Origin of the sequence: Zobellia uliginosa, from assembly GCF_900156625.1 — a bacterium.
GTDB classification, from domain to species: domain Bacteria; phylum Bacteroidota; class Bacteroidia; order Flavobacteriales; family Flavobacteriaceae; genus Zobellia; species Zobellia uliginosa.
In genome coordinates, this window is record NZ_FTOB01000003.1 from 865074 (window position 1) to 914779 (window position 49706).

44 protein-coding genes (1 of these 44 only partly in view) are annotated in these 49706 nt (G+C 42.8%); 18 read left to right on the forward strand and 26 right to left on the reverse strand.

Features of this window, described 5'->3' with window-relative positions; translation table 11 throughout:
* A protein-coding gene (locus BW980_RS12345; RefSeq protein ID WP_076455502.1) for a Kelch repeat-containing protein crosses the window boundary here: on the forward strand, positions 1–807 show its 3' portion. The gene continues 558 nt to the left of window position 1, outside the view; the window shows 807 of its 1365 coding nt (coding positions 559–1365); its start codon lies beyond the left edge, outside the window; it ends in the stop codon at positions 805–807.
* Between the two features lie 70 nt (positions 808–877).
* Here the strand turns inward: BW980_RS12345 and BW980_RS12350 are convergent, their stop codons facing one another.
* The 3 genes from BW980_RS12350 to BW980_RS12360 form a co-directional block, all read right to left on the reverse strand.
* Positions 878–2347 carry a magnesium chelatase gene (locus tag BW980_RS12350; protein ID WP_076455503.1) on the reverse strand — a complete coding sequence of 490 codons (1470 nt, stop codon included), beginning with the start codon at positions 2345–2347 and terminating at the stop codon, positions 878–880.
* Between the two features lie 70 nt (positions 2348–2417).
* A complete protein-coding gene (locus BW980_RS12355; protein WP_076455504.1) occupies positions 2418–3575 on the reverse strand; it encodes a vWA domain-containing protein in 1158 nt (385 codons plus the stop codon).
* A gap of 118 nt (positions 3576–3693) precedes the next feature.
* A complete protein-coding gene (locus tag BW980_RS12360) occupies positions 3694–5091 on the reverse strand; it encodes a Gfo/Idh/MocA family protein (protein ID WP_076455505.1) in 1398 nt (465 codons plus the stop codon).
* Between the two features lie 153 nt (positions 5092–5244).
* Between BW980_RS12360 and BW980_RS12365 the strand changes: the two genes are divergently transcribed.
* Positions 5245–6051 (forward strand): DUF1853 family protein, encoded by an 807-nt coding sequence (locus BW980_RS12365; RefSeq protein WP_076455506.1) that lies wholly within the window; start codon positions 5245–5247, stop codon positions 6049–6051.
* A gap of 25 nt (positions 6052–6076) precedes the next feature.
* Here BW980_RS12365 and BW980_RS12370 read toward each other — a convergent pair whose 3' ends face one another.
* The 3 genes from BW980_RS12370 to ychF all read right to left on the reverse strand — a co-directional run bounded on the left by BW980_RS12370 (position 6077) and on the right by ychF (position 10526).
* Entirely contained in the window at positions 6077–6697 is a 621-nt protein-coding gene (locus BW980_RS12370) for an L-threonylcarbamoyladenylate synthase (protein ID WP_076455507.1), read from the reverse strand.
* A 199-nt stretch (positions 6698–6896) separates the two neighbouring features.
* A complete protein-coding gene (locus BW980_RS12375) occupies positions 6897–9224 on the reverse strand; it encodes an ATP-dependent helicase (RefSeq protein ID WP_076455508.1) in 2328 nt (775 codons plus the stop codon).
* Positions 9225–9431: 207 nt separating this feature from the next.
* Positions 9432–10526, reverse strand: a complete 1095-nt coding sequence (gene ychF / locus BW980_RS12380) for a redox-regulated ATPase YchF (protein ID WP_076455509.1) — start codon at positions 10524–10526, stop codon at positions 9432–9434.
* Between the two features lie 281 nt (positions 10527–10807).
* Between ychF and BW980_RS12385 the strand changes: the two genes are divergently transcribed.
* Genes BW980_RS12385 through BW980_RS12395 form a run of 3 tightly spaced genes read left to right on the forward strand, consistent with a single transcriptional unit; the run spans position 10808 to position 15731 of the window.
* Positions 10808–11386: an RNA polymerase sigma factor gene (locus tag BW980_RS12385; RefSeq protein WP_076455510.1), complete on the forward strand. Its 579-nt coding sequence runs from the start codon at positions 10808–10810 to the stop codon at positions 11384–11386.
* A gap of 26 nt (positions 11387–11412) precedes the next feature.
* Positions 11413–12438 (forward strand): FecR family protein, encoded by a 1026-nt coding sequence (locus BW980_RS12390; protein WP_083690463.1) that lies wholly within the window; start codon positions 11413–11415, stop codon positions 12436–12438.
* A 35-nt stretch (positions 12439–12473) separates the two neighbouring features.
* Entirely contained in the window at positions 12474–15731 is a 3258-nt protein-coding gene (locus BW980_RS12395; RefSeq protein ID WP_083690464.1) for a TonB-dependent receptor, read from the forward strand.
* A gap of 152 nt (positions 15732–15883) precedes the next feature.
* Here BW980_RS12395 and BW980_RS12400 read toward each other — a convergent pair whose 3' ends face one another.
* On the reverse strand, positions 15884–16237 hold the full coding sequence (locus BW980_RS12400) for a 4Fe-4S dicluster domain-containing protein (RefSeq protein ID WP_076455512.1): 354 nt from the start codon (positions 16235–16237) through the stop codon (positions 15884–15886).
* Between the two features lie 130 nt (positions 16238–16367).
* Here BW980_RS12400 and BW980_RS12405 point away from each other — a divergent pair, with 130 nt between their 5' ends.
* From BW980_RS12405 to BW980_RS12440, 8 genes are all read left to right on the forward strand, one after another.
* A complete protein-coding gene (locus BW980_RS12405; protein ID WP_076455513.1) occupies positions 16368–17408 on the forward strand; it encodes an acyl-CoA reductase in 1041 nt (346 codons plus the stop codon).
* A gap of 76 nt (positions 17409–17484) precedes the next feature.
* Positions 17485–18549, forward strand: a complete 1065-nt coding sequence (serC, locus tag BW980_RS12410) for a 3-phosphoserine/phosphohydroxythreonine transaminase (protein ID WP_076455514.1) — start codon at positions 17485–17487, stop codon at positions 18547–18549.
* 107 nt (positions 18550–18656) lie between these two features.
* A complete protein-coding gene (locus tag BW980_RS12415) occupies positions 18657–19607 on the forward strand; it encodes a D-2-hydroxyacid dehydrogenase (RefSeq protein ID WP_013995438.1) in 951 nt (316 codons plus the stop codon).
* A gap of 272 nt (positions 19608–19879) precedes the next feature.
* Positions 19880–20512 carry a DUF937 domain-containing protein gene (locus BW980_RS12420; RefSeq protein ID WP_076455515.1) on the forward strand — a complete coding sequence of 211 codons (633 nt, stop codon included), beginning with the start codon at positions 19880–19882 and terminating at the stop codon, positions 20510–20512.
* A gap of 104 nt (positions 20513–20616) precedes the next feature.
* Positions 20617–21072, forward strand: a complete 456-nt coding sequence (locus BW980_RS12425; protein WP_076455516.1) for a DUF6146 family protein — start codon at positions 20617–20619, stop codon at positions 21070–21072.
* Positions 21073–21099: 27 nt separating this feature from the next.
* Positions 21100–21402, forward strand: coding sequence for a DUF6787 family protein (locus tag BW980_RS12430; RefSeq protein WP_013995435.1), 303 nt, complete (start codon positions 21100–21102; stop codon positions 21400–21402).
* 52 nt (positions 21403–21454) lie between these two features.
* Positions 21455–21784, forward strand: a complete 330-nt coding sequence (locus BW980_RS12435) for a hypothetical protein (protein ID WP_076455517.1) — start codon at positions 21455–21457, stop codon at positions 21782–21784.
* A 53-nt stretch (positions 21785–21837) separates the two neighbouring features.
* Positions 21838–24057 (forward strand): TonB-dependent receptor, encoded by a 2220-nt coding sequence (locus tag BW980_RS12440; RefSeq protein ID WP_076455518.1) that lies wholly within the window; start codon positions 21838–21840, stop codon positions 24055–24057.
* Positions 24058–24102: 45 nt separating this feature from the next.
* On the opposite strand, the gene BW980_RS12445 is transcribed toward BW980_RS12440, so the two are convergent.
* From BW980_RS12445 to folE, 5 genes are all read right to left on the reverse strand, one after another.
* Positions 24103–24996, reverse strand: coding sequence for a sterol desaturase family protein (locus BW980_RS12445; RefSeq protein ID WP_076455519.1), 894 nt, complete (start codon positions 24994–24996; stop codon positions 24103–24105).
* 45 nt (positions 24997–25041) lie between these two features.
* Entirely contained in the window at positions 25042–25530 is a 489-nt protein-coding gene (locus BW980_RS12450; RefSeq protein WP_076455520.1) for a monoheme cytochrome C, read from the reverse strand.
* Positions 25531–26751: a sulfite oxidase gene (locus BW980_RS12455; RefSeq protein ID WP_076455521.1), complete on the reverse strand. Its 1221-nt coding sequence runs from the start codon at positions 26749–26751 to the stop codon at positions 25531–25533.
* Between the two features lie 283 nt (positions 26752–27034).
* Positions 27035–27340: a hypothetical protein gene (locus tag BW980_RS12460; protein WP_076455522.1), complete on the reverse strand. Its 306-nt coding sequence runs from the start codon at positions 27338–27340 to the stop codon at positions 27035–27037.
* A 79-nt stretch (positions 27341–27419) separates the two neighbouring features.
* The gene (gene folE, locus BW980_RS12465; protein ID WP_013995428.1) at positions 27420–28019 is read right to left on the reverse strand and encodes a GTP cyclohydrolase I FolE; all 600 of its coding nucleotides are present in this window, start codon (positions 28017–28019) and stop codon (positions 27420–27422) included.
* Between the two features lie 208 nt (positions 28020–28227).
* Here folE and BW980_RS12475 point away from each other — a divergent pair, with 208 nt between their 5' ends.
* Both BW980_RS12475 and BW980_RS12480 read left to right on the forward strand, forming a co-directional pair.
* Positions 28228–28920 (forward strand): ABC transporter ATP-binding protein, encoded by a 693-nt coding sequence (locus tag BW980_RS12475; RefSeq protein WP_076455524.1) that lies wholly within the window; start codon positions 28228–28230, stop codon positions 28918–28920.
* A gap of 33 nt (positions 28921–28953) precedes the next feature.
* Positions 28954–29718: a TIGR02757 family protein gene (locus BW980_RS12480; protein ID WP_076455525.1), complete on the forward strand. Its 765-nt coding sequence runs from the start codon at positions 28954–28956 to the stop codon at positions 29716–29718.
* A 15-nt stretch (positions 29719–29733) separates the two neighbouring features.
* On the opposite strand, the gene BW980_RS12485 is transcribed toward BW980_RS12480, so the two are convergent.
* Complete coding sequence (locus BW980_RS12485; protein WP_076455526.1) at positions 29734–30609, reverse strand: AraC family transcriptional regulator; 876 nt, start codon at positions 30607–30609, stop codon at positions 29734–29736.
* A gap of 200 nt (positions 30610–30809) precedes the next feature.
* On the opposite strand from BW980_RS12485, the gene BW980_RS12490 reads away from it, so the two are divergent.
* Complete coding sequence (locus BW980_RS12490) at positions 30810–31205, forward strand: DUF983 domain-containing protein (protein ID WP_076455599.1); 396 nt, start codon at positions 30810–30812, stop codon at positions 31203–31205.
* A 21-nt stretch (positions 31206–31226) separates the two neighbouring features.
* Here the strand turns inward: BW980_RS12490 and BW980_RS12495 are convergent, their stop codons facing one another.
* From BW980_RS12495 to BW980_RS12515, 5 genes are all read right to left on the reverse strand, one after another.
* On the reverse strand, positions 31227–31793 hold the full coding sequence (locus BW980_RS12495; RefSeq protein WP_076455527.1) for a TlpA family protein disulfide reductase: 567 nt from the start codon (positions 31791–31793) through the stop codon (positions 31227–31229).
* A gap of 105 nt (positions 31794–31898) precedes the next feature.
* Positions 31899–32258, reverse strand: coding sequence for a pyruvate kinase (locus tag BW980_RS12500; protein WP_076455528.1), 360 nt, complete (start codon positions 32256–32258; stop codon positions 31899–31901).
* Positions 32259–32453: 195 nt separating this feature from the next.
* Positions 32454–33608 (reverse strand): PepSY-associated TM helix domain-containing protein, encoded by a 1155-nt coding sequence (locus tag BW980_RS12505; protein ID WP_076455529.1) that lies wholly within the window; start codon positions 33606–33608, stop codon positions 32454–32456.
* A gap of 37 nt (positions 33609–33645) precedes the next feature.
* On the reverse strand, positions 33646–36030 hold the full coding sequence (locus BW980_RS12510; protein ID WP_076455530.1) for a TonB-dependent receptor: 2385 nt from the start codon (positions 36028–36030) through the stop codon (positions 33646–33648).
* Positions 36031–36260: 230 nt separating this feature from the next.
* The gene (locus tag BW980_RS12515; RefSeq protein WP_076455531.1) at positions 36261–37118 is read right to left on the reverse strand and encodes a sugar phosphate isomerase/epimerase family protein; all 858 of its coding nucleotides are present in this window, start codon (positions 37116–37118) and stop codon (positions 36261–36263) included.
* 176 nt (positions 37119–37294) lie between these two features.
* Here BW980_RS12515 and BW980_RS12520 point away from each other — a divergent pair, with 176 nt between their 5' ends.
* Both BW980_RS12520 and BW980_RS12525 read left to right on the forward strand, forming a co-directional pair.
* On the forward strand, positions 37295–37693 hold the full coding sequence (locus BW980_RS12520; RefSeq protein ID WP_076455532.1) for a YchJ family protein: 399 nt from the start codon (positions 37295–37297) through the stop codon (positions 37691–37693).
* 69 nt (positions 37694–37762) lie between these two features.
* Complete coding sequence (locus BW980_RS12525; RefSeq protein ID WP_076455533.1) at positions 37763–38638, forward strand: YegJ family protein; 876 nt, start codon at positions 37763–37765, stop codon at positions 38636–38638.
* 47 nt (positions 38639–38685) lie between these two features.
* Here BW980_RS12525 and BW980_RS12530 read toward each other — a convergent pair whose 3' ends face one another.
* From BW980_RS12530 to BW980_RS12565, 8 genes are all read right to left on the reverse strand, one after another.
* Positions 38686–39834 carry an efflux RND transporter periplasmic adaptor subunit gene (locus BW980_RS12530; protein WP_076455534.1) on the reverse strand — a complete coding sequence of 383 codons (1149 nt, stop codon included), beginning with the start codon at positions 39832–39834 and terminating at the stop codon, positions 38686–38688.
* A gap of 10 nt (positions 39835–39844) precedes the next feature.
* On the reverse strand, positions 39845–44179 hold the full coding sequence (locus BW980_RS12535; RefSeq protein WP_076455535.1) for a CusA/CzcA family heavy metal efflux RND transporter: 4335 nt from the start codon (positions 44177–44179) through the stop codon (positions 39845–39847).
* Between the two features lie 80 nt (positions 44180–44259).
* On the reverse strand, positions 44260–44658 hold the full coding sequence (locus BW980_RS12540; protein ID WP_076455536.1) for a hypothetical protein: 399 nt from the start codon (positions 44656–44658) through the stop codon (positions 44260–44262).
* 200 nt (positions 44659–44858) lie between these two features.
* Complete coding sequence (locus tag BW980_RS12545; protein WP_076455537.1) at positions 44859–45323, reverse strand: GNAT family N-acetyltransferase; 465 nt, start codon at positions 45321–45323, stop codon at positions 44859–44861.
* A gap of 91 nt (positions 45324–45414) precedes the next feature.
* Positions 45415–46935, reverse strand: coding sequence for a Dabb family protein (locus BW980_RS12550; RefSeq protein ID WP_076455538.1), 1521 nt, complete (start codon positions 46933–46935; stop codon positions 45415–45417).
* Positions 46936–46949: 14 nt separating this feature from the next.
* Positions 46950–47447, reverse strand: coding sequence for a GlcG/HbpS family heme-binding protein (locus tag BW980_RS12555; protein WP_083690465.1), 498 nt, complete (start codon positions 47445–47447; stop codon positions 46950–46952).
* 81 nt (positions 47448–47528) lie between these two features.
* Positions 47529–48110 carry a Crp/Fnr family transcriptional regulator gene (locus tag BW980_RS12560; RefSeq protein ID WP_076455539.1) on the reverse strand — a complete coding sequence of 194 codons (582 nt, stop codon included), beginning with the start codon at positions 48108–48110 and terminating at the stop codon, positions 47529–47531.
* 38 nt (positions 48111–48148) lie between these two features.
* Positions 48149–49330: a putative Ig domain-containing protein gene (locus tag BW980_RS12565; RefSeq protein WP_076455540.1), complete on the reverse strand. Its 1182-nt coding sequence runs from the start codon at positions 49328–49330 to the stop codon at positions 48149–48151.
* Positions 49331–49706: the final 376 nt, after the last annotated feature.

Here is a 49706-nt window from a genome sequence, read left to right on the forward strand (position 1 = left end):
GACAACGATTCATATGATGACATCTGGTCATCGACAGATGGTGAAACATGGCAATTGGAAGCAGAAGATCCCTTTGGCTTTTTCAACAAAAGCAATCATACGGCGGTTGTCTTTAAAAACAAGTTGTGGGTGATTGCCGGAGGGTTCAGTGACGTTTGGTCATCTACTAACGGAAAGAACTGGACCAAGGAAACAACCAATCCCGGATTTGGGTCTCGCGAAGGTCATTCTACAGTAGTCTACGATGGTAAACTTTGGGTCATAGGCGGTACCAAGGTTTCAGACCAAATGAACGATGTTTGGTATTCCGAAAATGGAATTCACTGGGTGCAAGCTACGGAAAATGCACAGTTCTCCCCACGTACCGACCATACCACCGTAGTTTTTGACGGAAAAATGTACTTAATGGGCGGAACCGCCGTTCAAGATTCATCCCCTATATTTTATAATGATATCTATACTTCCACGGACGGTGTTCATTGGACGGAAGTCGATACGGATTCTGTATTTGAATTACGGGCCAATCATACCTCTCTTGTTTATGGTAATAGGATGTGGGTCATTGGAGGCTGGCAAGCGATTGTAAACCAAAGTACTTTTCAACAAGACATTACAACCTTTGCCGATGTATGGTATTCCGATAATGGAACCCAATGGAACAAACTAACGACCAGTGCCTCCTATGGGGCCAGAATGGGGCATGCTTCGGTAATATTTGAGGATAAAATACTGATTTCAGGAGGCCTTAAAATCAATCAGGGAGACCATACCAGAGCGCACAACAGTGATGTTTGGATGATTGAATAAACCTGTCATATACCCGTAAAAAAAGCCCTTTCGTTAAGAGAGGGCTTTTGTTTTTTAGGACTGTAAATTGCTACAACTTATCGATATAGCTTCCGTAAAGGTCTTTAAACTGGTAGCCTTCCGAAAATCGGTTTTTACTCAATTTATTATGTGATACGAGTCCCCATAAGATCAGTTCCTTTAAAAAATATACATCCGCCTTGGGAAAATCGGGTTGATGTTCCTTTATCAATTGGTTCAATTCGGGAATGGCATCTAAACTTCGTTTGTATTCCTCGTCGGTGAACTCATCCAAAAGCTCAAAACCTTCCCCTTGAAAGAACCAGCTTAGAAGTCCATCGTACGGGGTTTGGGCATCCTTTCTTTCCAGCTTGTTAATGGCAGGGAAATATTTTGGGAACAAACGTTTTACGGCATCGTCGACCAGTATTTCGGCAACACCATCGGCTCCTTCTTGCTCTCCTTCATAAACCAGTTCGATCTTTCCGGTAATAGCGGGAATGATTCCCATAAAATCGCTCAAGCGCACCATGGTACTTTCCGCATCGGTCAATAGGGCCCTTCTTTCGGCAGTGCTCAAAAGGTTTTCAAAAGCGGTAATGCTCGTACGGGCACTTACCCCGCTCTTGGCATCTACGTATTCACTCTCCCTTGCCTCAAAAATCACTTGCTCTAACAAGTCCTTGGCAATATCGGGAACGTAGACGGAATTTGTTTGACGTTCATCAAGACGGGCTTCTTGTTCCGTAATTTTTCGCGCCGTTTCAATATCGTCGGGATAATGGGTCAAGATTTGTGAACCGATCCTATCTTTCAATGGGGTTACAATGCTTCCCCTGTTGGTATAATCCTCGGGGTTTGCCGTGAACACAAATTGAATATCTAGGGGCAATCGCAGTTTAAAGCCGCGAATCTGAATGTCACCTTCCTCCAAAATATTAAACAAAGACACTTGGATCCTAGCCTGAAGGTCGGGTAATTCGTTAATCACGAAGATACAACGGTTGGCCCGGGGGATCATTCCAAAATGGATCACCCTATCATCGGCATAGGATAATTTAAGGTTAGCCGCCTTTATGGGGTCGACGTCACCTATCAAATCGGCCACGGTAACATCGGGAGTCGCCAATTTTTCAGCAAAACGCTCATCCCTGTGCAACCAAGAGACGGGCGTGTCATCGCCTTTTTCCTTGATAAGCTCCATGGCATATCGCGACATAGGCTTAGTAGGGTCGTCGTTGATTTCCGAACCTTCCACTACGGGAATGTATTCATCCAATAAATTCACCATCAGGTGGGCCAAACGGGTTTTTGCCTGTCCGCGCAACCCGAGTAAATTGATGTTGTGACGAGACAGAATGGCTCTTTCCAATTCTGGGATCACCGAATCTTCATACCCCCAAACTCCCGTAAAGGTCTCTTCTCCTTTTTTTATTTTTTCGATAAGGTTGTCTCGCAACTCATCTTTGATACTCTTGGTCTGGTACCCCGCAGCTTTTAGTTGGCCTAGGGTATTTATGTTTTTATAATCTAATTTCATATATCGCAATCGCTTTTCTAATCAATATCGTTTTGAAATGAAGCTTCAGCTTTCACTAAAACCCTTATTTTTATTTTAGCCGTTTTCTTCTGTTGTTTTCGTAATCCTCAAAAATCATTTCCCCCAATCCTTTTAATCCCGTAAAGAAGGCCTTGCCTTTGTTCGCTTCGGTAAAATGCCGGATAAATTGCATTAAATAGGCATCTTGGGCAATCATAAATGTGGTAATGGGAATATGCAGTTTCCTGGCCTGCCGTGCCATATTGTAGCATTTCTCGACAATGTAATCATCTAAACCGACACTATTTTTATAGTAAGTGCCATCAGGAAGCCTTAGACAACTGGGTTTTCCATCGGTGATCATAAAAATCTGCTTATTGGTATTCCGTTTACGCCGTAAGATATCCATGGCCAATTGGAGTCCCGCTACCGTATTGGTGTGATAGGGTCCGACTTTTAGGTAGGGAAGATCTTTAATGGGTATGGGCCAGGCATCGTTGCCGAAAACCAGAATGTCCAAGGTATCCTTGGGATAGCGGGTCGTGATCAATTCCGCTAGTGCCATCGCCACTTTTTTAGCGGGCGTAATACGGTCTTCCCCATAGAGAATCATACTATGGCTAATATCTATCATCAGTACCGTACTCATCTGGGCCTTATGTTGGGTGTCTTCTACGACCAGATCTTCTTCGTTGAGTTGAAAACTGCCAATACCATGATTGATTTGTGCATTTTTCAAACTTTCGGTCATGGAAATATGCTCTAAGCCATCGCCATAGCGGTACTCCCGAAAATCTCCGGTATGCTCATCGCCTTGCCCCGATTTTCCCGTTTTGTGGTTTCCCGAGCCGCTGCGCTTAATTTTTCCAAAAATTTGGTCCAACGCCCTTTGTCGGATCAGGCGTTCCATTTTGGCGGTAATGGAAATATTTCCCTTCCCACCGTTTTCATCGCCCTCATCCCCTTCTCCACCGGCAGCATCATCGTCAAATTCCTCTTGAATATATCCTTTTGCCTTTAACTCCTCTATGAAATCATCGATCGTATATTCATCATCGGTCAGTTCATACTCCTTGTCCAGTTCACGCAGCCAATCTATAGCCTCGTCAAAATCGCCCGAAGTATGGGTAATGAGCTCTTGAAAAATATCAAAAAGTTTTTCAAAGGGAGTTTGTTCCGGTGCTTCATAGGTTGAAAACCGGAACCCTTTTCTCGTGTTCATAGCCATAACATAAAATTACTTAATAAAACCGTCAACACCTCCCTTTTTAGGAAATGTTAACGGTTACGGACTATTAGCGCGTACGAAGCCCCCTTACTTTGCTGTTTTATGAGGAAGGGTATGCTTAGTTTATGATTCCTAAGGGAGCAGTCGTTTTCCAGGCGCCCCGAGTAAAGTCGGGAAATTCTTGTGGTGCCCCATTGGCTGCCACGGAAGCTTCACTTAAGGGTGAAACCGCACTCCACAGGCAACCTTCGTAAACATTTTGGTCTAAAGGCTCCCCGTTTCTTAAACATTCAACGATACGGAATAACATCATAAAGTCCATTCCGCCATGACCGCCCATCTTTGTGGCCAACTCGCCCACACGTTTGTACAAAGGGTGTTCGTATTTCTCGTAAATTTTGGCCAAGTCCTCGCCTTCTGCCCAGTGATGGTGGTCTTCCGTAGCGCCTTCTACACCACCTTCAATGGCCATTCGGGTCGGGAAGCCCGCCAAAGTGCCCTTGGTTCCCTGGATCATATTGTGACGGGTATAGGGGCGTGGACTCGTTTCGTCCCATTGTACCATAATGGTGCGGCCCAAAGTACTTTTAATGATAGAGGTATTGATATCCCCTCCCTTGTAATCTAATTTATTCCATTTATGATCTGCAGGGAAGTTTTTTTCCGCATACAGTTTACGGCCCCTTGCGGGAGATGAGAAGGAATTGATAAACTTGAAGTTATCTTCTGTACGGGCAATGTTCATATACTGTGCCACGGGACCCAAACCATGGGTCGGGTAAAGATTTCCATTTCTATGGGCGTAATGCGGTGTTCTCCAAGAACCCGTGCCACGGTCAACTTCGTTCATTTGAAAACGTAACTCGTGAATATAGGCGGCCTCGCCATGGAGTAATTCCCCTATAACCCCTTTTCTACACATGTTCAAGTACAATAGCTCGTCTCTACCATAGTTGACGTTTTCCATCATCATACAGTGTTTCTTCGTTTTTTCCGAAGTGTCCACTATGTCCCACATTTCTTGCAAGGTCAAGGCCAATGGGACTTCAACAAAAGCATGGCCGCCGGCGTTCATGGTCGCTATGGCCATTGGGGCATGTAAGCTCCAAGGGGTTGCAATAATTACGGCATCGGGTTTTTGCTCCTTCAGCATTTTTTTCCAATCGTTCTCACCATCGGTATACAATTTCACTTTTTTATGTCGTTCCCCTTTACCAACTTCTTTACAGACATTTGCGGATTTTTTGGCCAGGTCTTCATAGAGGTCGGAAATGGCAACGACCTCTGTACCTTCTATCGCCGCGATTTGAGACACATGTCCAGACCCCCTAGCCCCTACTCCGATAAAGGCAAAACGCACCTTGTCTAATTTAGGTGCTGCAAAGCCTCCCATGTATTGAGCCGAGTAAGGCCTATCCGTTCCTAAAAAATTAGCTTGGGAAATATTTGGGGTTAATGCAATACCGGCCCCTACCAATGACGTTTTTTTTAGGAAATTTCTTCTGTTCGAATTCATCTGTCTTTTTTTGTGGTGGTTTGTATAAACGAGTCTACAATATAAAGAAGTTTTAGGTAATTTGAACAGATACGATACTGCAATTCAAAAAGTAGCACCAAGGGTCCTTTATTTTTTTTGAAAGGCCCTTAAGAGACCCTACCTTCGTAAAAGATGATAAAAGAACAGTGCTTCGGGTTTTTGGCTACGCCTGCTTTATGGACGGGAATGGAATTCGGGATCGAACAATTCGTTTTTCCCGAGATTGATTTGCATGGATTCACTCCCCAACCAATTTCAAAAAAGATACGCCTCGGCCATCAGATGGAAGAGGTATTCTCCCGCCTGTTAACACATGACACGACCTACGAACTGCTGCTGCACAATCTGCTGGTCAAAGACCAAAACCGGACCATAGGCGAAATCGATTTCATACTACGGCATAGGGAAACGAAAAAACTGATACATGTGGAATTGACCTATAAATTCTATATCGTAGACCCTAGCCTATCGGAGCCTATCCATTGTTTGGTAGGCCCTAACCGGAGGGATTTGTTCTTTAACAAAATGGAAAAAATAAGGGACAAGCAGTTTGGCCTTTTGCATACGGAAAGTGGCATCAAGGCTTTATCGGAAAGAGGTATCGACCATGAAGCCATTGTTCATCAAGCCTGTTTTAAGGCCCAATTGTTTATGCCTTTTCAAAAGCCCCAGCTTCATATTGAACCTTTGAATACAGCTTGTGTTCATGGGTATTGGCTTCGGGTAGAGGACTTCTATTCCACCGATTTTCAGGGCTACCGTTATTACATACCCATCAAATCGGAATGGGTCATTGCACCGCACAACAACGTTGATTGGTCATCCCACTCCGAAATCTTGGAGGAAGTGCGCCTACGTATCGAAAATACAAGCGCCCCTATGGTCTGGTTGAAAAAATCGGACCGTCAATTCGAAAAATTATTTGTGGTCTGGTGGTAAGTAAGGCCCTGTTAAGGGCCTATTCTTAAAATATGTCTATATCTCCCTTGCCTTCCCTAACGACTTCGACTTCCCCATTCGAGAGGTCGATAACCGTTGACGCCACGTTATCACCATAACCGCCGTCGATTACGATATCGACCAAGTTCTCCCATTTTTCAAAAATAAGTTCCGGGTCGGTGGTGTATTCCAATAAATCATCATCATCCCGAATGGAAGTGGAAACTATGGGATTGCCAAGTCCTTCTACCAGTGCCCTGGCTATCGTATTGTCAGGAACCCTGATCCCCACGGTTTTTCGCTTCTTAAAATCTTTGGGGAGGTTGTTGTTACCTGGAAGAATAAAGGTATAGGGGCCCGGTAAGGCCCTTTTGAGAATTTTAAAGGTGGCCGTATCGATTTGACGTACATAATCCGATAGATTGCTTAAATCGGCACAGATAAAAGACCAGTTGGCCTTGGCCAATTTAATTCCTTTAATACGGGCGATTTTTTCCAGGGCGCGTGAGTTGGTAATATCACAACCTAGGCCATAGACCGTGTCGGTTGGATAAATAATCAGCCCGCCCTTGCGCAAAACATCGACTACCCTTTTCACCTCCTTTGGGTTCGGATTGTCCTTATATATTTTTATAAACTCTGCCATAGCATTTTCCTTATAAGACCTTATCTAAATTACTACATTTTTTTCTTCTCTCAAACCCTATGGATCAGCCCCTGTTTCAAAGGATTGTTTTTTCCATCTGCCTATTCACATTGTGGAAGGGCAATGATAGGGTTTAGAAACAACAAAGCCCCATGAATCTATTTCTTGGGGCTTTATTTATAGTGTAATGAATCGTCATCTAACCTATAACTTCCAACTTGGCAAAGCGAAGCAATAATTTCTTTACGTCGCCCTTTTCAAATTGGATCTCGGCCTTTCGGTCATTGCCCACACCTTCTATTTTCAATACTTTTCCTCGACCAAATCGCGTATGGTTGATAAGGCAGCCTTCTGCCAGATTGGGGTCTACCGAATTGGTATTGCCCACGGGCGTAGCCAGGTCCGGTTTGAGTTTTCGCAGCTTTCTAAGCTGGTTTTCGTTCGGTTTTTTGCGACTTGGCGGGGTGCCTTTCACCGGTTTGTTCTGACGTAACCTACTTTTGTCCACTTCTCCGAAAATATCGCCGTCCAATAAGGGTTTGTACCGATAGCCCGTATCGATCGGTGTGAGGTTTTCTATGTATTTCTCATCGATTTCCTCTAAGAACCTACTGGGTTCGGCATCTATCAGTTTCCCCCATCGGTACCTGTTTTGTGTATAGGTAAGATAGGCTTGCTTTTCGGCCCGGGTCAGGGCCACATAGAACAACCTGCGCTCTTCTTCCAATTCGCTACGGGTGTTCATACTCATTCCTGAGGGGAAGAGGTCTTCCTCCATACCTACGATATAAACATAGGGAAACTCCAGTCCCTTGGCCAGGTGAATGGTCATAAGGGCGACACGGTCATCATCGCCTTTATCGTTATCCAAATCAGTTGCCAAGGCCACATCTTCCAAGAATTCACTGATGCTTCCCGTAGCATCGGCAATTTCCTTCTGTCCTTCCACAAAATCCTTTATACCGTTGAGTAATTCTTCAATATTTTCCATTTTGCCGATACCTTCTGGCGTTCCGTCCTTTTTAAACTCTAAAAGGAGTCCGGATTTTTTGGCCACATGTTCGGCCAAGGTAAAGGCGTCGGTCGTTTCGTTCATGATCTGGAAACTGCGGATCATGTTGGTAAAATCTTGTAGCTTTCGCTTGGTTCCTGCGTTGATTTTTAGGTCAATTTTATCGAGATTCTGAATAACCTCAAAAATGGAACGGTTGTAATGGTTGGCCGCTACCGTAAGCTTGTCGAGGGTAGTCTGTCCGATACCCCTTGCCGGGAAATTGATGACCCGTTTAAGGGCCTCCTCGTCTTTTGGGTTGATTACCAAGCGTAAGTACCCCAAAACATCCTTGATTTCCTTCCGTTGGTAAAAGGATAGTCCCCCATAGATACGATATGGAATATCCCGCTTTCGCAAGGCGTCCTCTATGGCACGGGACTGTGAGTTGGTGCGGTATAGCACGGCAAATTCGCCATTGCCCAGCTGTTCGTTCATCTTATGGTCCCAAATGGATCCCGCCACGAAACGTCCTTCCTCGGCATCGGTAGTACTGCGGTGCACCTTGATCGGAGGGCCGTCATCGTTGGAGGTCCAAACCACTTTTTCCAACTGGTCTTTGTTCTTTTCGATAATGGAGTTGGCCGCATTTACGATATTTCGTGTAGACCTATAGTTCTGTTCGAGGCGGTACATGCCCACATTTTCATAATCGCGTTGAAAGTTAAGGATGTTGCTGATATTCGCCCCGCGAAAAGAATAGATACTCTGCGCATCATCACCCACTACACAAATATTATGATAGCGGTCGGCCAAGGCCTTTACGATCAAATATTGGGAATGGTTGGTATCTTGGTACTCATCTACCAAAATATACCGGAACCGGTCTTGGTACTTCATAAGCACTTCGGGGAAGCGGTTCAACAGCTCGTTGGTGCGCAACAACAAATCATCAAAATCCATCGCACCGGCCTTAAAACAACGCTCTACGTAATTTTGGTAAATCTCTCCCATTCTCGGCCTTTTGGCCATGGCATCGGCCTCTACCAGTTCAGGGTTCTGCATATAGGCCTTTACGGTAATCAGGCTGTTCTTATATGAAGATATACGGTTCTGCACCTGTTTGTACTTGTAGATATCCTTGTCGAGTCCCATTTCCTTGATAATGGAAGCCAACAGCCTTTGCGAATCTTGGGTGTCATAAATGGTGAAATTGCTCGGAAACCCCAATTTATCGCCATCGTAGCGTAACAATTTGGCAAAAACGGAGTGAAAGGTACCCATCCAAAGGTTTTTGGTCTCCGCCCTACCCGCAATCTTGGCGATACGCTCTTTCATTTCACGGGCGGCCTTGTTGGTAAAGGTCAATGCCAAAATGTTAAAAGCATCAACACCTTGTTGCATCAAATAGGCAATACGATAGGTAAGTACCCTTGTCTTGCCCGATCCAGCTCCGGCAATGACCATTAAGGGGCCGTCTTTATGCAGAACGGGAGCCCTTTGGGCATCGTTCAGTTCATCTATAAAATTATCCAATTTACTAGGGTATTTTTTGTAGCGGTGAATTTAACCATAAATAGGTTTACCTTAAAACATAGTTGATCTCTTTTATAAACAGAGTGTTCTGTTTATGTCGAAACCAGGGAGTCAGTTCGAGGATTGGGAGTGCTTAACACTAAGTGAACTCAACCGTATAAGACGATAACCACACTACGATAAATTTGTAAAGAGGGGGCAAACAGATTACACGTTGAACCTGAAGTGCATGATATCGCCATCCTTAACGATATATTCCTTGCCTTCTACACGCATTTTACCCGCTTCCTTGACTTTGGCTTCACTTCCGAATTGAACAAAATCGTTATAAGAAATCACCTCGGCGCGTATAAATCCTTTTTCAAAATCGGTATGGATTACCCCAGCTGCTTGAGGGGCGGTAGCACCGACAGGAATCGTCCATGCGCGAACTTCCTTGACCCCTGCGGTAAAATAGGTCTCAAGGTTGAGCAATTTATAGGCGCCACGAATCAATTTGGCGGAACCCGGTTCTTCCAAACCAAGGTCTTCTAAGAACATTTGGCGTTCTTCGTAGGTTTCAAGTTCGGTAATGTCGGCTTCGGTACCAACGGCCAATACGATTACTTCTGCATTCTCTTGGGCCACGGCGGCCTTTACTTTTTCTACATAGTCATTTCCTGTAGCTGCGGCATCTTCATCAACATTACAGACATACATTACAGGCTTATCGGTAATGAACTGCAAGGGCTTGACAAATTCGTTTCTATCGTCTTCCGATATATCGATGGCGCGAACCGAAGTTCCCGCTTCCAAACCTTCTTTCAACTTCAAGAGTACCGCTTCCTCTTTTTGGGCTTCTTTGTTACCCGTCTTAGCGGCACGCTTTACCTTATCTAGTTTTTTATCTACCGTCTCAAGATCTTTCAATTGAAGTTCCATATCAATGGTCTCTTTGTCCCTTATCGGATCGACGGAACCATCTACATGAACAATATTGTCATTGTCAAAACAACGCAATACATGTAGTATGGCATCGGTTTCACGAATGTTTCCCAAGAACTGGTTCCCCAGTCCTTCCCCTTTACTAGCTCCTTTGACCAAACCGGCAATATCTACGATTTCGACCGTTGCAGGCAAAACACGTTCAGGATCTACCAATGATTCCAATTTCTCTAACCGGGCATCAGGGACGTTTACCACCCCGATATTCGGTTCTATAGTACAAAAAGGAAAATTGGCACTTTGTGCCTTGGCGTTGGAAAGACAATTGAACAGAGTTGATTTTCCTACGTTTGGCAATCCTACAATACCTGCTTTCATCTTGAAATTTGTAATTAAAGTTTGAATAAATTAAAAAGGGCTTCTAAAATAGGCTGCAAAGATAACTCTTTGATTTGGTATTTTTAATAAAACTGCTCCCCTCTTCCCTAACCCTTATAAGTTGATTTATGCGCTCTAGTCCGTGTTGAAATATTTCTAAACAAATAAGTGTATCATTGACATATAATCATCAAAAATGGAAAATGACTAAATTAAATTAAATCATTTAACGTTATTTTAGTAATCATTGCATATATTTAGACCAAGCCCAAATCTAAAATATGAACACTTTTTCTGAAAAAGCTTTATGGGAATTATTTACGGAAGGAGATCAAAACGCCTTTTCTTCATTATTTAAAACCTATTATCCCCAGCTCTATGGTTACGGAATAAAGCTCTCTTCAGACTCATTTATTACTGAAGATTGTCTTCAAAATTTTTTTATCTACTTACATAAAAATCGAAGAAAAATAAGAAAAGTAAACCATGTAAAATCTTACTTATATACCTCTTTTCGAAGGGAAATTCTAAAAAGTTTGAAAAAGGAACGGCAATTTAGTTCCTATGAGACGTCATTGGAAAGGGGTCGGTCGTTCGGATTTTCGCCCGAAGAATTGAAAATCGAGCAAGAATTAAGCCATATCAAGACTACTACCCTGGCCATCTTGCTCAACACGCTCTCTACACGACAGCGAGAAGTCATCTATCTAAAATACTATAGTGGACTATCAACAAAAGACACCATGGAGGTAATGGATATATCTTATCAAAGTGTGTTGAACACCCTGCAGAAGGCCTTTGCCAAACTACGAAATGAAATCGAGGATCGAGAAATATCGGCGATCTTAAAAAAAACTTAGAAAAAAAAGGGTATAAAAAATAAACCATGGTCTCTTTATTAATGAAGATCCTGTTTATGAGCAAAGAAGAACTATCCCTTTTAGAGATACTGATCGAAGATCTATCGTTCGTAAACTGGGCGAAGAACCACAATCAAAATGATGTGGCCTTCTGGAACAATTGGATCAGGCAACATCCTGATAAAATAGAAACGGTATACAATGCCAAGGCGATAATATTAGGTATCAAATTCAACAAGACCCAAGTTTCAGAAACCAAAATAGACCAAGCCCTTAGCGATATACTAGCCTTAGTAGAAGTGGAAGAAAAAAGTTTTAAAAAGGAAAAAAAATCCTTCAGCGTCATAAAATATATGGCAATGGCGACCACCTTGGTTCTCTTTATAAGCTTGGCCTATTTGTTTATTCCTACCGACACCACCGTTACCCATACCACCCTATTCGGGGAAATCATCGATTTAAAGCTGCCCGATGGTACTTCGGTCATCTTAAACGGTAATTCTGAGATAAGCTATGACAAAAATACTCCCCGTAATATAAATCTATCTGGAGAGGCTTACTTTAAGGTAAAATCCATTCCCTCTACCAAAGCGAAATTTTGGGTTAATACCAGGGATTTAAAGGTAGAGGTATTCGGAACACAGTTCCATGTAAGTACACGAAACAATAAGACCGGTGTTCTTTTGGATGAAGGCCGCATTGAGCTTTTGCTGGGGAACGGCACCTCCAAAAAAATGAAGCCTGGCGAATTGGTGTCGTATTCCAATAAAGACAAGATTACCACCCATGACAAGGTGACCCAAGAACTTTCCTATTCCCTATGGCGCGAAGGAACCTATATATTCAACAACACCACAGTATATGAGGTCATGAAAAATATAGAACAGGCCTATGGTCTGAAAACGGAATTTATAGATGAAGAACTCAAAGGTCAAAAACTTACGGGAGGTATCCCTAACCAAAATCTAAAAATTTGTTTGTCGGCCATAGAAAAATCGACTGGAACCCGAATTGTCGTGAAAGACAATAGACTTATAATGTTTAAAAATTAACTCAAAATCAAATCATTACTATGAGAAACACTATTATGAAAACACTGTTAGCCGCTAGCCTGTTGATTGGAAGTATTCCGATTCAGGCTTCGGAGAAAAACCTTGACGGGGAATTGGAAAAGAGCGTTACGCTTTCCGATTTTCTCGCGGATTTGAGCAAAAAACACAAGGTTTATTTTACGTATAATGCCAGCCTTATATCTGGAGAACATCTAAATCCTGAGGAATATCGATATAATAAGCTCAATAAAATCATACATAAACTAGAAATTAAAACCAGTTTCGATTTTGAGTATTTGGGCAATAGCTATTATGTGGTATATCACAAGAAAGCCGAGAAAATAAAAATTAAGAAGCTTTCCCTTAATACCTTGGGCCATGCTACCGCTTTGGATCTATCCGTGCTTCAGCAATCCGTTTCGGGAAAAGTTGAAGATCAAGATGGTAACCCATTAGCAGGTGTTAATGTGGTGGAAAAGGGAACGACCAATGGTACCACGACCGATTTTGACGGAAATTATACCATTGAGGTTTCCGACGATGCCACCCTAGTTTTTAGTTATATAGGATTTCCCACCACAGAAAAAAAGGTGGCGGAAAAATCGGTTATAAACGTATCGCTTAGTGAAGGCGTACAATTGGAGGAGTTTATTGTTGTAGGGTCGCGGACCGCTCCCCGAAGCAACACGGACACGCCATTACCCGTTGACGTTGTAGGGGTAAAGGAATTAACCTCTACAGGGCAAGCGACTTTTGATAAAGCCTTGCAGTATAGAATTCCCTCGTTCAACACGGTTCAAACTCCCGTAAACGATGCTACTTCCTTACTCGATCCTTATGAGATTCGTAATATGGGGCCAAGTAGGACCCTGATTTTAATAAATGGTAAACGTAAGAACCTAAGTGCCCTTTTGTATACACAAACCTCCCCAGGGCGAGGTGAAACGGGTGCGGATATTTCCGCCATACCCACCGATGCCATTAAAAGAGTGGAAATCCTTAGGGACGGTGCTTCGGCCCAATATGGTTCCGATGCGATTGCCGGTGTTATGAATATCATTTTAAAAGATAGTCCTAATGAAGGTTCCGCTACGGTGCGTACGGGAATTACCTCGGAAGGTGACGGCGAAATGTTCGGGGTATCCTTGAATAATGGAAGTTCAATAGGCGAAGACAAGGGGTTTATCAATTACACCATTGATTTATCTAAAGTAAACCAAGCCAATAGACCCGGAACGGTAGATGCCAACGGTGAATATGCCGATTTTGTTTATCGGGATCCCCTAAACCCTGAAAACTACGGAAACGGTCATGATGAAGCGAGCTTGATCGCTAGAAACCAGGCAGGTTTGAACCTGGTAAACAACTTCTTGGCCGAAATTCCGGATGCGGGCAACATCAATGGTTCGCCAGAAACGGCAGCGGCCAAATTTTCGGTCAATTTCGGCTACGATTTAAGTGACAACACGCAATTATACGGAAATGCAGCCTATGTATATAAGGCGGTAAACAGTTTTGCCAACTATAGAACCCCCTACTGGAGACAAGCTGCCCCATTATCTCCGCTTGACCTTGATGGAACGGATTATTCAAGCTACTTGACCGATTTCTTTCCTGATGGCCCTAACGGCTCTTATGTAGGTTACGTGCCTACCTTTGAAGGATTGCTTAGTGATTATAACGGTACTATCGGGTTCAAGTCGACCATTAACGATTGGAACATAGACGCTAGTTTCACTACTGGCGGTAACTTACAGACCTATAAGGTCAATAATTCACACAACCCTAATTTTGTGTACTCCCCTTCAGTCTTTATTGATGCCAATGGAAATGGTTCGGTAGATGATGGGGAAATCACGGAAGGTTCGCAGTTGTATCGAGAGAACAGTCAGCAATCGTTCAATCCTGGAGGAACAAAATTCACGCACAATGTTGGGAATATTGATATCTCAAGACTGCTTTCCGATAAAATAAGCATAGGTGTCGGTGCAGAGTTCAGAACAGAGACGTTTGAAATCATAGAAGGGGAACTGGCTTCCTATGATGGTGGCGGTGCCGATTCATTTGCAGGCGCCTCTCCTCAAAACTCCGGTAAATTCAACAGGTATAACATTGGTGGTTATTTAAGTTTAGACTACGACGTAACCGATGCGTTCTTGTTAAGCGGTACTGTTAGAACGGAAAACTATTCTGATTTTGGCAATGCTTTTGTATATAAGTTCAGCTCACGTTATAAAGTGGCTGACGCGTTTACCTTAAGAGGTTCGATCTCTTCTGGGTTTAGGGCGCCTACCTTACATCAGATCTACACTCAAAAAGCTCAGTATAGTTTTGTCCCTGGCCAAGGTATTCAAGTGGGTGGTTTGATCAACAACGTGTCTACACAGGCCAAACTTTTGGGCATACCACAATTAGATGCAGAAACGTCTACGAACTTTACCATTGGTTTTGGTGGAAAAATAGCCAACAAGTTCAGTTATACTTTCGACTACTACAATATTGCCGTAGAAGATAGAATTGTATTGGGGAATGAAATTGGAGGAAGCGGCGATGCTGCCAATCCCTTAGATGTTCTTTTGGCAAACAATAATTTAAGTGATGTTAGCTTTTTTTCTAACGCCATAGACACAAGAACTTCCGGTGTAGATGTGGTTCTTGCCTACAAGGGCATTGCCATTGGGGCAGGTAGTCTAGATTTGAATTTATCGGGAAACTATACGATTCAAAACGAACTTGATGGTCCGGTCAAGAATATTCCTTTAGTGGAAAACTCAGGTCAATCTGTAGTCAACGGAACTCAAGAGGCCTTGTTTTTTACTTCTCGCCCTGAAACAAAATGGATTTTTGGAATGAACTACAATATCAATAAATTCGGTTTTTCCTTGAACAATACCTATTTCGGAAAAACAACGTTCCAGCAACAGGGATTACAAGACCTTGAGGACATTTTTGTCAATGCTTCCGATATTCCTGCAGGGGCTGTAGCAGATGGAGGGTCTGATTTAAGTACGGAGTTCACCCCAAAAATCGTGACCGATTTAGGGATTAATTTTAATGCAACTGAAAAGTTTACGATTGCATTGAATGTGAACAATTTATTTAATGTATTGCCTGAATGGAGTTTTGTTGATGCAACGGCAACCGGCCAAGCTATATTGGATGGCGCTGCGGTTGTGAATTCGCCCTCTAACCTGATTACCTTTAATCAAAGGTATTCTCAAATGACTTATGACGGCTATCATTTCAGTCAATTGGGAACCATGTTCAATTTATCGTTGAACTATAAGTTTTAAGTTATTACAGTTAAGTGTATTATTATTTGAACAAAAGCCGCCTTGCTATAGGCGGCTTTTATTTTGCCCATGCCCATATTAAGAAACAAAAAACCCGGGCAGTGCCCAGGTTTCTATGTAATGTCTTTCAACTTAAAGATTAGCCCAAGGGCCTAGCCTTCGGGGTGCATGAATTTTTGTTTGGCCAAAAGAATCTCTTCCGACTCTACGTGTTCATCGTCAGGAACACAACAATCTACCGGGCAGACCGCGGCACACTGTGGCTCCTCATGAAAGCCCATGCATTCGGTGCATTTATCAGGTGAGATATAATAGATCTCATCACTGATCGGTTCTTGTACCTCGTCTGCGTTCACCGCCTTACCGTTTGGAAGCACAACATCCCCTTCGAGAGAAGTACCGTCACTGTAACGCCATTCATCAGCTCCTTCGTAAATTGCAGTATTAGGACACTCAGGCTCACAAGCCCCGCAATTGATGCATTCATCCGTTATTACTATCGCCATATTCGTTTTATTAAGCTGAACGGACTTTAACCCGTTCGTTATATTTTCATTTTAATCTTAAAAGCAAAAATCGATTCAGTATTCTTACTTTTGCACAAAGGTACTTCGGAATACAATTTTGAACAAATATATGAACGACCATCACAAAACTTTTATTGCTTTTGTTAAACTCGGCCACTTTCTTAGGGAGTTTGTTACATTGGAAACACCAAATGATGAATGGTCGCAAAAATTAGATGAGGCCATTGTCCTGTCCAAACACAAAAATGGTTGGTTTACCCGGGAAAATGTAATACACGCGCTCAAAAGCTGGGGCGAATTGCTTACCGATGAAAATCTTACCGCTTGGCTATCGGGCTACGACGTCAAACAGAACCGCCCGAAAACGGTGGCCCTGATTATGGCGGGAAATATTCCCTTGGTCGGTTTTCACGACTTTCTGTCGGTACTCATTACCGGAAACAAGGTGTTGGCCAAATTGTCTTCCAACGACGATGTGCTCACTATCTTTATTAAGGATTACCTGGTTTCGGTCGAACCTTCCTTAAAAGACAGCATTGAAATTTCCGATGGACGTCTAGAGAACTTCGATGCCGTAATCGCCACGGGAAGCAACAATACCTCCCGCTACTTTGAGCACTATTTCAGTAAGGTACCGAATATTATTCGAAAAAACAGAAACTCGGTTGCCGTCTTGACCGGAAACGAATCGGCGGAACAGCTCAATGCCTTGGGGGAAGACGTGTTCCGTTATTACGGTTTGGGGTGTAGAAGTGTCAGCAAGATCTTTGTTCCCGAAGCCTACGATTTCGATACACTTTTTAAGGCCGTATACCCCCACCACCCTATTGTGGAGCATATTAAATACGCCAATAACTACGATTACAATAAAGCGGTCTATCTGATGTCGGAGTTTAAGATACTCGATAACGGGTTTTTGATCCTTAAGGAAGATAAAAGCTATAGCTCCCCTATTGCTTCACTCTTCTACGAACGTTATAAGGACCTTTCTTTATTAAAGGAAAGACTTGCGTCGGATGCGGATGAACTGCAGTGCATTGTAGGGCAAGACATCGTAGAGGGTGAGATACCTTTCGGAAAGACCCAACAACCCTCGCTAACGGACTACGCCGACAACCTTGACACTGTTGACTTCCTGTTAAAAAACTAATGGAATTTTTCGTGATAAATGCTTAGGTTTTCCCTTAAATTCAAGACCTTTATCCTCTTAAATTATTTTACACCTTATGAAAAAACATAATTTTAGTGCCGGACCTTGCGTACTACCGCAAGAGGTATTCCTAAAAGCTTCTGAAGCTATAATGGACTTTAATGAATCGGGACTTTCGCTTATAGAAATTTCTCATAGAAGCAAAGACTTTGTTGAAGTCATGGAAAAGGCACGTAGTCTTGCCCTAGAGCTTTTGGACTTGGAGGGCAAAGGGTATTCAGCACTTTTTCTTCAAGGTGGGGCAAGTATGCAGTTTCTTATGACTGCCTATAACCTTCTTGAAAACAAGGCCGGGTATTTAAATACGGGTACCTGGAGTGAAAAGGCCATCAAAGAGGCCAAGATGTTCGGGGATATTATGGAAGTTGGTTCTTCAAAAGATGAGAACTTTAACTATATACCAAAAGGCTATGCCATACCCGAAGGTCTAGATTATCTTCATTTGACTTCGAACAATACTATTTTTGGCACCCAGATCAAGAAATTTCCAAAGACGAATGTGCCTTTGGTTTGCGATATGAGTTCCGATATTTTTTCGCGACAACTTGACTTCACCCAATTCGACCTGATTTACGCCGGAGCACAAAAAAATATGGGCCCCGCCGGTACAACCTTGGTCGTGGTAAAAGATGATATTCTAGGGAAGGTCTCAAGAAAAATCCCAAGTATGCTCGATTACCAAGTGCATATCTCTAAAGACAGTATGTTCAATACCCCTCCGGTATTTGCGGTATATACCTCTATGTTGACATTAGAGTGGCTAAAAGACTTGGGCGGTATTGCGGCGATTGAGGAAATCAATGAGAAGAAGGCACAATTGCTCTATTCTGAAATTGATCTGAATCCCGTATTTAAAGGTTTTGCCAAGAAAGAAGATCGTTCGAACATGAATGCTACCTTTAATCTGGCCGATGATAGATTAAAAGAAACCTTTGATGCCCTCTGGAAAGAAGCCGGAATCAATGGAATCAACGGTCACCGATCCGTAGGTGGATATCGTGCCTCTATGTACAATGCCCTTTCCCTTGAAAGTGTAGGGGTTTTGGTAGATGTGATGAGCGAAATGGAAAGAAAAGGATAATAGCCTGTTTCCCGTAAAATTAAAATCATAAAAAAAGGACGACCCTTGGTACATGCGTTGCCGACGGACGGCCTTTTTATTTCAATACAAACCAATTTTTGAATCAGATGAAAATACTTGCAAATGACGGAATGGCCCAAGCGGGAATCAAAGTACTTGAAGATTCAGGTTTTGAAGTACTGACCACTAGGGTGGCCCAAGAGCAACTACAGAATTTCATTAACGATAATCAAATAAACGGTCTACTGGTTCGCAGTGCCACTCAGGTGCGCAAAGACTTGATCGACAACTGCCCTAGCCTAAAACTTATAGGAAGAGGCGGGGTCGGAATGGATAATATTGATGTGGAATATGCCAAGGGCAAGGGGCTTCATGTAATCAACACCCCTTCGGCTTCATCTTCATCGGTGGCCGAACTTGTGTTCGCCCATCTTTTTGGGGGAGTCAGGTACTTGCACGATGCCAATAGGAATATGCCCCTTGAGGGCGATAGCAAGTTCAAGCAGTTGAAGAAATCCTACGCTGCCGGAATGGAGCTACGGGGAAAAACCTTAGGTATTATCGGTTTTGGTAGAATCGGTCAGGCCACGGCCAAAATCGCACTGGGCGTAGGTATGAAGGTCATCTACCACGATCCATTTCTTGAAAAGGCATCGATCGAGCTGCCCTTTTTCGACGGACGGTCGCTAACTTTTGATTTTGAGTCACAAACTAAGGACGAATTGGTTTCTACCGCCGATTTTATTACACTTCACGTTCCTGCTCAAAAAAGTTATGTTTTGGGAAAAAAGGAATTTGAGCAAATGAAACCTGGGGTCGGTATCGTAAATGCCGCCCGTGGAGGCGTGCTCGATGAAGTCGCTTTGGTAGACGCCCTTGAAAACGGGAACGTTTCCTTTGCGGGACTTGATGTGTATGAATCGGAGCCTTCACCGGAAATCAGGATACTGATGCACCCGAATATTTCGCTTACACCTCATATAGGTGCCGCAACCGGCGAAGCACAGAACCGTATTTCTACCGAATTGGCAGAACAGATCATTACACTATTAAAATAAGTCGAGTATAATACCTTTCCATAACCTCGTTGAACAAGGTGTTGTTCGACGAGGATTTTTTCCACTAAATCTCTACGGATAAAAAACCTCATACTTTTTTTTGCTTTTCTACGGAATTCTTATCGACAACTCACTACGAATCAAATAGGTATATTTTGTATAAAGAAGGTTTGGGCAAGATATTATAAGGGTTCTTTTTCCTTTCTAGTATTTTCGACCGAATCTTTTTCGTAAATTGTTAATCAATTATAAACACATAAACACTAAACATTATGTCAGGATTATTAGACTTACTAAGCAGCCCTATGGGCAAACAATTAATAAGCGGCGTAGCCAGCCAAACGGGTAACTCTACCGACCAAACCGGTAGCGTGCTTAGCATGGCCCTCCCCGTTTTAATGGGCGCAATGAAAAAAAATGCGTCTTCTCCCGAGGGAGCACAGGGATTGATGAGCGCCTTATCGAGCAAGCACGACGGGGGTATCTTAGATAATCTTGGCGGACTTTTCAGCGGAGGTGTAGATCAATCGGTAATGGATGATGGTGCGGGTATCCTTGGTCATGTCCTAGGAGGAAAACAGGCCCAGGTTGAAAATGCATTAAGCCAAAAATCGGGAATGGATGCAGGTTCCGTTGCTACCATATTGAAAGTAGCGGCCCCTATTCTATTAGGATACTTAGGAAAACAGACCAAAGAACAGAACGTTAGCGATTCCAACGGCATTGGCGACCTTTTAGGAAACTTAATGGGTGGCGGTGATTCTGGTAACCAGCAACAGTCTTTGATCGAATCTTTTTTAGATTCCGATGGTGACGGAAGTATACTTGACGATGTAGCCTCTATGGCCCTTGGTGGCAAAAAAGGGGGAATCGGTGGTATGCTAGGCGGTCTCTTCGGAAAATAGGCAACTTACATTTTGTAAAATACCTAAAAGTCGTTTGTTGATACAAGCGGCTTTTTTTTGTAAATTGGTATAGAAGTTGTTGCAATACTGCTAAAGATGACGCTATGAAAAAGATATATTTAGTTTTAGGCACACTCGGTCTTTTTTCCGCACTGATAGCGGGCAGTTGTTCAAGTTCAAAAGAAACTGTAATATCCGACAAAGAGAAAGCTGCCTTTCATCAAAAGGAGGCAGATACGGTAAAAATTGCCAACGATGCTACCGAATATGAAATTATCATCATTGAACCTGGTTTTAATTTTTGGTTAGAGAGCATAGCCAGGCCCCGAAACTACTATTCTCAGGAGTTTCTTGAAAGTCGAAACCAGATTTTCGTCACCAACTATAACCAAAGGGTAATGCAGCCCATGCGCTACGACCCCAATCTTTACGAGCAGCAGATCAACTATGACTTCCATACGGATTACGGCTACGAGGTGAATTACAAACTCTATAATTACTTTATTTATTTCCAAAGAAAATACAATCAGCGACTAGGGCCTTTTGTACCAAGAATTTGATTCCCTATATTTGTCGAGATTCTTATTATGAAAAAACTTAAACAACGCTGGGGCGTAGACTCCAACTTTCAGTTAGCCGTCATTTTTTTGGTCTTTGCCATTACCGGCTCCTGTGCTACGAAACTTGCCGCCCCCATTACTTCCTTCATAGGCCTTGACAGCGAAACTACGAGTGCTTGGTTATACTGGACGGCACGTATTTTCTTGATATTCCCGATTTATCAAGTCCTTTTGGTGGCCTTTGGGTGGCTCTTTGGCCAGTTTCGGTTCTTCTGGAATTTTGAAAAGAAAATGATCCACAGGCTTGGTCTAGGGTTTTTGCTTAAATAATTTACCAATTCTTTAACGAAACGACTACTGTTATTTTTTCTAGTTTTGTTGCATGAATAAAATCATCGGCATTTTAACTTCAACGATTTCCGTTTTGCTGGTGGTGTGTATCCTTGCACCTTCGATTACTAAACTTGCACACGCCCTTTACGAACACCATTCCGAAGAGTGTACCGAAGCTGATAGGCTTCACGTGCACGAAGCCGAGTTGGATTGTGATTTTCAAAAGTTCCATCTATCCCCTCAGTTCACTCCTTTCTTGATTACCTTTACACATTGTACCCCTGAAATCACTAGGGAGAACACCAACAATTTCTACTTCTTTTCAAGCAAGTACCAAAAATTACATTTTGTTCTTAGAGGTCCGCCTCAATTTTCATAATAACATTGATTTACATTACTTTATTTTAAGTATTACTTTAAACCTAAATTATTATGGAACGTATTATATATGCATTGTTTTTTGCAATGTTGGGAACTTATGTACACGGTCAAAACTCTTTATCGGGAACTGTTACCGCCTCAGGGGGGAACACTAAATTATTTGGCGCGGAGGTCTATTTTCCACAGTTGGAAAAGGGTACGGTCACCGATGAAAATGGAAGTTATAAATTGAACAACCTACCGACGGGAAGCTATAAGATAGTTATCTCCCATATTGGTTTTCAAACTTTATCGATGTCCATTTTAATCACGACCGGAAACAATACTTATGATGCCCAATTGGCATCCAGTGCCATTGAGATGGAAGAGATTATCGTTTCCACCCCCTTTCATAAGCTACAGCGTGAAAATGTGATGAAGGTAGAGAGGGCCGATATCAAGAGTCTTAAGACCAAGGGGGCCGTTACGCTGTCCGATGGTATTACCAATGTTCCCGGGGTTGAGAGTGTTTCCACGGGCTTGGGGATAGGCAAGCCGGTCATACGAGGATTAAGTGCCAACCGGGTACTTGTATATGCACAGGGTATACGACTTGAAAATCAGCAGTTTGGAGATGAACATGGTCTTGGTGTAAGCGATGCCGGTATTGAAAGCGTAGAAATTATAAAAGGCCCTGCCTCTCTTCTCTATGGTTCCGATGCTATGGGCGGTGTACTCTACCTTAACCCTGAAAAGTTTGCAGTGGCGAACAGTACCGAAGGCGACCTTAATCTTAATTATTTTTCAAACACCGAAGGGGTCGACGCCAATGCCGGATTTAAAACCTCTGGGGAAAAGTTCAAGTTTATTTTAAGGGGAAGCACGGCCAGTCATACCGATTATCACACAGGCGATGATGTAACGGTAACCAATTCGAGGTTTCAGGAACACGATATAAAAACGGGTATTGCCTATCAGGAAAGCAATTTCAAAACAGAACTTCGTTATAACTACAACTACCTAAAACTGGGTATCCCGGAGGAAATTGGCGCTCAGACCAATGAACGCGCCCCCCTATCCCCCTTTCAAAAAATAGACAACCACATTGTCAGCTCTAAGACCAATATTTTCTTCGGAGAATCAAGTTTGGAGACCGTTTTGGGCTATACCTTTAATACTAGAAAAGAGTTTGAGGAAGGTGAAGAAGGTGCCGCCCTCGATATGGATTTGGCCACTTTCAACTACAATCTTTTGTATCACTTGCCAAAATGGGGCAACTGGGAAACTATTGTCGGGGCGCAAGGAATGCATCAAACCAATACTAATTTCGGGGAAGAAGCCTTGATTCCCGATGCCACAACCAAGGATATCGGTTTCTTGGCCACATCACACCTTCATTTTCAGAACAATAGCGATCTACAGCTCGGACTCCGCTATGACCGACGTACCTTGAGCGGCGAGGAAAACGGAATTACCGGTGAAGAGGGGTATATCGCTCCAATAGATAGGGATTTCAATAGTGTCAATGCCGCCATTGGTTATAAGCTGGAACCCTTAAAACGACTTACCGCCCGAATTAACCTGGCTTCGGGTTTTAGGGCGCCCAATTTGGCAGAATTGACTTCTAACGGGGTGCACGAAGGTACCAACCGCTACGAGATAGGTAATGCCGATTTGAGCAACGAACAAAACCTACAGACCGATATATCGCTAGAATATAAAAACGAACATGTAGAGTTCTATGTCAACGGGTTTTACAACACAGTAAACGATTATATTTTTATTCAGTCTAATGGACAGACTATTGACGGGAATACCGTTTTTCTATACGAACAGCAAGACGCCAAACTCTATGGCGGGGAAATCGGATTACATATACACCCACATCCCTTAGATTGGCTTCATATCGAGACTAGCTTTGAAACGGTTACCGGAAAGCTTAAAGACGAAAGCTATTTGCCTCTGATTCCTGCAAACGCCCTAAACAACACCCTGCGTACGGAATTCACCAAAAGTAACAGTTGGCTAGAGAACTACTATGCCTTTGTTACCCTTAAATCTGTTTTTAAACAAGATAAGGTCGGTGGATTTGAACTCGCTTCCGATGGGTATAATCTTTTGAGCTTGGGGCTTGGGGGAAGGACCCTTCTTTTTGACTATCCTATTGACATTCGTGTTAGCGCCAACAACATTTTAAACACCGATTATATTTCGCACTTGTCCCGTCTAAAAACCGATGGTATAGCAAATATTGGAAGGAATATCAATATAGGAATAAGCATTCCGCTTTAATCCTTTTTAAAAAGAAGGGAAGCCGCAGGCCGACAGGAAAGCTTCCTATTGGTTTGAGGCTTTGTTTTTTCGCTTGGAAAAACCATAAACCAACTGACCGATAAATCCCTTGGGCATCTCGTCGTCCCCTTCATAACCCAGAGGAACGAGACCGCTATCTTCGGGGATGTAGTCGGTTTTAAAAAGATAGTCCCACATACTCAAGCTTATGCCGTAATTAACGCCATTCTTCCTTCCTTCGGGAAGTTCATAGGCGTGGTGGTACAAATGCATGACGGGATTATTGAAGATGTATTTCAACGGTCCCCAGGTAAGCTTAATGTTAGAATGGTTTAAGTGACCGATGGCAATAGCTACAAAATGAACAATATATGCCTGCTCAGGTTCAAATCCTCCTAAAATCATCACCGCAAAGGTCTTTAAGGGCTTGTAGAAAATATTTTCCATCCAATGGTAGCGCATATGGGCCGCAAATCCCATTTCCTTTACGCTGTGATGCACCTTGTGGAATTCCCATAAAAAGGCATATCTATGAAGTAGCATATGGGTAAACCATTGTACGAAATCCAAGAGCACGAAAAAGACCAATAGTTGAAAGATTTCCGGCCATTCCTTTAAATCGACCAATGCTAAAGTATTGGATGCTATCCCTATATCTAAGAACAATATTTCCAAGCATTTATAAAACCCACTAATAACTATGGTAAAAAGAAAAAAATTAAAAAAGATATAGAAGGCATCCAACCAAAAATCCTTTCGAAAAACGGCTTGGTTTTTACGCCAAGGGAAAGCGATTTCGAGGATCCAGACCAATACGGAAAGCAAGATGATTCCCCAAAAGTAATTGGTGTACCAAGGCACTTCGAATACAATAGACTTCCAAGTCCAATTGAGCGTACCCATGAAGGAATTGAGAAATGCATCAAGATATTTTTCCATAATAAAAACAAGCTATAGACTTGGGTATTGGTCGAAAAAAGGTATTCAATCTTTCAATTCATACCATTCAATATCGGTTAAAATCTCCCTGCGCCCTTTTTTCTTGGGGGGATAGTTGGTCACCAAATAATCGATGATAATATCTTCATTCTTTCCTAAATCCCATAAATTCTGGGTTTCCTGCATCCATCTGATCGTGGCCTTCCAGCGCTCCTTGTTCATTCGGTTTTGTATCACCAATTTTGCGGAATGGCAATTGGTGCAATTTTGAACGGTCTCCATCATTCCCGGGGCTTCGACAAAACCGGTCCGTACGTGTATCCCGTTTTCTATTTTGTCAAAATCATCTTCCTCTACCGGCACGGTGACTATCTCAGCATCAGGTCCGTCATTCCCAAAGGCCGATAAATTAGGGTCGACCAAGAAGTAGACCAGTACGGCCGCAAAAATAGCGACTATGGTACAGGTGAGAATCAATACCCTGTAGAATCCCTGAAATTCCCGTTTCAGTTTGTCGTGGTTCTGCTTCTTCATCTATGCAACTTTTACGGCTATTCTATGACAGGCATTGTTCAGGTAGCCCTTAGGGTTCCAACCCGGTAATAACATAGGCTGGCTAAATCCGTTCGAATCGGTTGCGCGGGCCCAAACCTCGTAGTACCCTTGTTGAGGAAATTCCACTTGGGCAGAAAAATGCTGCCATGCCAATCGGTTGGCGGGTTTTTCAAGCTTACATGGCTTCCAGGTAGAACCAAAATCAATAGAGTATTCCATTTTGGCAACCTCTAGTTCCCCGGCCCAGGCATGGCCCCTGACCGTTAATTTTTTCCCTTCGGGAATAGTGGCACCCGATTTCGGATAGGTAATCAATGACTTTACCGGCATCGATTCAATAATACACATATCTTCGTCCGCTACCTTTTCCCCTGGTGCTACTGGTTTACAGGGAACCCTATATGCGGTGCCCGTCATTTTGGTGCCATCGTGAACGATATTTCTAATGCTGATACGCTGTAACCACTTGCCCGATACCGAAGCAGGCCAGCCGCCGGCGATTACCCGTAGTGGATAACCATGCGCCAAGGGAATATCTTCCCCGTTCATTTTAAAGGCCAATAGGGTCTCGTCTTGCATGGCCTTGGCCATAGGCGCCCCTCTTGATATAGGTTCTTTCCCAGGGTCTCGGCTCAGGTGGATATCGGCCGCATGGTAGCCAAAATACACGGCGTCGTCTTTTATGCCCACATCCTCGAGTACGTCACGAAGCCGAACGCCGGTCCAACTTGCACAATACACCGCGCCTACGGTCCATTGGTTTCCCTTGGCGGGTGGGTCGAATTCGCTCCTTCCGTTACCGCCACATTCTAAGGTCAACTGATAGGTATGGTGCTTAAACTTTGATTTAAGCTCCTCAAGGGTATAAGTCTTTTTTTGTTTGACGGACTCACCATCGATGGTAAGCGTCCAATTTTTTACATCTATTTCTTCAGGTATAAGTCCGTTGTTACGAACAAAAATATACTTGTTCGGCGTAACCTTATCGTCTAAAAGATGGGCCTGGGCCTCCATATTCCATGGTTTGTCGTTGAGTACGACCATCTCCTTGTCTTTGTTGAACAATTTAAAAGGGTCGGGATCTTGAAGCGCCAAGGGCACATAGTTCTCTGCCATTTTTGATCCGTAGACAATATCGGCCCCTATTATACCCGCTAGAGATGCAAGGGCCGCTCTTCCAATAAACTTTCTTCTTTGCATAAATTTAGGTCTGGTTTACTCTCAAAGTTATAGATATTTATTGTACTACTCTGTGCTATTATTTGATTTTAATTTTTTTTTAAGGATTTAGTTTTAAGTCCATCAAAAAACCTTAAACAAAATAAAATAAAGAATTCAGAGCCCTTTAAACATAAGGGCTGCGAGCTTTTCGTCAAAAAACCGCCCTAACCGATTACAAATGAACACTGTAGCTAAATACCTATTAAATCTATAGACTTTTTAGGTCATATAAAAATTCCCGTAAACCTATTCCTAGCAAAAATCAGGGATTTATTTCTGCGGTTTCGGCAGGATCGGCTTTTTTGAAAACATAGGTGTACAACCACATCAAGGTAAAGGTGGGTATCACATCGAGACCTGGTATAATTTCCTCTAAAAAAGTGATGATACCGGCACCTTGCCCAACCTTACCCTTATACATACGGGTCATTAACCAACCGGCCAAAGGTGCCCATACAATATCTGAGAATTCCCCAATAAACGGAATAACGAAGGAAAGCATGCCTATACCGTCGAAGAGGAGGCCTAGAAGTAGTTTTTTATATTTTTCGTCTTTATTTTTTGACATATGGAAAAGTATTTATTCTTATTATCAAAAGCAATAAGAATGCCAAAAAATAATTCCGTAGAAGTACTCCGTAAAGGACTTAAGACAAATCGGAACTGATCAGTTTTAAAAACTCGTTTCGGGTCTCTATTTTTTCGAATTGTCCACGAAAACCAGAGGTAGTTGTCACCGAATTTTGTTTTTGTACCCCACGCATCATCATACACATATGCGACGCCTCAATAACCACAGCAACGCCCTTTGGTTTAAGGGTGTTGTTGATACATTCGAGAATATCATGGGTCAAGCGTTCCTGCACCTGAAGACGTCGGGCAAAGACATCGACCACCCTAGGAATCTTACTTAGGCCCACAATATGTCCGTTAGGAATGTAGGCAACGTGTGCTTTGCCAAAGAAAGGCAGCATGTGGTGCTCGCAAAGCGAATACAGTTCAATGTCCTTGATTATGACCATATCGTCATAATCTTCTTTGAACATCGCCCCTTCAAGAATTTCAACGGCGTCCTGTTGGTATCCCTGGGTAAGGAAAAGCATTGCCTTGGCTGCTCTTTCGGGAGTTTTAACCAGTCCCTCGCGAGTAACGTCTTCCCCTATTCCATCGATAATTTTTGAAAATCGGTCTTTGACTTCCGAAGTTATTTCCAAATCATATTCTTCCAAATTTCTATAGGGTGCCATATAGCTCTTTTATTTCGTTACCGTAAGGATATAAACAGTCGACAAAAGTACAGTTTTCTGCACCAATGCCCCAATTTATTCTTTTAGGAACATAAACAGGGGGTAAAGTGAAGCCGTCGCAAACGGCAATTTTCACTACTTTTACCCTTGTATTAAAATTTAATACACGTTTTTTGATAAATTTCATCGGGATTAAGCATCAAGATATATGATCAAGGCCAATAATATAAAAAAGTTTTACGGCGATTTAGAGGTATTAAAGGGGGTAGACCTCCATATTAAGAAAGGCGAGGTCATTTCCATAGTGGGAGCTTCCGGGGCCGGAAAAACGACCCTATTGCAGATTTTGGGCACGCTAGACGTTCAATCGAATCCGTCGGACAGCAAATTGTTGATCCACGATACCGAAGTTACCCAATTGTCGGACAAGAACTTGGCCAGGTTTAGAAACGAACATATTGGTTTTATTTTTCAATTCCACCAGTTGCTTCCTGAATTTACGGCACTTGAAAATGTCTGTATTCCTGCATTTATCAAAAAAACACCTAAGGCTCAGGCCGAAAAAAAAGCGAAGCAGTTATTGGACTTTTTAGGACTTTCTGCCCGATATAACCATAAGCCGAACGAACTTTCAGGTGGAGAGCAGCAAAGGGTGGCCGTCGCCCGTGCCTTGGTCAACGACCCTTCCATTATTTTTGCGGATGAGCCTAGCGGAAACCTTGATTCGGAAAGTGCCGACAACTTGCATAAACTCTTCTTTGAACTGCGTGACGAGTTCGGACAAACCTTTGTTATCGTTACCCACAATGAGCAGCTGGCAGATATGGCCGACCGTAAGCTGACCATGGTAGACGGACTTATCGTCAATAAAGAGGTGGTGGCCGATGCTACGGAACTTTAAAATCCAGTTAAACCTGTTTAAAGAAGGTACCGAATGAACCGCACCGAACTAAAACAATTTTTAGACGCCAAGGTCTTACAGTATGAGCATCCGAAATTTTTGGAAACAGATCCCATTCAGATTCCCCATAAATTTTCACGTAAAGAAGATATCGAAATCAGCGCCTTTCTCACGGCCACTATTGCCTGGGGCAATCGGAAGAGCATTATCAACAATGCCAATAAGCTGATGGACCTCATGGGCAATTCGCCCTATGATTTTGTACTTGACTACAGGCCCGACGATGCCGAACGGCTCACTGGTTTTGTGCACCGGACCTTCAACAGTGAGGATCTGGACTATTTTATCAAAAGCCTCCAAAACATTTATATAAATCACGGGGGGCTGGAAGCCGTTTTTGCCGAACATGCCGAGAAAGACTCGATGCAAACGGCCATATCGGCTTTTAAGAAGACTTTTTTTGAACTCCCCCACCCCATACGCACCCAAAAACATGTGAGCGACCCCTTAAAAGGCTCCGCCGCCAAACGGATCAATATGTTTTTACGTTGGATGGTACGCAGTAATGCCACTTCCGTAGATTTCGGTATCTGGAAGCGCATTTTGCCCAGTCAATTATCCTGTCCCTTGGATGTGCACTCAGGAAACGTAGGTAGAAAGTTAAAACTCCTCGGCCGTAAACAGAACGATGCCAAAGCCTTGGCCGAACTTGATGAAAACCTACGTAAATTAGACCCTAATGATCCGGTAAAATACGACTTCGCCCTTTTCGGCTTGGGTGTTTTTGAAAAATTCTAGAGCGTTTCCCGCGTTTTATTGGTAGCGCTTTTTAAACTCTAAAGGGGTAGTTTGAGTCTTTGCCTTAAAGACCCTAGAAAAATAGGCGTAATCTTCATAGCCCAAGAGCTCGGCGACATGGCCCAAAGAAGTCTGGGAATGCACAATGAGCCGTTTGGCTTCCAAAAGAATACGGTCATTAATCAATTCTGTGGTGGTCTTGCCCAAAGTGCTCTTGGTCACGCGATTCAAGTGTTTTGTGGTAATATGGAGTTTGTCCGCATAAAAACGGGCCCGTTTCTCACTTCTGTAAAATCGCTCGAGCATTTGCTCCAATTCAGAAAGTATTTTTAAATAGGTGGGCGACAATACATTATCCGTAGTGCCATAATCGGCATAATATCGACTGAGGTCAATGTAGGCCAAGTTGACCAGACTTGCCAATTTCTGCTTTTTGTAAACCGAATTGGCATGATATTCTTGGTTGATTTCACGGAAACGTACCGCTATATCTTGAAGCGCTTCTGGTGACAGGGTCAGGTGAGGAGGATTTTTATAGGAATAGTAAAACGGAAATTGATGCAACTTAACACCGGAAATATTCAACTCAAAAAAAGACTGGGTATGAAAAAAGATATAACCTTCCACAGCCGAGTCGAACTTCCAACTATGGGTCTGCCCAGGTTTTAAGAAAAAAAGACTTCCTTTTTCAATGGGATAGGAACTAAAATCGATCTCGTGAACACCACTACCCTTTAAAAATATCACACAAAGAAAAAAATCATGCTTGTGTGGCCTGTGCACAATGTTTTCATTTTTTTTGAGATGTGCGGCCAAGGCGTTACTATAAAAATCGACCGAAGAATGTTCTTCTTCAAATTGTTCTATATGTAAGACAGGTACAATCTTCACAAAATGAAATTATGTCTTAAAAGTACAAAAAATGGCGATAAAGCTATAAGACTTAACATCGGTATTACCTCTAATTTTGTCTTGTAACAGAAATACAGCCAGTATATGTAGATGTTGCATTGGTTTAAAAGTGCAAGATTGTCTGTGCATCACATTATTCATTACGTGATGTTCTTGTGCTAGAAATAAAAAAAGAGCATATGAAGTTTTTAAAAGGCACCAAGATTTACAGCATTTTTACGGGCACTTGTCCGGTATGTCAAAGCGAAAGTATGTATACCACGACTAATCCGTATAAAATTTCAAGCACCCTAAAAATGAAAGAGCGCTGTAGTCACTGTCATACCAAGTATAAAATAGAACCTTCTTTTTTCTACGGGGCCATGTATGTTAGTTATCCCGTGGGGCTCATTTTCGCCGGATTTGCCTTTTTTCTTTGTTACCTGATATTCGGCCTAAGCTTGATGGCTACCTATGCCATTATCGTGGTAGAAATGGTATTGGTCCTGCCTATCGTGCTTCGACTTTCGCGAAATATTTGGATCAATTTTTTTATGCACTACGGTCATCCCCTTAAAGGAAAACAAAGGACTTAAGGCGTACTGGCCCAAATAGAATCAAGAAGCGATGAGTCCGTCTAAAATCGTTCTGATTTTTTTGGCATTCCAATCGGTGGCCCCTGTTTCCTTTATGATAATTTTTCCTGATTTATCAATAACAAAATTGGTGGGTATACTATTGCCGTCGAGCAATTCCGGAGCCTGCATCCTTGGAATATATACCGGTAGACTAAATTCCTTTTTATCTAAAAAACGCTGTACCACTTCCGGTTTTTCGTGGGTCAACAATACAAACTCGACCGAAGTACCGTAATCATCATATAGCTTTTGAATACTGGGCATTTCTGCAATACAGGGTGGGCACCAAGTGGCCCAATAACCGACAAAGGTAACCTTGTCTTCCCCTATTTTAATGGAAGTATTCGTGCCGTCTAAGGCACTTACCTTATATGAAAAGGGACTTAGTTTCGCCTGGTCTTCCTTATCGAGGGGCGATGGTGAAAAGAACTGCATTTTTACACTGCTCAAAACCACCTGAATAGGCATTCTGGTCTGGGGTATGACCAAGAGCAGAATAAATACGAACAGCAAAATATCAGCTATACTGAATTTTATTTTTTTCATTAGGGCAAGTTACTAAAACTGGTAGGGATGGTCAAAGAAGCTTCGTCTTTGCTTTTACTAAAAAAACTCATTGCGGTATTTAGGGCAGGTGAAATCCCTCTAAGCCTATTGCTCACCTTCGCCCATTTTTCTGAACTGTTTGTAAATCCATTGCTTTTCTTGCAAGGAAAACTTTTTATTTTCAAACCATTCGAACGCCGCAATTTTTTCATTTTCAATCTGGGCCTTTCGTATGGCCTCTAAAGATACCAAATGCCAATGCACCCCTTTTTGTCGGTTTACCGAGTAGCCGATATCTTCGGTTATATAGGATATTCTGGGCTGATTAATGAGTTTGACCCCATTTCTTAGAACAGCCAAGGTTTTGGTAAGTCTTACTACTTCGGAAAAGGAGTACCTGACAAAGTCGTTAAACCCTTCTTGCTTTGTATTGTATAATTTATCGCCTACTTTTAGTTGTCTCATGATTGTTGAAAGCCGGCAAAATTAATGGCTTCCCACTTCATTTTAGGAATTCGGGACAAAGAAATTATCAACAAAATTGGTTTTGTAGGATAAGGGACTGGCCGTTAAGCATCCACCATATGGAAATGAGGCCTAAGTATAAAAAAGGATGCCAATAGCGAACTATAAACACCCTTTTTAATAAAAATCGAGCAACTAAACTGTTTCTAGCCTTAGGGCCTTTCCTTTTTTACGTTTTCTTTTTTTCTGCAACTTGTTCCACCAAATCAATGTTCCCGTAATAGGTAAGCTTGTGGCGATCAGGCAGGCCAAAAAGTATAATGCCTTTGAAAAGCTACCATAGATATCACCTAGGTGTAAAGGTCTGATCAAAGCCGCGACCTGAACGTTGAGGGGCTTCTCGTTAAATATTTCCTTTTTTAAGATCCTACCGTCTCGATCCAAAACCAATTTATCGGTAATGGCAGGAGAGAGTCCTGAAGCGTCGTTTTTGGTAATGGTGTATACTTCGGTTTCGGTTTTGGGAAGGGAAAGCCTAATCTGTCCTTCATAGGCCAGTTCTGCATTGACCACCTCCAGTATTTCAGCTACGGACAATACTTTCGCATTTTTGGGGAGGGAAGAGTTTACCTTAGGACTGCCCCCACGATTTCCAAATATTTTAGCCCCGAGTACTGCGCTTCCGGCATCTCGGTACCATTGAAAGGACCAACAAAGACCGGTCAAACACATAATCACCAAAAAAATACAGGCATAAAACCCTAAAGTATTGTGCAAATCATGGTTAATGCGCTTCCAATTGGCCGAAAATTTGATTTTAAAGCCTGGCTTGAAGTTCTTCCATTTTAACCGCTTAGGGAACCATAAAATGATTCCACTAATGGATAAGATCAAGAATATGATCGTGGCTATTCCCACAATAGGCCGTCCTATTTCAATATCGAGCAACAACCAACGGTGCAGGCGGAACATAGTCATAAAAAATCCATCGAGGGAGGACTTCAATTCCTTTTGGTACTCTCCCGTATAGGGGTTTACATAATACGTAGCACCCCTTCGTTGTTTGGGGTCGGTCTTTATGGAAAAAAGATAAGGCTCCCACGCCGTGGCCGGAAGGGTTACCGCAGTGATATCGCCCTCCCCTTTCAATTTATCGGAGAGCAGCTCGATCGACATTTTCTGCCCTTCAGTGGTTTCGACTACAAAATCATCGGTAAAAAACGATTTTATTTCATCTTCAAAAACAAGTAGGGTGCCACTCAAACAAACAAGGAACAAAACAATTCCACTGGCCAATCCTAGCCATAAATGTACATCGTTGATAAATTTTCCCAAACTGTATTTCTGCATTGCCTTCGTATCGGTTGGTTCAGCACTCTAATTCATTCTAAAACTTATAAGTAATCATCCCATAAAAGCTTCTAGGGTCGGTTTGATTGATATATCGGGTACGGTAGGCATTGTAACCGATTTCATCAAAAATGTTGTTCATCAAGACGCGCACGCCCCAGTTTTCGTTAATGCGGTAGGCTACTTGTGCATTCACCAAGGTATAGGCTTCAACATCAAAAGGTTTTTGGTTGGGAACGATGCCTTCGTGGGTTACGGCCCCCGCACTCCAATCGTTGATCGGTCGCTCTCCCGTATAATAGGCGCCAGCTCCTATTGACAAACCTTTCAAGCAATTTCTAAAAGCGTAGTTGCCGTACACGTTAAACGTATGCTTGGGCGTATTCAAAGGTGCGGAACCATACACATAGGAAGTGTGTTCTTTATATTGGGCATCGATGTACGAATATCCGGTTATCACCTCGAAGTTTTCGAGTATACGTCCGGTAAGTTCTACCTCGACCCCTTGTCTTTGGTCGTTTCCTCCTTTTTGATAGAATCCGGTAGCAATCCAGTTCTCATCATACACAGGAAGATTAATGTTCTTATTATTAATTTTGAAATAGGTCAGGTTAAAACGTAAGCGGCTATCGAGCCAGTTGGTCTTAATACCGGCTTCGAACTGATCAAAACGCTCGTTGCCCAATTCCCTACCATCTTCCCCTAAACGGGTACCCGTCCTCGGGTAGGAGCTATTGGTGTAGGAAGCGAATACATTAAGGTTTTCCATAGGCGAAACAATAATGCCACCAAGGGGATTGAAGGCATCGCTATCGGTAGTTTCAGTCTCGGTACTGGTTTCGGTAGTACTGTAACGGAAGCCTAGAAACGATTTAAACCAGGAGTTGAAGGTAATAACGTCTTGGGCCACAAAGCCTATGGACCTAGACTCTGATCCGGCCGTACTTGGGTCGCTTAGACCAAGGTCATCGGGCAGTTGATTCGATATGGTAGAGAAAACATCCAAGGTATCTAGCACGGCAACACTGCTGCTCGAGGTGTTGTACTTAGAAGTTCTATAATCCATACCCACCTGAAACGTATGTCCGATAGAACCTGTTTGCATATCGTCACCGATAAGGTCGATTTGAAGCACACTGTTTTTGTCTTCCCTAGTAGAAACAGCATACCCTCGTGTCCTTAGATTGTAAACCGTATTGCCTTCTCCGTCGCTAATGGCACCCCCTAAACTGGCATTTTTAAGGTCTAGGTCCAAACTCGAGGCAAAATAAGCCGCATTCAAGCTCAATTTGTCGGAAAGCGTCTTTTTAAAGCGAGCGGAATAGTTCAGGTTCTGGGTAAGGCTTTTATCGTTTTTATAGCCTAAAAACTGACTGTGGGGAAGGTCGTATATGGCATTGGTGTCGTTTTCTGCCAAATTCACCGTACCTGGATCGGGAGTTCTGCTGTCATCAAAATAATCCATTTCCATGGTCAATGTGGTTCCCTCGTCGATGCGCCATTCAAAGGAAGGGTTGATATAAAAACGTTGGGAAGAAACCCCGGCGCGATAGCTGTCAGCTTGTTCCAAGGCCCCGTTGATACGGAAGGCGGTGTTTTGCTTTTCGGTCAATGGTCCGTAAACATCAAATGTGGGACGGGTCTGTCCGAAACTCCCCCCTCTAAGGGAGGCTTGGCCTCCAAATTGGTACTTAGGTGTTTTAGTGACGATATTGATGACCCCACCTGGACTACCCAAATCGGTGGCGACGCCCTGGGTAATGGAAGCTGCCCCTTTTAGGACTTGAATGTTGTCAACCCCTTGCATATCGGTAAGGATACCCGTGCCCCTAAAATCGGAATGCACACGTACCCCGTTCTTTAAGATAGGAATGCCCCTGAACCCTCGGGAAGACATACTTTCACTGCGGTTACCATAGGTAGCAAAGGAATATACCCCCGGTACGTTTTTGGTAGCATCGGCAATGGTAAGGATACCTTGGTCTTCGATGACCTTTTCAGAAATGACCGAGATACTTTGGATCTGCTCATAGGTTGCCAATGGCAAACGGGTCAAGGCCTCTATTTTATCAGGATGTTCATAACGTGAACCGAATACTTCCACTTCCTCGAGTTCGGTATCCATACGTACGGAAAAATCGACGGTAATATCACTATCGGTAAGGCTAACCGCTTTTTTTAGGGTTTTGAAGCCAACGGCACTGACCCGTAATTCGTAGGAGCCAGGTGACACCCCGTTAATTTTATATTCCCCATTTTCGTTTGCAGCGGCTCCGTTCTTGGCTTTCAGTATGGCAACGTGGGCATAGGCCACAGGCTCTCCGTCATTGCTCGTTACCCTTCCGTTAATGCTGTACTGTTGTTCTTGCGCATGCCCCCAAAAAATGCCGAATCCAAGGAGGAATAGTAGAGAAAATCTCATTGGTTTTTATTTAGACTTGTTACAAATAGTTAAATTCGGCGCAAAAATATATCGACATTGCAAAACATCCAAATTATTTGTAATAAATCTAAATAGAGATAATTAACCTAGTGATTTACATATCCTAAATACCAAATTTTAACATTTGAAAATGGGCCAAAGCCTTGTTATAGGGCAAAAAAAAGCCACCGTCATGCAACGATGGCCTTTACGCTATTGGCGTTTATATCCTAATGAAAGCCGAATTTTTCGAGTCCTTTTCTACTGATCTTTATGGCTTCCAATGGCGTTGTCTTATAGGTTTTATCCTGTTCCACCATATAGTATTTCATACCGGACAATTTCTTCTCTTTTAAGATTCGGCCAAAATCAATACTTCCCGTACCTACCGGAGCGAACCAGCCGTCTTCGTTCATGTCTTTTACATGCCATATCTTAAATCGCTTCGGATATTTTTTAAAATAGGCTACAGGGTCGGCACCTGCTTTGGTCACCCAAAATAAATCCATTTGAAAATTGACCCATTTCGGATTGCAGTGTTCCAAAAGATAATCGATGACCACTACCCCATTTTCATCCTTCTTAAATTCAAAGTCATGATTGTGGTACAACAATTGGAGTCCCGCTTTCTTGCATTTTTCACCCAGTACATCTAAAATTCCCGCCAAATTCTCGGCTCCTCCCGTCATACCCATTGTCATGGTTTCCTCGTCGACCGTAAAGAGTCCCATAGGAGGTACGGGCACCACAAAGTATTTAAACCCCGCTTCCTTTACATCGGCTATCATGGCATCGGCATTCTCAAGGGTCACGCTTCCTTGGTGGCTGCTTATGGGCTTCAGGCCTAGTTCTTTTAACTTCTTTTTAAATTCCAATGGCGTCATTCCGTAGAACTTTCCATCCTCATACCCTGCCGCTTCAATATACTTATAACCGGCATCGGCCACCGCCCGCAAGGTGGTTTCCGCATCGGAAGCCATATCGTCCCTTAGGGTATACAGGGCGAGCCCCCCGTAACTGTCTTGGGCATTGATAAAAGAGCTGCTTGCCATCAGTAGGCATATACATAGTAGTTTGAATGTTTTCATTTGTCGTTGTGTTTTCTGAAATAAGCTAAGATACTACATCTGTTTAAAAATTATCTGGCCATAATCTTAAAATACTCCACCTCTCGTTTAGAAAAACGGAAATTCACCTACATAGGTCGAATATAATTTTTACAAGCTCTTCGAAATATGTAGTTTTAAGTTCTAAACCTCTTCGTATGCCATGTCCTTGCAACCCTCAAGTGAACTATAGCGACTGCTGTAAAAAAGCCCATACGGATATTCGTAGCGTAGCCACGGCCGAGGTGCTAATGCGTTCCCGTTACAGTGCCTTTGTTTTGGGGGATATCGATTACCTACAAAAAAGCCATCACAGTACTACCCGACCGAACAAAATTGAAAAACGTAGGATAAAGGCTTGGGCCAAGGCCGTTGATTGGTTAAAACTTGAGGTCTTATATACTTCCGGAGGAAGTGAAACCGATAGTACGGGTACCGTCGAATTCAAGGCTTATTATATGGAAAACGGTCAAATGGGCGTTATATATGAAAAATCGAATTTTAGCAAAGAAAATGGTCATTGGGTATATGTTGATGGCGTCCATAGAAATTTATAAGCTTTGGACCACACATTTCTATATGAGCTTCTATAAAAAACAACTGTATTAACTATTAAAAACTTTTCTATGGGCATCTTAAAGAAAATATTCGGCAGAAAACAGAACATTAGGAAACGTAATGGTAACCCTGATGTTTACGATATGCCCAATGAAGATGAAAGAATGAATTGGGCGATGGAAAAGGCCAGGTTAACCTTCCATTATTTTAAGACCTGTACGGAAAACCCTAAGGAGGGACAGGCCTACTTTTCCGTTAAAGCTCGAATAGAAGACGGTGACAGTGTAGAACATATTTGGCTCTTAGAACCCAGTTTCGACCATGAGGGAAATGTTTACGGACGGGTCGGGAACGAGCCTATCGATGTAAAAAATGTAAGCCTTGACGAAAAGGTCGGAATCGCCTTCGACCATGTTTCCGATTGGATGATCGTAGAATACGGAAGGTTGATAGGAGGCTACACCTTAAGGGCTATTAGGGAAGGATTAACGGGTGATGCACTTCAAAACTTTGATAAAAGTCTCGGAGGCATAGTCATTGATGAAGGGGAAGACCATTTTCTCCCCGACCACGATACACCCGAGGGGGCCATTCTAGCCTTGGAGGAAGCGTATGATCAAGACGACTTGGAAAAATCCTTAAGCTGTAAGGATTTTAAAAAAGAAGCGGAGTTCCTCCTCAAAAAAAGCGTGCAAATCGAGATTGATGACGAACTCATCGAAAATACCGCAGAAGTACTTAGGCTTTCCTTTATAAAAAACATGCAAGAAAACGGAATGCCCAAGTTTAAAGGCATAAAAAGGGCTTTTCAACGGCAAAACCTATCGAAGGAACATTGCATCGTAACCGAAATCTGTCGCTTTCCCGATGGCGGTCTATCCCGACAAAGGCTGAACACCTACAAGGTAGATGGCCAATGGAAAGTTTTGGGACTCGAGGAATAAGCAAATTCATTCCAACCACATCTTACTGCATTTTATGATTTGTCAAATCAGTCCCCGCCCAAAAGGTGGAAGGCTCCTTTGGTCAATATCGTATCTTCGGTAGTCACACCTGGCATCTCGGTTAGGGCCACTTTGCCATTGTAAGTAGAACCGGTCTTTACCGAGACTTGGTCAAAATAATAAGCATCGTCCGTTATCTCGTTTAGTTTTAGGAGTAAATGTGCATTTTCTATGGCTACAACTGCCGTTTCACTTATGGCATGGACTTCGGTCGTATCCGTAATGATTTCAGCTTCTACGAACATTCCGGGTAAGAAATGGGCCTGTTCTTCATTTTTAAGATGTCCGTGCACCTTGATTGTACGATTGTCTTCTATGGCCGTACCGATTAAGTGAACTTCGGCCGCAAAAACATCGGCGGAGGATTCTGGTACCTTAAAATTGATTTCCTGCCCTTTTTTTAATTTCATGATGTCTTTTTCAAAGACCGATAGTTCTAGGTGGATATGGTCGTTGTTTATGATTTCCATAATCGATGAGGCCGGGGATACATAGGTGCCCCGACTCACGTTTACCTTGGTGACACTCCCTGAAATCGGGGCATACATGCGTACTACAGAAGTCACATTTCCACTTTCGACCTGGGAAGGGGAAATGTTTAGAAGCCTTAGTTGTTTACGAAGGCCATTGTATGTCGCCAAAGTGGTCTTGTAGATGCTCTCGGCTTTTAAAAAACTTTTTTGCGAGGTAATATGCTCTGACATCATCGTTTTTTGTCGCTCGTACTCCGATTTTAAAAAGGTCAGTTTTTCATTTACTTCCATGTAGTCTTGCTGTAACCTGATAAAATCGGGGTTTTCAAGGGTAAGTAAAACCTGTCCTTTGCGAACCTTGTCCCCTATCAATAAGGGTATGGTCTTGATATATCCGCCCATGGTAGCACTGACCACGGCCCTGTTTTCTGGGGGCACATCTATCATTCCCGAACTTTGTACGGTTATGGGGAAGGATTTTAATTCTATATGGCCCAAGGCCATCTTGCTACGTTCAAATTGGGCCTTGGAAACAAAGACCCTACGGTCTAACTTTTCGGTATTCTGGTCTTCGGTCGAGTTATCTTCCGATGCCTTACTGCCACAGCCCAGAAGGGTCATGAACAAGCTCAATGTTATGATATGATATATAGTGCGTTGCATAATGCTCGTATTAAAGGGTTAGATAATTTATGGCGATTGCGATATGGTTGTATTCCCCTAGCTTGTCGAGATAATCTAGTTTTACTTCATAGGCGCTTTCGAGACTTTGTATGTACTGATAAAAATCCACTTCACCGTTTTTGAAACTGCCGTTGGCCGTTTTTAAAATTTCATCGGATAAGGCTGCACCTTCCTCTTCATAGAAAATAAGGGCCTTCGACAACTGGTCCATCCGTTCTTTTAGGACCTTATACTTGGCCGTAAGTTGAATTTTATATTCATTGAATTCTTCCGAGGCTATCGCTTCGGCAATGCCCGCGGCCTTGATTTTAGAGGCTTGGGCCCCAAATAAAAGAGGAATTTTCAACCCGAATTGATAGCCGTACAGATTACTGTTCAGCCCCGAGTTCCTTCCCTGAAAGTAGTTCTGGCTAATATCGGGCAAGAGTTGTTGTTTCTCTAACTTACGCTGTACTTGAAATAAGGCTATCCTATTTTGGTAAAATTCCATTTCCGAACTTCCTTCAATATCCATAATCTTAAGATCGACCTTGAGTCCCCCTGCGACCGCTATCTTTAAGGGGTTTTCCGATTGCACCGTTTTCATTAAGTCAACATAGGCCATGTTTACCTTCTGTTGTGACTCGAGGTATTTGATATGGATTTGTTTTTGCTTAGAGGCAGCCGTGATTTTTTCAAGGTAATTGGTCTCGCCCAATTCAAATCGTCGCGCCGCCATATGGGCAAAGTTGGAATAGAGACTGTCAAGTGTTCTTAAGACCTGTTCTTTCCCACGGGCGATTTGATAGCTATAATAAGCTGTCGTTACCTTACGTTTCAAGGCCTTTTTCTTGATGTCAAATGAACTGATCGCCAAGTCGAGGTTGGCCTTGTTCACTTTCCTTTTGGAGAAATATACGGTAGGAAACCGAAAGTTCTGTTGCACGCCATAGACGCGTAAGGGTTCATTGTTCGCTGCCAAATTATTTTCGTCAAACTCGTAATACACTTGGGTCTTATCAAAACTAAATGCACTGTTGATTAAGGCATGGGACTGCTCCACCTCTAGCCTATTGGCATTGAGGCCTGCATTATTTTCAACGGCCATTGTGATCAAAGCTTCAAGGTCCATCTGGCCTTGCTGAGCGTTTACGGGTATGCTCATCAGGGCAAAAAGTATTACTAAGCCCATAAGTTGATTGGCTTTAGGCATGGTTTTTTCCATTTTCAAGGAGTGGAAATAGGCATACAGTACAGGTAAAACCACTAAGGTCAAAAGAGTGGCGGTAATCAATCCGCCAATAACCACGGTGGCCAATGGCCGTTGTACTTCAGCACCCGCATTCGTTGAAATCGCCATGGGTAGGAAGCCTAGTGCCGCGGCCATTGCCGTAAGCAATACCGCTCGCAATCGGTCTTTCGCCCCCTGTTTGATCAGTTCATTGATATCACTGAACCTTCCTTCCTTTTCGAGTTCCTTAAAATGCTCTATCAACACGATCCCGTTGAGTACGGCAATTCCGAACAAGGCGATAAAGCCGACGCCTGCGGATATACTGAAAGGTAAGCCCCTTAACCAAAGTAAGAGGACACCACCCACGGCTGCCAGTGGTATGGCCGAATAGATCATCAGGGCCTCCTTGACCGAGCTAAAAGCAAAATACAGCAAAACAAAAATCAGGATAAGGGCAATGGGGACGGCAACCAACAGCCTCGATTTTGCACTTTGTAGATTTTCGAATTGCCCTCCGTAGGCAATCGTATACCCAACAGGCAGGCTTATGTTTTCGTTGATCAAGCGCTGCACATCGTCTACCACCGATTGTAAATCGCGATTGCGTACATTGACCCCCACTACGATCCTGCGTTTGGTGTCGTCACGTGATATTTTGGCCGCTCCCTTTTGATAGGTGATATCCGCCAACTCGCTCAAAGGAATTTTCCCTCCCCTAGGCACGTCTATATAGAGGTTTTTTAGATTGTCGATATCTTGCCTAAGGTTTTTGTCCAATCGAACAACAAGGTCAAAGCGGCGTTCGCCTTCAAAAACGCTTCCCGCACTACGGCCGCCAAAGCCCATGGAGACCATATCGTTCACCTCTTTTATGTTGAGTCCGTAGCGAGCAATTTTGGCCCGGTTGAACTTTACGTTCATTTCGGGAAGGCCGGCAATTTTCTCTACCGAAATATCTGCGGCCCCATCTACTTTTCCGATCAGGGCGCCTATTTCGTTCCCTTTTTGGGCCAAAATATCAAGGTCATCCCCAAATATCTTAATGGCTATATCGGCACGGACCCCGGTAATAAGCTCATTAAACCGCATCTCAATGGGCTGGGTAAATTCTACTTCCATTCCAGGTATGACGGCAAGGGCTTCCTTAAACCTATCGGCCAACTCGTCCTTGGAATCGGCCGAAGTCCACTCACTTTTTGGTTTCAATACAATAATAACATCGCTTTCTTCCATTGACATGGGGTCCGTAGGCACTTCCGCGGCGCCAACTCGGGTTACTATCTGTTTCACTTCGGGAAATTTATCCAATAGGATGTTCTCTATTTCCGTTGTGATTTTTACCGTGTTACTTAGAGACGTTCCGGTTTTCAATACCGGTTGGATAACAAAATCGCCCTCATCCAAGGTAGGTACAAATTCACCCCCCATATTGGAATACAGAAACACCGACACCGCTAAGAGTAAAGCTGCTATTCCTAAAACCATAGACCTGCTGTGAAGGGCCCAGTGAATGATCGGTTCATATTTGCTTTTCAACCATTTCATGATACGAACGGAGATGTTCTTGTCGGATACGGTAGAAGGTTTCAAAAACAAGGAAGCCGCTACCGGCACATAGGTAAAACACAGAAGCATGGCACCTATAAGGGCAAAACTAAAAGTCAGGGCCATAGGCCTGAACATTTTCCCCTCAACTCCCGATAGGGAAAGAATAGGGATGAATACGATCAAAATGATCAACTGCCCAAAAATGGCGGAATTCATCATTTTTGAAGCCCCAGTGACCGTAATTCTATCCTTTATCCGTTGTTGTTCGGTTCTCGGAACGGTGATGATCTCATCTTTTTTCCGTGTAATTTGAAAGGCGATGAACTCCACTATAATCACCGCACCGTCAATGATAATCCCAAAATCAATGGCACCTAGGCTCATTAAATTCGCATCTACGCCAAAAATGTACATAAGCGATAGTGCAAAAAGAAGACAAAGGGGGATTACCGAGGCAACGACCAGTCCGGAACGGAAGTTCCCCAATAAGAGTACCACTACGAAGATTACGATCAAACATCCCAGGATCAGGTTCTCCGATACGGTGGATGTGGTTTTTGCTATAAGTTCGCTACGGTCTAAAAAAGCATTGATATACACGCCTTCGGGGAGTGATTTCGAAATGGAGGCCACGCGTTTCTTTACCGCCTCGATTACTTTTTTTGAATTAGCGTCCTTCAACATCATTACCTGCCCCAAAACCTTTTCACCTTGACCATTGCCGGTAATGGCTCCAAAGCGCGTAGCACTTCCAAAGCCTACGCTGGCCACATCTTTAATATAAATCGGTAAGTCTCCCTGTTTTTTGACCACAATATGGCCTATGTCGTCCAAAGACGTTATCAAGCCCTCCCCTCGAATAAAATAGGCTTGGTTTACCTTTTCTATATAGCCCCCGCCCGAAATGCTGTTATTCATCTCTAGGGCCTTAAAGACCTCTTGTGCGGTGACCTCCATGGCATTCAAGTTTTCGGTGTTGATGGCCACTTCGTACTGCTTTAGAAAGCCGCCCCAAGTATTGACTTCTACGACACCGGGGATACCTGAAAGTTGTCGCTTGACCACCCAATCTTGAATGGTACGCAAGTCTTCTATGCTATAACGCTCCTTAAACTCGGGCTTTACATCAAGAATGTATTGGTAGATTTCGCCAAGCCCCGTGGTTATCGGTCCCATTTCAGGAACTCCAAAACCTTCGGGAATTTTCTCCGATGCCGATTTGATTTTTTCCGCAATAAGTTGGCGGGGTAAAAAAGTACCCAATTCGTCGTCAAAGACAATGGTTACCACGGATAATCCGAATTTAGAAATGGACCGGATTTCTTGTACTCCCGGTAAATTTGCCATTTCCAACTCAATAGGATAGGTTATAAACTGTTCGATATCTTGGGTCGAAAGGTTGCGCGACGTAGTAATGACCTGCACCTGATTATTGGTGACATCGGGTACCGCGCCAATAGGTATTTGTGTCAAGGAGTACACACCAAAACCTACGATAAAGCTTGTAAACAACAGAACGATCAGCTTGTTCCTGATGCTGAAATTAATGATATATGATAGCATTTTTTCATGAAATAATAAACGTTAGGCGTCCGTTGATTCACCGGAGTGAACGGAGCTTAAAAAAAATGAACGCGATTATTTTATGAATGCCGGGGCGGCTGAAGAATCCCCCTTGAATGAAGTGAGGAGGATGGTGCCTGATAAAAGAAATTATGCGATTTATATTCCGGAATTTCAACCGATTTGAAATCTTCTTTTTGGGAGTTTAAGACAAGGGCCGTAAGCGATGAAAAGTGTGATTGCTGTTGAAACGGTAACTGCTCGTGGTCTTCTTTTTCTTCTTGGTGCTCTTTGTTGTGAATTGCTTTTAACTCCCCATAATGTTTTGAGATGAACACAAAAACATTGTCTTCATATTGCTCACTATGAAATTGGGCGTGCTCTATAAATTCGTCTATTTGCGAAATATCATAGAGGCTTATTCCAAAGCTTTGCAATAGAATAACAAAGGATAGTGATATGGAAACCAGTCTACTCACAAGTATAAAGGTAGTGATTTGTGGGTTCACTTAGTTCTCAAGGAATCAATTCTTTACTAATATAGAATTGGTCTACGTTATCATTTTCCGCTTGAATTCCGTGAATAAATCAAACTAAAATACATACTCTCCTTTTTTTCGGGTACTGCCCCGCTCATATAAGTTTTAATGACTTTTGGAGTGCCCTGGCCAATGAAGCGCTATCCTAGCTCGATCCGATAATCGATGAAGCTTGTGTCGGGTTTTAGTTTTTTAAACCCTAGGCTTTCATACAGACCTTGTGCCGTAAAATTGTCGACGGCCGTTGAAAGTTCAACAAATTTTGCACCTCTGCTTTGGGCAAATTCCATGGCCGTCTTGATTAGGGCTTCCCCTATCCCCTGTTTTCTGTAGTTTGCCTCGACAAACAAGTCGTTGAGTATCCAATTTTTTACCGCACGTACGGATGAATATTTAGGATAAAGTTGCGTAAAGCCAAGGGGGATGGTTTCACCGTCCTTATCGGATAAGGCCACGAAGATTACGGACTCATTATGCTCCAATCGCGACTGTATAAAGTCACGGGCCAATTGAAGGTCCGATGCTTGCTCGTAAAATACCCGATATTTATCGAAGAGGTTTACGACCAAACTAAGCTCGGAACTTGTTATTCTTTTTATCTCCATAGCAAATCTTTAGGAAAATAAATCATTCGAATTTAGAATGAACAAGTTAAAAATTTTCCTATTAAATGTGGGGTTATAAAAAGGCGCTATACTAATCGGTCCAATAATCCAATACCAAGACATCGGCAATTATAGGCCCTATCTGGCTTACCAAATCTAAATGCGCTTTATGGAAAAGATAGATTTCCCTAGCATGCTCATCATTGAAGGTCAAGGTAAAGCAATGGGTCAAACCTTTGCTGTTCCCTTCGGCACTATCATTTATCCCCCATTCTATATCGGCAATTTCAGGAATATCCTTACCCAAATCCACAAAAGCTTTGATGGCCTCCGCTACCTGTTCTTCGGTAGCTTCCTCTTTATACTTCAGGCTGACCATATGTCTTAAAACTTTGCCTTCCCTATTGATTTTAGGCGAAACTTTGTAGGTGGCTATCTTTTTTAAATCAAATCGGAAAGAACCGGCAATAAGAAAATGGCTTCCTTCTATCGTATGGGATCTTAAACCGTAATAGATGGAAAACCCTGTTTCCAAATAGTTTATAGGTGATAGGATGCCTTCTGCATTGAGTTTACACAGTTGTATACTAGCATCATCCCTGGTTCCGACCGCCAAAATGGCTTCATTATTATGTATTGAAACCACTTCAATTCTAGTTTGCCCCTGCAATTTGGTGGTGTCATCATCCTTTAGAACAAAATGAGGCTCAAGCCCGCCTTTATTATTCACTTTAAAAACACTAACCCCATCGCCGTGATAAACGAAATCCGGTCTTTTTATAAAGCCCCCTCTCTTGTAATACTTATGGTGTCTGTGACCTACAATCACATAATTGTTATTGCCCAAGGTGACACCGGTCACCGGATAGGCCCCGGTTAGGAATCTATCGGTTGTATTGTCGCTTATGTTGTTGATGTTTTTAAACCTACCATTTTCATACACCCTAAAACTACTCACTCCATTATCTTGAAATCCACTTGTATATAGAAAGGTTTTCCCCTTAATTTTATGGGTAAACATTCCTATGACACCATCGGTATGAATGGTTTCATCATCTCTCATAGGTTGTACATGGGTCAATTTTCCGTCGTTCTGAATTTTGAAACTGCTTAAGCCGGGTGTTTCCTCGAGTCCACCAATAAAGAGGTATGACGATTTTTTCATATGAATCACCTCTAAAGTAATGGCCGTTCCTAGGTAGGTCTCCTCCGTATCTTCAACCAAGGCCACTCTTTTAAGGGAACCGTTGTTCAATATTTTAAAGGTCTCGATTACGTTTCCGTGTTTGTTCGCTACAAAGAGATAGTCGGTGCCATTAATATTGTCGGCCACCATGCCCCTGGCCGGTCCTTCTTTCCGGTAGAGTTCATGATTGCTTATCGGGGTAAGTATACCTTCTTTGCTTAGGCAGTAGACATCTATGTTTCCAACCCCTCCTGCAAATACATAGTGATTGCCCCCTTTTTCATAGCTCGTCACCGAAACCGTATTGTTTCCCGATATACTTTTAAAGTCTTTTCGGTAAAGCATTAGTTCTTCGGATACTTGGGCCAGACCTATTTGGGAGGAAACCAAAACTATGGCGAGAACGACTTTTTTTATGCAATTCATAATCTTATGCTTTTCTAATTTGATCCATCTATAATCGAGTTTGCTCCAGCCGTGGCAATAGTACGGTCTTCGTCTATGGTACCACCACTTACACCTATGGCCCCGATGATTTGGCCTTCTTGGTTCTTGATGGGTATGCCTCCTGGAAAAGTAATTAAACCACCGTTGGAGTGTTCTATATTATAAATGATGCCGCCTGGTTGTGTCAACTCCCCTAGCTTTCCGGTATCAATGTTAAAATATCGGGCCGTTTTGGCCTTTTTTATGGCTACATCAATACTTCCAAGAAAGGACTCATCCATTCGTATAAAGGCTTTTAGGTTGGCTCCGGCATCGACTACGGCGATATTGACGGAGACCTTTGATTCCTCGGCTTTTTCCTTTGCCGCCAAAAGTGCCGTATAGGCTTGATCATGTGTAATATCTTGGGCTATCTGCGCCTGTCCTTTAGCTGTTAACAATAGTAATGCAAGCGTAGCGATACCAATTTTGAAGTGTTTCGGTAAGTCCATAATCTTATTTATAGTTGTATGTTGCAAAAATTATGAACTATTCTAAAAAAACAGTTGAACAAGTTCAACTCTAGTAAAATTTTATAAGTCTTTAGACGATTTTTTAATTTTACTTAAAAACTCATGGGTAATGCCTAAGTAGCTTGCAATTTGTTTGTCGGTCAGTTTTGATACGATATTGGGATAGGTCGTTACAAAATCGTGGTATCGCTCCTTTGCCGTTTGGCAATGGTTGTTAATCAAACGGCGTTGCCATGCTACGATGGCTTTCTGCGACATAATACGGAAGAGTTTCTCGGTTGCGGGAATGGCATCGTAAAGGGTTAATTTATCTTTCCTGTTGATAAGAAGCACTTTACTGTCCTCTAATGCCTGTATGTTCAAATTGGAAGGTTTCTGGTTCATAAAGCTATCTATATCCATAAGCCACCAATCCTTAATCGCGAAATACAAGGTGTTTTCCTTTCCTTTTTTATCTAGGATGAATACCCTGAAACACCCTTCCAAAACAAAACCTTCAAACTTACAAACGCTGCCCTGAGTCAATAAAAACTCCTTTTTTCGAATGACTTTTGGTTCAAAATAACTACATAGCTCGTCCAGCTCCGGTTTAGAAAGTTGCAGGCTTTTTTCGATATTCTGGATCAATAGGTCGTTCATCATGCTTTGTGCTTTACGTTCGTATGTTTCCTGTACAGCGCTTATTTTGTAACTGATATGCTTATGCTGTCCTCAGTTCGATTCATAAATTCGTCCACAGCCGTAAATGTCAATTTAAAATCGCCTTCAACAGCGGGCACACCCGATAGGGTCATATTTTTGCTATCGAATGTCAACCAATCGAATTGGTCTTGATTACAGCCCAACACCAATTGGTCGCTATCAACATCTTTAAAATAATCCGATGGAAGGGTCAAGCTGAATTTCTCCCCAAGCGGCACCGTGATATCCTCCAGTGGGCGGAAAACAAAGGGTTTAAAGACCTTCGACGTATTGGCCCAATAAATATCGGATTCGGTCAGGCCCTTTTCCCCGATCTGCAAACGCGTAAAAAATAAAAGTTTGTTGTCAATGCTAACAAAAGGCCTACGGTCCCAATCTTTGGAATTTATTGGGGCATCAAGGACTACTGCCGGCGTCCATTGCTTACGGTAGTCGCGGTAACTGATGTGTAGGTCCACAAAAGAATCGTCATCGGTGTATCTGCAAAACAGGATATAATCTTCCTTGGGAGAGATAAATACACTTTCTTCATCGTTTGACGAATTGAGTTCAGAAATAGCATTCGCACTTTGATAGCTATTGCCCTCCTTCGTGGAATAGAACAAATCTGCCGTGTAGCAGTTTTCCTTGCCCTGGCAATTTCTATTCGACGAAAAATAGAGGCTTCCGCCATAGGTCATACTAGCATTGGCTTCCCTACTTGTGGAGTTAATGGGAAGCTGCATTTTTTTAGGAATTCCCCAATTGCCGTTCTCCTGTTTTATCCTCCAAATATCCGTCATATATAGATTGTTCGTGTCCGCTATACTTTGGGCGTAAAGCAGGGATTCCCCATCGGGCGTAAAATAAGGTAGGAATACACTTTTACTTTCCAAGGGTTGAAAAATCTCGGGGGGAGTCCACTTACCACTTATCTTTTCCGAGTAGAATACGCTTCCGCCAAAATCGCTTGGGTTTAGGGTCCCAAAGGCCAATTGTCGCGTATCGGGCGTAAATGAAATACCGTGCTCGAATCTACCCTTGATAGAAACGATACCCGGTGCAAAGATAACAGGGGTAGCATCGGGAAGGCTTTGGTTCAAGTAATCGACAGTTCCCTCTTGTGATGTACAGCCCATAAAGCCAAGAATAAAAATAAAGGACAGAAGTATTTTGGTCATTAGCTCTTCGTTTTTGCCGTAACGGATATATTAGATATGTGCGGCCTTTCTATTAGGATTGTATGCATTCGCCATCAAGGTTGGATAATCGGAAGTGCATTTTTGCCTTTCATAGACCATCCAAGGCCTAAAAATAAACTATCCTTAAGAATAGGACGTAAAAAAGATTTGGAAAAGCTTTCTATTGCTTTTGTGGAAACCTACGAAAACCCTGTTGTTCCATTAGCTGTTTATTGTGTCTGGATATGCGGTGAAGCATTACTGATTATTGGCTAGAAAATAATGGCTCAACACAAAAAGTTGTGGAGAGGTTAAAATTGGCCGATCTTTGAATCCAAAAAGTTAAATGCTTTCAGATTCACTATCATCTATAGCC

Coding starts and splice junctions, on each gene's coding strand:
- BW980_RS12480 (WP_076455525.1), top strand. CDS start 28,954: ATGAACCGCACCGAACTAAAACAATTTTTAGACGCCAAGGTCTTACAG.
- BW980_RS12350 (WP_076455503.1), bottom strand. CDS start 2,347: ATGAAATTAGATTATAAAAACATAAATACCCTAGGCCAACTAAAAGCT.
- ychF (WP_076455509.1), bottom strand. CDS start 10,526: ATGAAAGCAGGTATTGTAGGATTGCCAAACGTAGGAAAATCAACTCTG.
- BW980_RS12415 (WP_013995438.1), top strand. CDS start 18,657: ATGAAAATACTTGCAAATGACGGAATGGCCCAAGCGGGAATCAAAGTA.
- BW980_RS12445 (WP_076455519.1), bottom strand. CDS start 24,996: ATGGAAAAATATCTTGATGCATTTCTCAATTCCTTCATGGGTACGCTC.
- BW980_RS12390 (WP_083690463.1), top strand. CDS start 11,413: ATGGTCTCTTTATTAATGAAGATCCTGTTTATGAGCAAAGAAGAACTA.
- BW980_RS12430 (WP_013995435.1), top strand. CDS start 21,100: ATGAAAAAACTTAAACAACGCTGGGGCGTAGACTCCAACTTTCAGTTA.
- BW980_RS12360 (WP_076455505.1), bottom strand. CDS start 5,091: ATGAATTCGAACAGAAGAAATTTCCTAAAAAAAACGTCATTGGTAGGG.
- BW980_RS12455 (WP_076455521.1), bottom strand. CDS start 26,751: ATGCAAAGAAGAAAGTTTATTGGAAGAGCGGCCCTTGCATCTCTAGCG.
- BW980_RS12545 (WP_076455537.1), bottom strand. CDS start 45,323: ATGGAGATAAAAAGAATAACAAGTTCCGAGCTTAGTTTGGTCGTAAAC.
- BW980_RS12490 (WP_076455599.1), top strand. CDS start 30,810: ATGAAGTTTTTAAAAGGCACCAAGATTTACAGCATTTTTACGGGCACT.
- BW980_RS12420 (WP_076455515.1), top strand. CDS start 19,880: ATGTCAGGATTATTAGACTTACTAAGCAGCCCTATGGGCAAACAATTA.
- BW980_RS12395 (WP_083690464.1), top strand. CDS start 12,474: ATGAAAACACTGTTAGCCGCTAGCCTGTTGATTGGAAGTATTCCGATT.
- BW980_RS12385 (WP_076455510.1), top strand. CDS start 10,808: ATGAACACTTTTTCTGAAAAAGCTTTATGGGAATTATTTACGGAAGGA.
- BW980_RS12450 (WP_076455520.1), bottom strand. CDS start 25,530: ATGAAGAAGCAGAACCACGACAAACTGAAACGGGAATTTCAGGGATTC.
- BW980_RS12355 (WP_076455504.1), bottom strand. CDS start 3,575: ATGGCTATGAACACGAGAAAAGGGTTCCGGTTTTCAACCTATGAAGCA.
- BW980_RS12515 (WP_076455531.1), bottom strand. CDS start 37,118: ATGAAAACATTCAAACTACTATGTATATGCCTACTGATGGCAAGCAGC.
- BW980_RS12560 (WP_076455539.1), bottom strand. CDS start 48,110: ATGATGAACGACCTATTGATCCAGAATATCGAAAAAAGCCTGCAACTT.
- BW980_RS12405 (WP_076455513.1), top strand. CDS start 16,368: ATGAACGACCATCACAAAACTTTTATTGCTTTTGTTAAACTCGGCCAC.
- serC (WP_076455514.1), top strand. CDS start 17,485: ATGAAAAAACATAATTTTAGTGCCGGACCTTGCGTACTACCGCAAGAG.
- BW980_RS12535 (WP_076455535.1), bottom strand. CDS start 44,179: ATGCTATCATATATCATTAATTTCAGCATCAGGAACAAGCTGATCGTT.
- BW980_RS12510 (WP_076455530.1), bottom strand. CDS start 36,030: ATGAGATTTTCTCTACTATTCCTCCTTGGATTCGGCATTTTTTGGGGG.
- BW980_RS12525 (WP_076455533.1), top strand. CDS start 37,763: ATGGGCATCTTAAAGAAAATATTCGGCAGAAAACAGAACATTAGGAAA.
- BW980_RS12550 (WP_076455538.1), bottom strand. CDS start 46,935: ATGAATTGCATAAAAAAAGTCGTTCTCGCCATAGTTTTGGTTTCCTCC.
- BW980_RS12440 (WP_076455518.1), top strand. CDS start 21,838: ATGGAACGTATTATATATGCATTGTTTTTTGCAATGTTGGGAACTTAT.
- BW980_RS12425 (WP_076455516.1), top strand. CDS start 20,617: ATGAAAAAGATATATTTAGTTTTAGGCACACTCGGTCTTTTTTCCGCA.
- BW980_RS12500 (WP_076455528.1), bottom strand. CDS start 32,258: ATGAGACAACTAAAAGTAGGCGATAAATTATACAATACAAAGCAAGAA.
- BW980_RS12565 (WP_076455540.1), bottom strand. CDS start 49,330: ATGACCAAAATACTTCTGTCCTTTATTTTTATTCTTGGCTTTATGGGC.
- BW980_RS12365 (WP_076455506.1), top strand. CDS start 5,245: ATGATAAAAGAACAGTGCTTCGGGTTTTTGGCTACGCCTGCTTTATGG.
- BW980_RS12520 (WP_076455532.1), top strand. CDS start 37,295: ATGCCATGTCCTTGCAACCCTCAAGTGAACTATAGCGACTGCTGTAAA.
- BW980_RS12370 (WP_076455507.1), bottom strand. CDS start 6,697: ATGGCAGAGTTTATAAAAATATATAAGGACAATCCGAACCCAAAGGAG.
- BW980_RS12400 (WP_076455512.1), bottom strand. CDS start 16,237: ATGGCGATAGTAATAACGGATGAATGCATCAATTGCGGGGCTTGTGAG.
- BW980_RS12505 (WP_076455529.1), bottom strand. CDS start 33,608: ATGCAGAAATACAGTTTGGGAAAATTTATCAACGATGTACATTTATGG.
- BW980_RS12555 (WP_083690465.1), bottom strand. CDS start 47,447: ATGGACTTACCGAAACACTTCAAAATTGGTATCGCTACGCTTGCATTA.
- BW980_RS12475 (WP_076455524.1), top strand. CDS start 28,228: ATGATCAAGGCCAATAATATAAAAAAGTTTTACGGCGATTTAGAGGTA.
- BW980_RS12435 (WP_076455517.1), top strand. CDS start 21,455: ATGAATAAAATCATCGGCATTTTAACTTCAACGATTTCCGTTTTGCTG.
- BW980_RS12460 (WP_076455522.1), bottom strand. CDS start 27,340: ATGTCAAAAAATAAAGACGAAAAATATAAAAAACTACTTCTAGGCCTC.
- BW980_RS12530 (WP_076455534.1), bottom strand. CDS start 39,834: ATGCAACGCACTATATATCATATCATAACATTGAGCTTGTTCATGACC.
- folE (WP_013995428.1), bottom strand. CDS start 28,019: ATGGCACCCTATAGAAATTTGGAAGAATATGATTTGGAAATAACTTCG.
- BW980_RS12495 (WP_076455527.1), bottom strand. CDS start 31,793: ATGAAAAAAATAAAATTCAGTATAGCTGATATTTTGCTGTTCGTATTT.